A 55687-nucleotide genomic window follows, 5' to 3' on the forward strand; every position below is an offset into this window, starting at 1 on the left:
GGCCGCGCGGCGCCGGCGGGGGCCGGCCCGGCCCGTGTGGGGGCCCGGGCCGCCGCGGGCGGGGGCCTGCCCCGGCTGGGGGCGCCCGGCGCGGCGGGCCGCGCGGGGCCGCCCGCGACGGGGACCGCCGTGGCGCCGACTCAGCCGGCGAGCGTGCGTTCGGCGCTCGTGACGGTCTGTTCCAGCAGCACCGCGATCGTCATCGGCCCGACGCCACCCGGCACCGGAGTGATCAGTCCGGCCCGGGTGACGGCGGTGTCGAAGTCGACGTCACCGACGTTCCCTTCGCTGTAGCCCGCGTCGATCACCACGGCCCCCGGCTTGATGTCCTCGCCCCGGATCAGCCGGGGCCGTCCCACGGCGGCCACCACGATGTCCGCCTCGCGTACGACGGACGACAGGTCCGTCGTACGCGAATGGCAGTACGTCACCGTGGCGTCCCGGCCGAGCAGCAGCATGCCGACCGGCCTGCCGAGGATCGCGCTGCGGCCGACGACGACGGCCCGCCTCCCGGCGGGGTCGACGTCGTACGCGTCCAGGAGCCGCATGATGCCGCCGGGTGTGCACGACACGAAGCCCGGCAGACCGAAACTCATCGCCGCGTACGAGCTCAGGGTGACCCCGTCGACGTCCTTCGCCGGAGCGATGGCCTCGAAGGCGGCGCGCTCGTCGATGTGCGCCCCCATGGGGTGCTGGAGCAGGATCCCGTGCACGGCCGGATCGTCGGACAACACCCTGAGTTCGGCGACCAGTTCGGCCGTCGTGATGCCGGCGGGCAGCGCCAGATGCCGGGACTCGATTCCCGCCCTGCGGCTGCGGTTCCGCTTCATCCGGACGTAGGTGACGGAGGCGGGGTCCTCGCCGACGAGCACCGTCGCCAGACAAGGGGCCACGCCTGTACGGATCTTGAGGTCGGCCGCGCGTCGCGCGGTGTCCTTCAGGATCCGGTCGGCGAGAGCGGCGCCGTCCATGAGCTGGGCCTGGGACATGAGTTCCTCCGGAGCGCTGCTGACAGTCGCCCAGGCGCGCGGCTGAGACATCTGCGTCAGGCCGCTCCCCGGTGGTACTCCACCTCAGCGCCAGTCACGGCCCACCGACCAGACTAGCCCGTACGATCCCTGCACGTGGCGTCCTGTGGGCATGGTCAACCGGCTGGAGGAAGCCGGACCGATCACCTGGAGCGTGGGGCGGGCCGATCGCCGCCGGTAGGGGCGCTGTTCACCGGGGCCGGACGCGCGGCCGTCGCGCGGCACGAGGTGCCGGAGGGCGCGGGTCTGGACGCGCCGTCCGCAGGGGCGAGTCCAGCGGGGAGGCGGACCCCCGAACAGCCCCGCCGCGGGAGCCGCCCTTCGCCGTCGAGGACGGTGCGGACGGGACCTCCCCATGGCCGCACCCGCCGAGAAGGTCCAGGTCGGACGAGATGTGACCTGGACCTTCGGTCAGCTCCTCCCTACTCGTCCCATGCCTGTACCAGTGTCTGCTCGATGATCTTCCCGTCGCGCAACGACATCATCGACGTGCTCATCACCCGCACCCCGTCCGCGTAGACGCAGGTCTCGGTGTAGGCGACGTGGTCGCCCTGGACGACGCACTGGTCCATCTTGTGCGTCATGTCCCGGCTGTAGACGTCGTTGAGCATCTCGGCGATCTCGGTGCGACCGTGTTTGACCATCGGGTGACTGGGTTGCGTGTTGCGGTCCACGACGCGCAGTTCCGCGTCGTCCGCGTAGAGCGACAGCAGATCTGCCGCACTGTGTCCTTCAATGCCCCGGCGCAGCGCCTCGGTGTCGAAGGCGGGGGCTGCCGCTGTGCCCATGGGTGACCTCCTCAGGAAGGCGCGGACCGGCCAGGAGCCGACCGCGAAGCGCCTCATCACCGAGCCTCCTCCGCCCCGCGGCCCACGGCAAACGCAAGAGCCCGATGCGCCTCTCGGGTGAGCGCGGCCCCCGGGCCGTGTCCGCCCGGGGGCCGGTGCAGTTGCTGATTGCATGATCTCAACACGACGTATCGTCGCAGCCGTTGGTCTCGCCGTCGGCCTCACGGGACTTGCCGCGCCGATGGCGACGGCCGCGGGCTCCGAGGCCCACGCCGGAAAGCTGAACCCCGTCTCCACGGTCGACTCCCTCGCACTGAGCGGCATCCCCGCCGAGGACCAGGCCCCGCCGCTGAGGCCCTCCACCCAGCTCGACGGCCTGAACCGGCTGAACGACCTGAGCCACTTGCACCAGCTCACCGACCTCGCCGCGCCCGTCACCGGACTGCTCGGCGGCGTCGCGGGCCAGTAGGCATCGCGAGCTGCCGGGGGACGACGGGCCTCGTCGAACGCGGCCGCGGCGGACCCCGGCGGAAGAACGATGTTCCGCCGGGGTCCGCCGTCCCCGGCGCGAGACCCGGTCACGGTTCGGCCCGGTTCGGCCCAGTCCCGGTTCGGCCCCGGTCCGCCCAGCCCGGTCAACCGCCGGCCGCCACGTTCACGGATCGGCCGGCGTAGCCATGGATCAGCCAGCATGTTCACGGACCGGCCTGCACGGATCTGTCGGCACGTTCACCGGTCCTCCGCCGCACGTATCGGCCCGCACATTCACCGATCAGCCGGCGCGGTCACCGGTCCGCCGGCACGCATCGGCCCGTACCTTCATCGATCGGCAGGGTGCTCGCCGCGCGGATCGGCGGGACCTTCGGTTCGCCGGGTGAAATCCACTTCGCCCCGTGCCCTCGGGATGCCCGTACCCCCTCCGCGTACCGCGGTACGGAAGGCGATGGGTGCCTGCCCGGCACGCTGGTGGAAGTACTTGGCGAAGTTCGTGGCACTGGAAAAGCCCAGTTCGGAGGCGATCCGGGCGGCGGCCAGATCGGTGTGGGCGAGCAGCCGCTTGGCCTCCAGGACGACCCGGCGGTCGATGAACTCCTTGGCGCCGACCCCCGCGGAGTCGAGGGCGGCCCGGGACAGCGTGCGGGCGGAGTAGCCGAGTGCGAGGGCGTAGTCGTCCACCCGGCGGGTGTGCGCGAAGTCCCGCTCGACGGTGTCACGGAAGCGAAGAAAGGTTTCGCTTGGTCCGGTCGCGGGCCGGCGGGGTCCTTCCAGATGAGCCAGGCGCAGGATCAGCACGTCCAGCAGGTGACGCAGTACGGCGGCGCGGGCGTCGAGCGGAAGCCGTCCCGGCGCCTGGAACTCGTGCTCCAGATGCGCGGTGGCCACCCGCAGCGACGCGGCGTCCTCCGCCTTCGGGGTACGCAGCACGCGCGCGTGGGGATCGTCGAGCCGGGCCGCGCGGACGGTGACGGCTCCCGGGAAGTCCCGCTCGAAGGCGATCAGCGTCCCCTCCGCCCGGGTGAGATCTCCCCACTGGAGGACCTGCCCGGGGCGCGTCCACAGCCAGGAGCCCCGTTCGACGTCGTGCGCCCGGAAGTCCACGGTCTGGTGGAGCGTGCCGGAGGTGAGCGTGACCACCTGATGGAAGGCGGGGCGCTGCGGCGCGCCGAGATCGGTTCCGTGGGCGCGGGACCGGGCGCGCAGCGCGGCGAGCGAGATCACTTCCAGTCCGGCGGGTGTGCCGACGGGGGCCGTGAAGATGATCTCGGGGATGGCCTGCCCGGCCGGGTGTCGGTTTTTGACCATCATCAGTCGCCTGTGTATCCGGGTGGGACGAGCCTCCCCGCCCGGTCGCGGCTGGTCGCGAGCGGACGACCGCCCCGCGTGGCGGAAAGAGGGCATCACCATAGAGGAGAGGCGGTCCTTGGCCAAGGAATTCCCGGAGATCGCCGACGTACCGAAATGTTCGGGCGGTCCGGCGGGTTCGGTGGGTCCAGTGGGTCCTTGGGCTGGGCGGGGCTCATCCGGGGGCGGGCCCGAGTGCGGTCGGGCCCGGTCACGTACCCCGGGCCCCGCGTACCGGCCCTGGGCACCGCCACCGGCCTCCTCCGCTCCTTCCGCCGGTGCGCGGCGCAGGCGCGATGTCCTGGTGCCGAGGTCAGCCCACGGTCGCGAGGAACTGGGTGGCGGCCAGCTCGGCGTAGAGCGGATCCGCGGCGACGAGTTCGCGGTGGGTGCCCACGGCGCGGACGCGGCCCGCGTCCATCACGACGATCCGGTCGGCCGTCGTGACGGTGGACAGCCGGTGCGCGACCACCAGAACCGTGGTCGTACGGGCCACATCGGCGACCGTGTCACGCAGCGCGGCCTCGTTGACGGCGTCGAGCTGTGAGGTGGCCTCGTCGAGGAGCAGCAGCCGGGGCCGGCGCAGCAGGGCTCTGGCGATGGCGACGCGCTGGCGCTCGCCGCCCGAGAGCTTGGTGCCGCGATGGCCGACCAGTGTGTCCAGTCCGCGCGGCAGCCGGGCGACCAGCCCGTCGAGGCGGGTCGTCTTCAGCACCCGGGTCACCTCGCCCTCGTCAGCCTCCGGATTGCCGAGCAGCAGATTGTCGCGCAGGGAGCCCGACAGCACCGGCGCGTCCTGCTCCACGTAGCCGATGGCGGACCGGAGCAGGGGCAGATCCCATTCGTCCAGCGCACGGCCGTCCACGGTGATGCGGCCCGCCTCGGGATCGTAGAACCGCTCGATGAGCGAGAAGACGGTGGTCTTGCCCGCGCCGGACGGGCCGACGAACGCGGTCAGCCCGCGGGCCGGAACGGTGAACGTCACCCCGTGGTGGACGTACGGCAGTTCGTCGGCGTACCGGAAGCGGACGTCGTCGAAGGCGAGCGCGGCCGGTTCGGCGCCCGGGGAGGGCAGCGGTGCGGGCAGGGCGGCCGGCTCCGCGGGCAGCCGCAGGGCCTCCTGGATACGGGCGAGCGCGGCGGCACCGGTCTGGTACTGCGTGACAGCGCCGACCACCTGCTGGATCGGAGACATCAGGTAGAACACGTAGAGAAGGAAGGCGACCAGGGTGCCGACGCCGATGGCGCCGGTCGCGACACGGGCACCGCCCACCGCGAGGACCGTGATGAAGGCGATCTGCATCGCCAGACCGGCCGTATTGCCCGCGGCCGCCGACCACTTGGCGGCCCGCACGCTCTGCCGCCAGGACTCCTCGGCGGCCTCGTGCACGGTCCGCTCCTCACGGTGCTCGGCGCCGGACGCCTTGATCGTGCGCAGCGCGCCGAGGGTCCGCTCCAGCGAGGCCCCCATCGAACCGACCGCGTCCTGGGCCCGCCTGCTCGCCCGGTTGATGCGCGGCACGATCAGGCCGAGCACCGAGCCCGCGCACAGCACCACCCCCAGAGTGACGGCGAGCAGCACCCCGTCGACCAGGCCCATCATCACCACCGTCGCGACGAGGGTGAGGCCACCGGTGCCGAGGCCGACCAGGGAATCGGTCGTGACCTCGCGCAGCAGGGTCGTGTCCGAGGTGATGCGGGCCATCAGATCGCCGGGCTCACTGCGGTCCACGGCGGGTATGCGCAGTCGCAGCAGATACGACGAGAGGGCGCGTCGCGCGTCGAGCACCACCGACTCCGCGGTGCGCCGCAGAACGTACGAACCCAGCGCTCCCACCGCCGCGTTGGTGACCACCAGGGCCGCCATGCCGAGCAGGGCCCGTCCGATCGGCCGGTCGTGCGACAGGTCGTCGATGAGCCCGCGTGCCACCAGCGGCAGCAGCAGACCGGTGGCCCCGGTCGTGAGCGCCAGCAGCGCGCCGGCGAACAGCGCCCGGCGGTGCGGTCGTACGTACCCGAGCAGCAGGCGCCACGCGGGCACCTCGGGCTCGGCCTCGGTCAGGCTCACGGCGCTCCTTGCGGGAGTTGAGACGGAGCACTCAGGCTACGTCGGCGCCGTGCCAGGACCGGTCCTGGCCGGCTCGACTCCGCGCGGACTCAGGCCACTCGCTCCCCGAGTGCCGCAAGGGTGGCGTCGAGGTCCGCCGGGCAGGGCGGCTTGTGCGGGAGCCCGGCGAGCAGTGTGGCCGTGTCGCAGGTGTCGGTGAGCGCCGAGGCGCCGAGGCACTCGGTCCGCGAGGCGCTTCCCGTTCCACGCGCCGAGGAGGGCCGCCCCGGTGAACGACGCCCCGACCGCCCGGTCGGGATTCAGTGCCGTTGCCGCGCGGGCGAGCGGCGCGGCGAGCGAGTGCGCGGTGGTCACCCGCGGGCCGGTGCCGACGGCGGCCCGCATCCGCAGGGCCCGCCACGTTCGCCAGAGCCCGTACGGCGAGGAAGCCGTCGCCCACGCCCAGCGGCCGTTCGCCGTACCGGGCCCGGGGCCGCCGTGGGCCACCTGGCCTTCTACCGGCAGGTCACACCGTAGGGTCGACTGACGGAACGTCGATCTAGGGAAGGGCCCACTCACATGGCGCAGGAAGTACGGGGCGTGATCGCACCGGGCAAGAACGAGCCGGTGCGCGTCGAGACCATCGTCGTGCCCGATCCGGGACCGGGCGAGGCCGTCGTGAAGATCCAGGCCTGCGGGGTCTGCCACACGGACCTGCACTACAAGCAGGGCGGCATCAACGACGACTTCCCGTTCCTGCTCGGCCACGAGGCGGCCGGAATCGTGGAGTCGGTCGGCGCCGGTGTCACGGACGTGGCGCCCGGCGACTTCGTGATCCTCAACTGGCGTGCGGTGTGCGGGCAGTGCCGCGCCTGTCTGCGCGGGCGCCCCTGGTACTGCTTCAACACCCACAACGCGAAGCAGAAGATGACCTTGACCGGGGGCACCTCCCGGACGAAGTCTGGGGGAGGTACCGAGCTGTCCCCGGCCCTCGGTATCGGCGCCTTCGCCGAGAAGACGCTGGTCGCGGCCGGACAGTGCACCAAGGTCGACCCGGCGGTCTCCCCGGCGGTCGCCGGACTGCTCGGCTGCGGCGTGATGGCCGGCATCGGGGCCGCCATCAACACGGGCAACGTCGGCCGGGGGGACACGGTCGCGGTCATCGGCTGCGGTGGCGTCGGCGACGCGGCGATCGCCGGTTCCCGGCTCGCGGGCGCGGCGAAGATCATCGCCGTGGACATCGACGACCGCAAGCTCACGACCGCCACGAAGCTCGGCGCGACGCACACCGTCAACTCCCGTGAGAATGACGCCGTCGAGGCGATCCGTGAACTCACCGGCGGCTTCGGCGCCGACGTCGTCATCGAGGCGGTCGGCCGCCCGGAGACGTACCGACAGGCCTTCTACGCCCGCGACCTCGCCGGCACGGTCGTCCTCGTCGGCGTGCCCACCCCCGAGATGAAGCTCGAACTCCCGCTGATCGACGTCTTCGGACGCGGCGGAGCCCTCAAGTCCTCCTGGTACGGCGACTGTCTGCCCTCCCGCGACTTCCCGATGCTGATCGACCTGCACCTCCAAGGGCGCCTCGACCTGGGCGCGTTCGTGAGCGAGACGATCACCCTGGACGACATCGAGGCGGCCTTCGAGCGGATGCACCACGGTGACGTGCTGCGCTCGGTGGTGATGCTGTGATGACCGCCCGCATCGAACACCTCGTCACCTCGGGCACGTTCTCACTCGACGGCGGCACCTGGGACGTCGACAACAACGTGTGGATCGTGGGAAACGAGCACGAGGCGATCGTGATCGACGCCGCTCACGACGCCGACGCCATCGCCGAAGCGGTGGGGGACCGGCGCCTGACGGCGATCGTGTGCACCCACGCCCACAACGACCACATCGACGCCGCCCCCGCCCTGGCGGAGCGCACCGGAGCCACCATCTGGCTCCACCCCGACGACCTGCCGCTGTGGAAGGTCACCCACCCGGACCGGCTGCCCGACGCCTGGCTCCAGGACGGCCACGTCATCGAGGCGGCGGGCGCGGACCTGACCGTGCTGCACACCCCGGGCCACGCCCCGGGCGCGGTCTGCCTCTACGACCCGGGCCTCGGCACCCTCTTCTCCGGCGACACCCTCTTCCGGGGCGGCCCGGGTGCGACCGGCCGGTCCTACTCGCACTTCCCGACGATCATCGAGTCGATCCGCGACCGGCTGCTCTCGCTGCCGGCCGACACCGTCGTCCGCACGGGACACGGCGATTCGACGACGATCGGCGAGGAGGCTCCGCACCTGGAGGAGTGGATCGCCCGCGGCCACTGACGCCGCTCGACCCCGCCGGGAGGGCCCGCGACCGGCGTGCCGCGCCCACCGTCCGCTTCCGCCGTGCCGCGACACGGCGGAAACGCCCGGCAGATACCTGACAGAAGATGTCCGGCTTCCGGGAGACGCTCGTAGGGACTCACGGGTGACAGCAGCCCGTGGACGCCACGCGCACGGAGGTCGGACATGTCAGAGCCGTTGGACGGCACACTGCGGGACCGGGTCGCCCTGGTGGCGGGCGCGACCCGGGGCGCGGGCCGCGGAATCGCCGTGGAACTGGGCGCGGCCGGCGCCACCGTCTACGTGACCGGGCGCAGCACGCGGGAACGGCGCTCGGAGTACGACCGTCCGGAGACCATCGAGGACACCGCGGACCTGGTCACCGCGGCCGGCGGGCGGGGCATCGCGGTCCCCACCGACCACCTCGTCCCGGCCGAGGTGGCGGCCCTCGTCACCCGGATCGCGGACGAACAGGGCCGCCTGGACGTCCTGGTCAACGACATCTGGGGCGCCGAGAAGCTCTTCGAATGGGATGCCCCCGTCTGGGAGCACGACCTCGACAACGGACTCAGGATGCTCCGGCTCGCCGTGGAGACCCACGCGATCACCAGCCACCACGCGTTGCCCCTGCTGCTGCGCCGTCCCGGCGGCCTGGTCGTCGAGATGACGGACGGCACGGCGGAGTACAACCGGGACACCTACCGGGTCTCGTTCTTCTACGACATCGCCAAGTCGGCCGTGCTGCGCATGGCGTTCGCGCTCGGCCACGAACTGGGCCCGCGCGGTGCCACCGCCGTGGCGCTCACCCCCGGCTGGCTGCGCTCGGAGATGATGCTCGAAACCTTCGGCGTGACCGAGGAGAACTGGCGCGACGCCGAGGAACGCGTCCCGCACTTCGGGATCTCCGAGACGCCCTTCTACGTCGGACGCGCGGTCGCCGCACTGGCCGCCGACCCCGAACGGGCGCGCTGGAACGGGAAATCCCTGTCCAGCGGGCAGCTCGCCCAGGTGTACGGCTTCACCGACCGCGACGGCAGCCGCCCGGACTGCTGGCGCTACATGGTCGAAGTACAGGACAAGGGGAAACCGGCGGACGCGACGGGGTACCGCTGAGGAGATCGGCCCGGAAGCCGGATCAGGCGGGGGTGAACGTCTGCCAGTGCGCCGAGTGGCCCGGAGGCAGCGCCAGGTCGTCGCGGACCGCCGTGTAGTACGCGTCTCGTGTGGCGCGCTGCTGTTCGAGCAGGTCCTGCCAGGCGTCCTGGCCGCGCACCGGCTCGTTCGGGAAGTTCTCCATCCGCATCGCCAGGACGGCCCACTCCCGGGCCTTCTCCACGACCTCCGGAGTGCCCAGCATGAGCAGCGCCTCCCAGGCCGGATCCCGCGCGTCGAGCGCCGCCGCCAGCAGGGGAGCGGCGTCCTCAGGGGGCAGCGGATGCGGGTGGGGGTCGCTGCCGAGATGGGCGGCGACCCGGTACGTCAGCGTGATCGTCCTCTTCAGGCAGCGCGCGTAGTCGGAGTACACCGCGAGCCGCCGCTCCTCCCAGCGGGCCGTCCGTTCGCGGCCGAAGCGGGCCCGGTCGCCCCGCACGATCGCCAGATACGAACCGAGGGCACCGATGACCACGCCGATCAGCGCCGGGAGTTGCTGTATGAAGGCCGACATGGGCGCACGGTATCTGTCGCCGCGACGATCACGGCAGTACCTTCGCTGCCATGACTGCGATCACCGAGCTGAGGCGTTTCGAGGGATACGGGGTTCTGATCACGGGTGCGGCCCGCGGTATCGGCGCGGCGACCGCCCGCCGCCTCGCCGAGGAAGGCGCGCAGGTCCTGGTCACCGACGTGGACTTGGCGGAGGCCGAGAAGACGGCTGCCGCGCTGCGTGAACGCGGCGCGCGGGCCGAGGCGTTCACCTGCGACGTGGGGGACCGGGCACAGGTCGAGGCCGCCGTGGCGTACGCCGCGGGCGCCTTCGGTTCGCTCGACGTCCTGGTCAACAACGCCTTCCGGTGCAGCCCCGACGCCCCTCTGTTCGAGGACGAGAGCGACGAGGTGTGGGCCGGTGACCTGGACATCACCCTGACCGGCGCCTACCGCTGCGCCCGCGCGGCGCTCCCGCACCTGGTCGCCTCCGGCCGCGGGGCCATCGTCACCATCGGCTCCGTCAACGGCATCCAGGACTTCGGCAACCACGCCTACAGCGCGGCCAAGGCCGGGCTGATGTCGCTCACCCGCACGCTGGCCGGCCACGCCGCCGCCCGGGGCGTCCGCGTCAACCTGGTGGCGCCGGGCACCGTCCGCACCACGGCCTGGGAAGGCCGCGAGGACGATCTAGCCGTCGCGACCGGGCTGTATCCGCTGGGCCGGGTCGGCGAACCGGAGGACATCGCGGCCGCCGTCGCCTTCCTCGCCTCCCGCGACGCGTCCTGGATCACCGGCACGACCCTGTGCGTCGACGGCGGCCTGACGGGCGTGAACACCGCGTTCCGTCAGACGGTCGTGCTCCACGGCGACGACTAGACGACGGCCGGGCGACGACCGGAGCGGCGACGGCGGCGGGTTCCGCCCGGATCGGAGACGGCGCGGGGACGGACCGGGGACGGCCCGGCGAGGAATGTCACTGTTTCGTCCCGGCGTCGTCGGCCGTACAACGCAATACCCTCAAGGGCTGTCTAGTAGGCAGCCAGATGACGCACACGACAGGAAGGCCCGCCATGGGGGACATTCGCAGACGAGGAGCCGTCGCGCTCGGGCTCACCGGACTGGTGGCACCGCTCACCCTCGCACTGGGCTCGACGCCCGCGCAGGCCGCGAGCTGCACGACGGCCACCGGCCCGAACCAGAAGCAGGTGGAGAAGTTCCTCGGGCGGCCCGTCGACGGACGGCAGTCCGCCGCCGACTGCAAGGCGATACAGGCCTTCCAGACCAAGCACGGCATCACCCCGAACATCGGCTACGCGGGACCCGTCACCTGGGGCGTGATGGATCTCATGAACAAGCAGAAGGCCGTGGGGACCAACCCCAACCGGGACGGCAAGTGCCCGGTGAACAAGGGCCGTATCGCCTGCGTCAACCTCACGCTCCAGCTCAGCTGGATCCAGGACGGCAGCCGGCTGGTCTACGGACCCGTCCCGGTCCGCACGGGCAGGGACGGCTACGAGACCCGCACCGGCCTCAAGAAGATCTACTGGCGTGACATCGACCACGTCTCGAACATCTACAACGTGTCCATGCCGTACAGCCAGTTCTTCGACGGCGGCCAGGCCTTCCACTCGGTGGGCCTCAGCATGTGGAACCCGCCGGGTTCGCACGGCTGCGTCAACATGACCCCGACCACGGCCAAGAAGTACTGGTCGCTGCTCAAGAACGGCGACGACGTCTACGTGTACGGCCGCAAGCCCGGTACGTGAGTTCCGAGTGACGAGGTTCACGGTCCGTTATGTCGCCCGATGAGCCTTTACTCACACCATCTTCACGTCAAGGACCGTATGCTTCACGCCATGTGCACCACTCTTGACAACGACACTCAGCGATCCGCTGCAGAAGTCAACGAGGAGATCCGGGCCCTCTGGTTCCGGGCGGGTGGGACGCTGAGCATGGAAGAGCGGCGCGAGTACCAGGCCCTCGTTCTCGAGTGGGCGGAAGCCGCCCCTTCGTCGGGGACTCGGGCCGCCTGACCTTCCGCGTTCGGCCGGGCTCCCCGATCCAGGGGAGCCACCGCCTCGCACCTCGGCACCGGGTCCCCGGAACCGTCCTCGGCGGCTCGGCCCCGACTCCGGTCACCCGGAACCGACTCCGAACCGCTCCGTCACAGCGGCCAGAACCACTCAGCCCCAACTCTGCGCGTACTGCCGCCGATAGGCCTTGCGGTCCTGCTCGGTACGGATGAAGCGGGTCGCCACCAGCGCGATGACGCTTCCCCCGATGACGAGCAGGCCGGGGCCGACGTTCTGCGGGTCGGTGAGCTCCGAGACGAACGTCTGAGCCGTCCCCGTGCCGCCCACCGCCTCCACCGCGCCCGGTGCCGCAGCACCCGGCGCCCCACCCTGCGATGCCATGGCCGAAGCGGACGTGGAGGGCGCGAGGGACGGCTGGGCCGCACTGCCGGCGGAGCCCTGCGCGGGCTGACCCGCGAGCGTCACACCCAGCGCCGTCAGCGCCTCGGTGATGGGCTGGAAGAACGTCGTACCGCCGCTCTTGCAGTCCCCGTTGCCACCCGAGGTCACCCCCAGCGCGATGCCCTCGGAGAACAACGGGCCGCCGCTGTCGCCCGGTTCGGCGCACACCGTGGTCTCGACCAGCCCGGTGACCGTGCCCTCCGGGTAGTTGACCGTCGCGTTGAGCGCGGTCACCTTGCCGTCGTGCAGCCCACTCGTGCTGCCGCTGCGGAACACCCGCTGGCCCACGGTCGGATCGGCTGCTCCGGTGATCCGCACACCGTTGCCGCCGCCGATGGCGACGACGTTGGTCCCGGGCGTCGTCTGCTGCCCGGCGTCGTACTGGATGAGGGAGAAGTCGCTGCCGGGGAACGCCGTGGTGATGGTCCGGCCCACCTGCTGCCGTCCCGTGTTGTCGGCGAACCAGACCGATCCGGCGGGGCCGCAGTGCCCGGCCGTGAGGATGAACTCGCTCTGCCCGTTGGTCACATTGAACCCCGCCGAGCAGCGCCCGCCGGTCGAGAAGATCGCCTGTGCCCCGTTCACCCGCGTGGTGAACGTGCCCTGGGTCCGCTGCATCTTCACCGAGTCGCCGATGCCATGGGCCAGTTCCGTCATACGCGACCAGTCGGTGGCGGAGACCGTGCTGTCGGCCTGCACCACCACCTCGTTCTTGGTGTAGTCGACCGCCCAGGCGGTGCCGGGCACCCGGGGCGCCGAACTGAGCGTCCGAGCAGCCGACTTGAGGTCCTGCATGCTGTGCGTCACGACCTTCGGACGAGCACCCGCCCGCTTCACCGCGTCCGCCGCGTCGGCGTCGGTGACCGCCACGACGGGACGCCCGTCCGCGGCTATCCAGTTGCCGGCGGTCCGTGCGGTGCCCAGCCGGGACACCAGCCCGGCACCCTTGTCCGCCGCGGCCTGTGCCGAACTCGCCGTGATGCGCGACGCGTCGGACGGTTCGCTCGCCATGGCGCGCGTCACCATGAACCCTCCGCAGAGCAGTCCGCCGACGGCCGCGAGGCGCGCCCCTCGTCGGACGATCCGTCGTCGTGCGTGCCTCATGCATGGGCTCCCGAAGCCGTACGGAGCGGCGTCACCGCCGCCGCGGGCCCCGGTCGAGGGCCCTCCCCTCATACGTGCGACCGGGCCAGCGTGTTCACCGTCGCCCGGAGGTCTCGCACAGGTGGCCGGTTCGCGTCCCTGACCGGCTGACATGATGAGCGCATGCGTGTGCTGATCCCGCTCCCCGACCACGACTTCGACGTCACCGAAGTCGCCGTGCCCTGGCGGATGCTGACGAGGGAGGGCCACGACGTCGTCTTCGCCACCGAACGAGCGGGCACCCGTCCGGAGGCCGATCCCCGGCTCCTGACCGGCGTCCTGTTCGGACAGCTCGGCGCGGAGCCGGAACCCCGCCGCTTCTACGCGGAACTGACCGAGTCGCCCGCGTTCCGGGCCACCGTCTCCTGGGCCGACCTGGAGGTCGCGGACTTCGACGGACTGCTGCTGCCGGGGGGACACGCGCCGGGCATGCGGCAGTACCTCGGTTCAGCGCCGCTGCAACGACAGATCGCCCGGTTCTGGTCCCTTCGGCGGCCCGTCGGCGCGATCTGCCACGGCGTCCTCGTCCTGGCCCGCGCCCAGGACCCGGCCACCGGCCGCAGTGTCCTCGCCGGCAGCCGTACGACCTGCCTGCCCGCATACATGGAACGCACCGCGTACTTCACCACGGCATGGCGCCTCGGCCGTTACTACCGGACCTACCCCGCCTACGTCGAGGACGAGGTCAGGGCGGCCCTCACCGAACCGGGCGGGCGCTTCGAACGCGGGCCCCGCACACTCACCCGGCGCGGCACCGCGACCGACGACACCCATGCCTTCGTCGTCCAGGACGGTCGCTATCTCTCCGCCCGCTGGCCGGGGGACGCCTATCTGTTCGGCCGCCGCTACCTCGACCTGCTGCGCGGCACACCGGGCCGAGGCGGCGGGACGACCTGAGTTCGCGGGGTCACCCGGACCGGGCGCCGTCGGCGTCCGCCATCGTGAACGGCCCGACGGGTCCTACGTGATGGCGCGGGTCCGGGCCGTCACCTCGTCCCGCGTCAGGTACACATCCGTACGCTCGAAGTCCCGCAGGGTTCCCTTGCGGTCGGCGAGGAAGCCGGTGCGGACGAAGTCGTCCCCCGCGACGGCGTTGAGCAGCCAGTTGGCGCTCGTACGGAACCGGGCGGCGCCCGTGCGCAGCGCGTACAGGTGATAGCCGCGGGCCACCACCTGGGCGGGCGCGCCCTTGAGGGCGATGCCGAGCGGTTTGGACACGGCGTCGTGGCCGCCGAGGTCGACGACCAGCCCCAGGTCCCGGTGCCGGTAGGGGAAGCTGGGCTCTCCGCGAAGTTTCGCCGTCAGGACCTTGGCGGCGTGCCGCCCCTGACGGGCCGCGTGCTGGGCGGTCGGGGGGCAGGCGGAGCCGTCGCCCTTGGCGAGGTCGGGCACGGCCGCCGCGTCGCCCAGCGCGAACACCCCGTCCAGTCCCGGAACCCTGAAATCGGGCTCGGTGACGATCCGTCCGCGCACGGTCTCCGCGCCCAGCGAGTCGACCAGCGGGCTCGCCGCGACGCCCGCGGTCCACACCAGCGTCCGCGAGGGCAGCACCCGCCCGTCGGTGAGCGTGACCTCGTCCTTGGTGACGGAGGCGACGGACGTGCCCAGCGAGATCCGCACGCCGCGGTCGCTCAGCATCCGCAGCGCGCTCGTGCCCAGCTTGTCGCCCAGTTCGGGCAGCAGCTTCGGAGCGACGTCGATCAGATGCCACTTGATGAGGCCGGGGTCGATGCGGGGATGGTAGCGCTGGGCCGCCGCGGTGGTCAGGCGCTGCAGACAGGCCGCCGTCTCGGTGCCCGCGTATCCGCCGCCGACCACCACGAACTGAAGCCGTGCCGCCTTCTCCGCGTCGTCCGACGTGGCGGCCGCCAGGTCGAGTTGGGCGATCACGTGGTCGCGCAGATACACGGCCTGGGCGAGCGTCTTCATACCGCGCGCCTCGTCCGCGAGCCCGGGGATGTCGAAGGTGCGGGTCACGCTCCCCGGAGTGAGGAGCAGATAGTCGTAGCGCAGATCGACGAGGTCCCCGGTGATCTTGCGGACGACACAGACCTTCGCTTCCGGATCGACACCGATCACCCCGCCCGGCACCAGCGCGGTGCGGCGCAGGATCCGGCGCAGCGAGGGCGCCACCGACTGGGGGGTGACGACGCCGGCGGCGACGTGCGGCAGCAGCGGCAGGTACAACTCGTAGTCGGTGGGGCTGATCAGGCTGATCCGGGCCTCGCCGGGGGTGAGCGTCCGTTCGAGGCTTCGGGCAGCCTCGACTCCGGCGAAACCCGCGCCGACGATGACGATGTTCGGTCCTTGCATCCGAGCAGCCTCTCTCCACTGGTGCCAGCCGCGAGCCCCAGGCTCACACGCGTCTCGTGGGGCTGCCACCGCACCACGGGCCGCAGCCGTGCGGGCGAGTATCTCTACCGATCAGTAACTATTCCTTCCCCCTCCGTACATGCGTGGACGCGAACATGTCAGCGCGGCGACGGTCCAGGCACCGTCGCCGTCGCGATGTGCGGACTCGACCAACAGATGTGAAAAGGGGACTGGCATGACGGGACTTGGTGTGGGGCGCCGGATAGGCGTGGTGTCGGCGGTCGTGGCGCTGGGGATCGGAGGGACGGTCACGGCGGCCGGGTCCGCCGCCGCGGTCCCGGTCCAGGCGGTCGCGAGCACGTCCGCGACGGCGGCCGTCGACTACGCCACCTGGCAGAGTGACGTCCAGGCCGTCATCGACCAGGCCGTGCCGTACGTTGAGCAGCGCACCGCGAACAGCGGCGGCCAGAAGCTCGCGGTCGTCTTCGACATCGACAACACCGCGCTGGAGACGGACTTCCACCCCTGGTACGAACTGCCCACCCCGGCGGTCGAGGCGTCGCTCGCGCTCGCCCGCTACGCTCACGCGCGCGGGGTCGCCGTCTTCTTCGTGACCGCCCGTCCGGGGATCATCGCGAGCGAGACGAAGTGGAACCTGGAGAGCGTCGGCTACCCGGTCGACGGACTCTACGTCCGTGACCTGCCGGACCTCTTCGGCGAGGTCGGCGCCTACAAGACCGCCAAGCGCGAAGCGATCGAGTCCCTCGGCTACACGATCATCGCCAACGTCGGCAACAACACCACCGACCTGGTCGGCGGCCACGCCGAGCGCACCTTCAAGCTGCCGGACTACGACGGTCAGCTGTCCTGACCCGGACGGCTCGGGCGCCGCGGAACCCGCCGACGGGGACGCCTACACTGCGGCCATGGACGAGGCTTCGCTGGACGCGCTGGGATCGGGCAAGTACCTGCTGATCACCAGCTATCGCAAGAACGGTACGGGGGTGGCCACGCCGGTATGGGTGGTGCGGGACGGTGCGGCGCTGGGCGCCTGGACCGTCGCGGACAGCTGGAAGGTGAAGCGCATCCGCAACCGGGGCGATGTCCTGGTCGGCCCGTGCGACGTGCGCGGCAGGCCGACGGGGGAGCCGGTCCCCGCCACGGCCGAGATCGTCGGCGCGGCGGACACCGCCCGTTACCGGAGACTCCTCGCCCGCAAGTACGGGGTGATGGGCCGTCTCACCCTGTTCGGCAGCCGTCTGCGTCGCGGTGAGACCGGTACGGTCGGCATTCGTATCACCCTCTCCTCGTAAGGCCCCTAGCACCTTCGCACCTCTCCGTGACGTCCCTCCGTGACGTCGTGACGCCGTGAGTTCGCGGCCGTACGGGGGTCCAGCGCAGCCCGGACCCCCGTACGGCCGCTTTCGGCTGTCCGGGGCGGCCCGCGGTACCGGCCGCGGCGCGCGCCGACGCGGGCCGGGCCGGTTCGGCGGGGTGTGGGTATCCACCTGGTTCGTGAGTTGGCCGGATGTGTTCTGTGGGAAGCGTTGACTAGAAAGCGCTTACCGCTTACGTTCCCGTTCAGCAGCGTGACCCGTGTGTGACATCTCGTATACGAGACATCAGATCTCCGAGCCGCACCACCTGGGCAAGTCGCCGTTCCCTGCCCGTGTTCGGTCCGTACGCGCAATGCCGCACACCATGTGCTGTTCAGATACAGGTACATCGTTCGTGTACATGACCTAGGTCAACTCTGAAGGGACACACCCGCATGCGTACTCGCCCCCCGCTGAAGCGCTCCCGCCTCGCCCTGCTGACGGCCGGGGCCGCCACTCTGGCGGTCACCACGGCCCTCGTCCTGCCGCAGTCGGCCGGCGCCGCCGAGACCGCGCCGGTCGGCTACGGCGCCGGGACCACCGGCGGCGGCAGCGCGACCGCCGTCACCGTCACGACGCTGGCCGCCTTCAAGACCGCCGTCACCGGCGACACGGCCAAGGTCGTGAAGGTCAGCGGTCTGATCTCACTCAGCGGTCAGGTCGACATCGGCTCCAACACCACCGTCCTGGGCGTCGGTTCGGCCTCCGGGTTCACCGGCGGCGGGCTGCGCCTGAAGAAGGTCACCAACGTCGTCGTCCGCAACCTCAACATCAGCAAGCCGGTCGCGCCCGCCGACGGCATCACCGTCCAGGCCTCGACGAAGGTGTGGATCGACCACAACGCCTTCTCGTCGGACCTCGACCATGGCAAGGACTACTACGACGGCCTGGTCGACATCACCCACGCCTCCGACTACGTCACCCTCTCCTGGAACACCTTCAAGGACCACTACAAGGGCTCGCTCGTCGGCCACAGCGACAGCAACGCGAGCGAGGACACCGGGCACCTGCGGGTGACGTACCACCACAACTGGTTCAACAACGTCAACTCCCGCATCCCCAGCCTGCGTTTCGGCACCGGGCACTTCTACGACAACTACGTCGTCGGCGCCGACACCGCCGTGCACTCCCGCATGGGCGCCCAGATGCTCGTCGAGAACAACGTCTTCCGGAGCACGGCGGTCGCCGTCACCACGAACCGCGACAGCGACGTGGACGGCTACGCCAACCTCACGGGCAACGACCTCGGCGGAGCCGCCACCGAGATCTCGCAGGTCGGCACGTTCACGAAGCCGCCCTACAGCTACACCGCCGAGCCGGCCTCGACCGTCGTCGCCTCGGTGACGTCCGGCGCGGGCACCGGAAAGATCTGACGGCCCCGCCTCGGGGCACCCCCACGCGACCACCCCCACCTGGAAGAAGGCATCGGGACATGACGTCATCAGCACGACCGCGCGCCCGGCGGCGCGCCCTCACCGGCACCCTCGCCGCGCTCGGCCTCTCGGCCGCCCTGGTGATGGCCGACGGCGCCCTGACACCGGCGAGCGCCGCCACCTGGCCCACCGCGACCGGCAGTCAGGCCGTCTCCTCCACCATCTCGGTCTCCGGTACCAAGGACTACGGGATGAAGCGTCTCTACGGCACAGGTGACCTGGGCACGGACGGTCAGAGCGAGAGTCAGGGGCCGATCCTGGAACTGGCCGCGGGTACCGTCCTGAAGAACGTCATCATCGGCTCGCCCGCCGCCGACGGCATTCACTGCCTGGGCAGTTGCACCCTGCAGAACGTCTGGTGGGAGGACGTCGGCGAGGACGCGGCGACGTTCCTCGGCTCCTCGTCGTCCAACGTCTACACCGTCAGCGGCGGCGGCGCGAAGGAGGCCAGCGACAAGGTGTTCCAGTTCAACGGCGCCGGAACGCTGAACGTGTCGAACTTCGCGGTGCAGACCTTCGGCACGTTCGTCCGCTCCTGCGGCAACTGCAAGACGCAGTACAAGCGGACGATCAACCTCAACACCATCGAGGCGACCTACAAGGGGAGCAAGCTCGTCGGTATCAACACCAACTACGGCGACAGCGCGACCCTCAAGTCCATCAAGATCGTCGGGGACAGCGGCAAGAAGATCGTCCCCTGCCAGAAGTACCTCGGCAACAACACCGGGGCGGAGCCGACGACGAACGGCAGCGGCCCCGACAGCACCTACTGCAAGTACGCGACGTCCGACATCAGCTACGGCTGACGGTCGTCGCCCGGCGGCTGGACGGACCGGTCCCGCATGCCGGTCCGTCCAGCCGCCCACGGCTGTCCGATCCCGGTCCGCCGGCCGTCCGGCGGGGGTGGGCGGACGGCGGCTCGCGGTGCGGACCGTCCACCGGTTCTCAGTTCCAGCCGCCGTACGAGCCGTCGACGAGCTGGAACACCGGCTGACGGCGCACCGGGTCCTGGGCGGTGGAGAGCTGGACCCGGTCACCGCCGTGGATGGTGGCGGGCGAGCCCATGACGCGGCCCCGGACCGTGAAGCCCTCCGCCATCTCGATGAGGGAGACGTTGCGGGCCGCCGGGGTGTTGCGGTGGATCACCGTGGAGTGGCGCACGACGCCCGTGCCCATGCTCGCCTCCGTCCGCAGGTCGCTGCCCGCGCACACGGGACAGAGGAGGCGGTTGTACATGGCGGTGGCGCACCAGCGGCACCGCTGGAAGAGCAGCACGTCCCCGGCGTGCTCCGCGGAACCGGTGTCGAGCACGTCCGTCACGGAGCCGATGCCCGGGTGAAGAGCAATTCCTGGGTGGTACACGATGTCATCTCCCTGCGCTCAGCCGGAATCCGATGTGCGCGATCGTCGTGCACGGCCACAGGTTATGGCACTCAGTGTCACGCGTAAAGGCACTGCGTACCCTCAGATGTGCGGGAGGTGCTGCCTCCGGTTCGAGCTCAGTCCTTCCCGAGCGTGGACTCGATCTCCTGGACCACACGCCACATGGGCGCTCCGCGCCGCGAGACGACGACCACCACGTCCTCCGGCTCCTCGTGCGCCGGCGTGCCGGGCGGGGAGCCGAAGGTGTTCTGCACGTACCCGAGCGCCTCGTCGACCGCCGCCTCGGCATCCCGCGTTCCGTCGGAACGCAGCCAGGAGCGCAGGGCGTTGTTGTGCGCGGCGACCACCGCCGCGGCGATCACGTCGGCGCGCAGGGCGTCCGACCGTGCCCCGCCGGAGCGCCCGCGCAGATACTCGGCGAGGGCGCGCTCGTAACGCCAGACGACCGAGAGCTCGTACGCGCGCAGGCCCGGGACCTTCTTGGTGAGGCGGTAGCGCTGGACGGAGAACGTCGGGTTCTCCGCGTACATGCGCAGCACGACCCGGGCGGCGTCGCAGACGCTCCGCACCGGGTCGTCCGTGTCGGTCTCCTCGCTCAGGAACGCCGTCATGTCGGCCAGGCAGCGCTCGTGGTCGGGGAAGACCACGTCCTCCTTGGAGGGGAAGTAGCGGAAGAACGAACGGCGGCCGACGCCGGCGAGCGCCACGATGTCGTCGACCGTCGTCTCCTCGTAGCCGCGCTCCAGGAAGAGCTGGAAGGCGGCTCCCACCAGGGCGTCCCGCATCGGCGGTTTGACGGTGGTCGCGTCGGCGGGATCGCGGCGTCCCGGTGCCTCGTTCATGGTCGGAAACTAGCATCGAAGCCGAGACGATGGCACTCGGTGCGCTCCGGGCAGGGAACTGAGTGCCCTCTGAACGACTCCTGTGTGATCACCTTCGGCGCGGGGTGAAGTTTGACGGTCCCGGACGGTGGTCGAATATGCGGTCGAGCTGTGGCCCACGTGGGACGGGCGTGGTGGCGTTCGCTCTCCGCGTGGTCACCACGACCGCTTCGGCGAGTGACAAGCTGCGCGGTGACGGCTGGGGCGGAAACGGCGGCGCGTTCGCCCCCGGGCAGGGGGCGGGTGCGGCCACTCCGGCTCCCGGGACGTCCACCGCCCCGGAGTCGGGCGCGTCCGCCGCTCCCTCGCCGAACGGTGGCGGGCCGACCCCGTCCGGCGGTCTCGCCGGGACCGGAGGCGGCGGCACTCTGCCGATCGCCGGCGCGGCCGTGACCGTCCACGCGGCCGGTGCCGCGATCACCGTGGCCACCCGCCGCCGACGCGCGACGGGTACGCGCTTCTGACGCACCGCGCCGTCGCCCGCCGCTGCCCCCTGGGAGAGCCCCGGCGCTCGCCGTCCGCGCGCCTGCCGGATCTCGCCCCGGACGGTCAGCGGTCGTTGCAGTTCGCCGAAAAGATGTCGTCGCCCGTCATGTGCCCGTTCAGATGGGCCTGCAGGGCGACGCTCACCAGGGTCAGCAGGAGGTCGATGTCCGAGTCGACTTCGAGATGGATGGTCACCCAGCGGGAGCTGGGCACCATGCGGACGGCCGTGGACGTCTTGAGGTGGTCCTCGAAGCGCCGGATGGCCCGGTCGGTGAGGTGCAGGTCGACATCGTGGTCCGAATGGAAGTGGACGATCTCGCACTGCGCCGCGCACAGTGCGCGCCCCGTGCCGCAACTGGGCAGGGACTCGGCGAGATCCGGCCAATTGGCCAGTCGTGTCATGGCTCTGGAGGCCAAGGTCATGCGCCCATCATGACGAGCACACCTCCCGGCCACCAGGACTTGGGGGAGATGTAATCCCTCCGCAGCCTGGGAATGTCCCGTTTTCGCCTCGAAACGGAAGGCGTTCCACCGGTCCGCCCCGGCCGGGGACAAGAAGAACGGCCCCGGACTCCATGGTCCGGGGCCGCGTCCGACGCTGGGATCCGGCCGGGCGGCCGGTCCGGATCACGCCATCCAGAAGAAGACGGCGGTCATCCGTTTGTCCTCCATCGTGGTCCCGCAGTAGTCGGTGGCGCTGTGCATCAGGTTGGCGTTGTAGAGGAGCAGCCGGTTGTAGCGGTGCGGGACGCGGATGTCCTCGACGAAGGAGTCCGGCGGGACGAAGCGCGTGCCGAGGGCCTCGACCAGGTTGTTGTGCGGTGCGACGACGACGTTGCCGCCGAGCCGGCCGCCGGGCAGGCTCTGCCGGAAGAAGCTCGTTCCGCAGTCCTTGGGGACGTTCGGGTTCAGATAGAGCACCGCGGCGTAACGGCACAGGGCGCGGGAGTCCGTGTGGGGGCGGGGTTCGCCCTCGTCCTTGCCGACGACCTGGACGCAGTTGTGGTTGAGCGTGGCGCCCGACGGAGTCGACTGCTGCCACAGCTTCTGCGCGCCGGTGGCCTTCTTCACCAGCCGCTCTACGCGCGTCAATTCATCCGGCGTCAGCCCGGGCATCGTCCGCAGCCCGGGCCAGCTCTCCGAGGTGTACGGATGGCCCTTGACCCAGTCGTCCGTGCCGACGCACCGGGCCCGTACGGCATCCGCGTCGGGCAGTACGTTGTCGAAGACCCAGTAGTCCCGGTCGCGGGTGGGCTTCCGATAAGGGAGGACCGGCAACGCCGGTGTTCTCGGGGGTTGTGGGGGCATGCGGCCGACCCTATAGACGCGTCCGTCAGCGATCTCCAGGGATTTGGTCAACCTTCCGCCAACTCGGCTTCATGCAAAGGCCATGGCCGGCGAATCCCGGTGTCCGTCTGAAGGCGTAGGCGACCCCGGGGGCTCAACGTTGCCCGATGACAGTCGAGTTCACCCTGTCGACGCCGGGGACGCCACGGCGGGCAGCCCGGTCCGGCGGTGATCATCGAGGTGCCCAGGAGCGCTGAACGTACGGGCCCGCGCTCCCGTATCACTGCACAGGGACGGCGGGAGACCGCGTGCACGGAAGGAGAGCAGTGTGTCGACACGGCCCGAACGCGGGAAGTCCACCGGGCGCTCAGTGATCGAACCCACTCACATCGAGCGCCGCCGCCGCTCGGAGTCCCTGGCGGAGCTGCTGCGGCAGGTGCGCGAGAAGGAGGGGATGGCGGACGCGGACGAGGAATACGAGTCGATCGCCGCGCCCCCGGCCGCGATACGACTCCTGCCCGCTCCTGAGGAGGACGAGACCGAGGAACTGCCCCCGGTCCCGGCGGGGGAGGACTACACGGCTGACGCGCCGCGGGCGGACGGAGCCGACGGACCCGCCGCGGCAAGCGGACGCGCGAACGGAACGAGGTCCGGAGGCGCCCACGGCATCGGGCGCGGTGCGGGCCTGCGCCGCGCCGCGATCACGGTCGCCGTCGTGGCGGCGGCCCTGATCGGCTTCGCCCTCGCCCTCCTGCTGCCGGGCGCCGGCCGGGACGACGCGTCCCCGGCGGGAGCCGGAGTGAAGCCCTCGGCGACACCGGCCGGCCGGGACGCCTCGGGGGCCACCGATCCGGACGGCGCCGGAACCCTCCGGGAGGGCGACAGCGGCCCCGAGGTGGCGGCCCTTCAGCAACGCCTGCTCCACATCCCGGACGTGTACGACCACGGCAGCACCAGCGGCACCTACGACGCCGCGCTCACCGCGGCCGTCGCCCGCTTCCAGCTCTGGTACGGCATCCGGGGCGACGAGTCCGGCGTCTACGGCAACGACACACGGGCCGACCTGGAATCCAGGACGGCGGCCCCCTGAGACGGCCGGGGCGGGCAGGCGCGGTGACGGTCGCTCCCCCCGCCCCGGCCCCCCATCTCTCGGCACCGTGATGTTCGCCGGGCCGACACACCCGTTCCCGCTCGCGCTCATCCGCCCACCCGACCCCCGCGCGACCCTGGCGAAGGACGTGACGACCTCCGGCACGAGGGGCTGATCCGCTGTGCGTCTTCCCTACCAGCGCGGCCCGTTGCACAGCCTGCCCGACGACCCGGCCGCGTACGACGCCGTCCTCGCCGCCGTCACCGAGGAGGCCCTCGCCCGCCTCACCCCCGAGGGGAACCTCGAACACCCCGCCGCCGGGGTCGACATCGGCGACACCTCGCTCGGGATCACCTCCCTGCTGGCCCTCGCCTGGCAGCGCACGAAGGACCCCCGCCTGCCGGAGGCCGTGCGCAGCAGCCTCGCCTTCCACCTGCGCGAGCGCGTCTACACCGAGGACAACCCCGGCTACCCGAACCTGCGCCGCCGCAACTCCGGCGAACCGTACGCCCGTTACGCACTGGAGGCGGGCGCACACCCCCTCGGTGACTGGCCCAGCACCGTGTGGGCGCTGCTCCAGGCCGTGAACGTCCTGGACGCCGGGCACGGCATCCTCGACGGTGAACAGCGCCGCGAACTGCTCGAGTCGGCCCACGGTTACTGGCGCCGGCTGACCGAGACGACCTTCTTCAACCCGCAGGAGGCCGGCAACCAGGCGATCGGCTGTGTCGTCGGCGGACTCATGCTCGCCCGGCAACTCCCCACTCCCGAGGCCGCGTTGGTCCGTACGTGCGCCATGCGGCTCTATCTGGAGGAGATCCGCGCCCGACGCGTGCGTGACAGGGGCGCGCTGCTGCCTCCCGAGCACGGTGGGGCGTACGACAACAACTACGGGCCCATCTCCCTGTCCTTTCTCGCCCAGGCCCACCGGGTCAGCGGCGAGGCCGTCTTCGCCGAGGACGGGGAGGCGCTCGCCCGGTACATCGACGCGCGGCTGACCGTCGGCGGGTTCGACGTCGGAGGTCCCCGGTACAGCGAGCAGCACTGCGGCTTCGAGGCCGTCCTCGGCCTGCGCTACTTCGGCCGGCGCGTCGGCGCCGACCTCGGCCGCTACCGAGGCGACACCCGCTGGGGGCGGCACGCGGTCCATCCCGACGGCGGCGTCGACGGCCACTTCGCGTTCATGCTGGTCTGGCAGATCCAGGACGGCACACGCTGGCACCGGCTCCCCTCGAAGGAGCCGCTGCGGCACCAACTCCGGTCGGGCCGCGTCTCGGTGGCCTTCGACGACCGGATGACGCCCGCCCTGGTCGAGGCCGTCGGCACCTACTTCCTGCCCGCCGCGGTGAACCGGCAGCACGGCTTCGGCCCGGTCGTCGACGGCTTTCTGTACTGCCGTCCCCTGGGCCAGGTCCGCGTCCGTGACCTGCGCGCAGGCCCGCTGACCGGCAAGCTGGTCACCAAGCCCGTAGTCGGCCGCGACCATGTCCTGCGCCACGTCCGGTCCCTGTACGTCACCGACGGCATCAGCCTGTGGCTGACGGTCGCCGTGGAACGCCTCCCCGGCAGTCCCTACCTGCTCGCCGGGCTGCCGTACGCCGCGGACGACGGCGAGCGGGTCCGCAGAACCGCCGAGGCCGAGGTGATGTCCGCCGGCGGCCTGCGCCTGACCCACCCCCCGGCCGAGGGCGTCGACCACTTCGACGCCCGGTCGGAGACCACCCAGGAACAGGCGGCCTTCGCGCTCGCAGCCGATCCGCGTGTCTACGGCAACCCGGACGAGGGCTGGCGCCGGCTCGTCTCCTCCACGGCACTCGAGGCGGACCCCGCGCCCGGCGCCCCGGAGGGCCTGCACGTCTTCGCCGTCCGGTACGGACCCGGCGGCCCGTACACCCCCATGCTCGCGGGCACGTCGGCCCGACCGACCGTCAGCACCGAGGCGTTCACCGCGCTGATCGGCGATCCCGCGGGCGATGACCACGGGGAACCCGAACTGGAGATCCGGCCTCGCCGACCGCCTGCCCGATGACCGTCTCCCCGGCGACTTCTGCCTCGACGGCCGCTTCTCGGCTGATCGCTCTCCGGCGACCGTTTCTCCTGCGACTGCGACTGCGACTGCGACTGTGCCTCCGGTGACTGCTCCTCCGGCGGCGACCGCTCATCCGGTGGCGGCTTCTCCGACGGCGGCCGTCCCGACCACCGCCGGCCCGACGACGAGGTCGGCGCGGTCCCGGGTCGCGGCGACCAGCTCGGCGTTGCGCTGATCCGTTCCGAGCACCCACGCCACCGCCGTGTCGTGATCCTTGCCGAACTCCTCGTGACGTGCGACCAGCCGCCGGACGCGGTCGGACTCGTCGAGCTCGCAGAACCACACCTCGTCGAGCTGCGCGCGGGCCCGCGCCCACGCGTCCTCGCGCAGCAGCAGGTAGTTCCCCTCGGTCACGATCAGACGCGCGGCCCGGGGAACCGGAAGGGCACCCGCCAGAGGCTGTTCGAGGACCCGCTCGAAGCCGGGCGCGTAGACGAGATCCTCCCCGTCCTCACGCAGCCTGCGCAGCAGCGCCGCGTACCCCGCCGCGTCGAACGTGTCCGGAGCGCCCTTCCGGTCACGCCGCCCCAGCCGGTCCAGCTCGGCGTCCGCGAGATGGAACCCGTCCATCGGCACATGCGCGACGTGGAAGGCCCCGTCCTCGTCGAGCCGCCGGACCAGTCGCTCGGCAAGCGTCGTCTTTCCCGACCCGGGGCTGCCGGCGATACCGAGAAGGGCGCGCCGGCCGGGACGTACGAGCGCGGCGGCCCGCTCCACCAAGTCGTCGAAGGTCGGACCGGCCTCCGTCATACGAGCCAGGACCGGAGCTCGGGGACAGCGATTTCCATGCCCCCAGTATCGACGACGCGGGGCACAGGGGAAGTCCTGTCCCGGAGGCGGCGACGGCCGCACGACTGAACCCGTCGCCCGGTGTTGTGGCGCGCGCCACCCGCTGGAGACGGTTCCGGGGGGAAGACTGCTCCTATGACTGAGCTCGGCCTGCCGAAACAGATCCTGGCCTGCCTCTTCGACCTCGACGGGGTCATCACCAAGACCGCCGTGGTCCACGCGGCCGCCTGGAAGCGGACCTTCGACGACTTCCTGCGCGGACGCGACGGCGACGGATTCCAACCCTTCGACGACGCCGACGACTACGCCGCGTACGTCGACGGACTGCCCCGCGCCGACGGTGTCCGCACCTTCCTCGCCTCGCGCGGCATCGAACTCCCCGAAGGAACCCCCGACGACCCACCGGACCGCGCCACCGTCCACGGCCTGGGCAACCGCAAGAACAAGCTGCTCCTCGACATGATCCGCACGGACGGGGTCGAGGCGTACGACGGCACGCTGCGCTATATCGAGGCCGTCCGGGCGCACGGCCTGCGGACCGCCGTCGTCTCCTCCAGCGCCAACTGCCGGGACGTCCTGCGCTCGGTGGGAGCGGAGTCCCTCTTCGACGTACGCATCGACGGTGTCGTCGCCGCCGAACGCCGGCTGCCGGGCAAGCCGCGCCCCGACACCTTCCTGGCCGCCGCGAAGGACCTCGGCGTCGGGCCGTCCGAGGCGGCCGTCTTCGAGGACGCGCTCGCCGGCATGGACGCGGGCCGCTCGGGCCACTTCGGGTACGTCGTCGGCGTGGACCGGGTCGGCCAGGGCGCCGCCCTGCGTGCGCACGGCGCCGACCTCGTCGTACGCGATCTGGCCGAACTGGGGGAGCGCGCGTGATCACTCACTCGTCGTACGGCGTGGAGCCCTGGGCGCTGCGCGAGAGCGAGCTGCACCTCGGACTGCTGCCGCAGAGCGAGTCCGTGTTCGCCCTCGCCAACGGCCATGTCGGCTGGCGCGGCAACCTCGACGAGGGCGAACCCCACGGCCTGCCCGGTTCCTATCTGGGCGGCGTCCACGAAGTCCATCCGCTGCCCTACGCGGAGGCGGGCTACGGCTATCCGGAGTCCGGGCAGACGGTCATCAACGTCACCAACGGCAAGATCGTCCGGCTGCTCGTGGACGACGAACCGTTCGACCTGCGCTACGGACGACTGCGCTCCCACGAGCGCGTCCTCGACCTGCGCACCGGGCTGCTCACCCGCACGTGCGAGTGGACCTCACCGGCGGGCTCCACGGTACGGGTGCGCTCCACCCGGCTCGTGTCCTTCACCCAGCGGGCGATCGCGGCCGTCACCTACGAGGTGGAACCCGTGGACGGCCGGACCCGGGTCGTCGTCCAGTCGGAGCTGGTCGCCAACGAGCAACTGCCCGGCCGCACGGCCGATCCCCGGGCGGCGATCGCCCTGGAATCGCCGCTGGAGGCCGAGGAGCACTTCGCGGCGGGACCCCGCCTGCGGCTCGTGCACCGCACCCGGCACAGCGGCCTGCGGGTCGCCGCCGCCGCAGACCACGCGGTCAGGGGACCCGACCGGACCACCATGACCAGCGAGAGCAGCGACGACGTCGCCCGCCTCACGGTGACCTCCGTGCTGGAGCCCGGCCAGACACTGCGCCTGGAGAAACTCGTCTCCTACGGCTGGTCGGGCAACCGTTCCCTGCCCGCTCTGAGCGACCAGGTGGACGCGGCGCTCGCCGCCGCCCGGCACGGCGGCTGGCAGCAGCTCGTCGACGAACAGCGCGGCTATCTCGACGACTTCTGGGCCCGCGCCGATGTCGAGATAGGAGGCGACGAGGAGATCCAGCAGGCAGTCCGCTTCGCCCTCTTCCATGTGCTCCAGGCCGGCGCCCGCGCCGAACAGCGCGCCATCCCCGCCAAGGGCCTGACCGGTTCCGGATACGACGGCCACGCCTTCTGGGACACCGAGACCTTCGTCCTGCCGCTGCTCACCTACACCTCGCCCGGTGCCGTCGCCGAGGCGCTGCGCTGGCGCCAGAACACCCTTCCGGCCGCACGGGAGCGGGCGGCCCAACTCGGGCTGCGGGGAGCGGCGTTCCCCTGGCGGACCATAGCCGGGTCGGAGGGCTCGGCCTACTGGCCGGCCGGCACCGCCGCGTTCCATGTGAACGCCGACATCGCCGACGCCGTCATCCGCTACACCGCCGCCACGGGCGACAAGCGCTTCGAACGCGACACCGGGGTCGAGCTGCTGACCGAGACGGCACGGCTGTGGCGTTCCCTGGGGCACCACGACCACCAGGGGAAGTTCCACATCGACGGGGTGACGGGGCCCGACGAGTACAGCGCCGTCGCCGACGACAACACGTACACCAACCTGATGGCCCGCGCGAACCTGATGGCCGCCGCCGACGCCGTCGAGCGGCATCCCCGGCGGGCCGCGGAACTCGGCGTCGACGAGGAGGAGAGCGCGGCCTGGCGCGACGCCGCTGACGCCATGCACATCCCCTACAACCACGAACTCGGCGTCCACGAGCAGAACGCCGGTTTCACCCGATACCAGCGCTGGGACTTCGCCGCCACCCGCTCCGACCAGTACCCGCTGATGCTGCACTTCCCCTACTTCGACATCTACCGCAAACAGGTCGTCAAACAGGCGGACCTGGTGCTCGCCCTGTACAAGTGCAGCCCCTTCTTCGACGCGGAGCACAAGGCCCGCAACTTCGCCTACTACGAACCCCTCACCGTCCGGGACTCCTCCCTGTCGGCCTGCTGCCAGGCCGTGATCGCCGCCGAGACCGGTCATCCGGGCCTCGCCTACGACTACTTGGTCGAAGCCGCGCTCATGGATCTGGAGGACCTGGAGCACAACACCCGCGACGGACTGCACATCGCCTCGCTCGCCGGGACCTGGATGGCCCTGGTCGCGGGCTTCGGCGGGCTGCGCCACCACGGGGGCACCCTGGAGTTCGCGCCCCGGCTGCCGGAACGCTTCAGCCGTCTCGCCTTCTCCCTGGAGGTCCTCGGCCGCCGGCTGCGCGTGGAGATCGGGCAGGACGTCGCCACGTACACACTCGCGGGCGGCGGCCCCCTGGAGATCCACCACTACCGGGAACCCTTCACCGTCGACGCCGACAAGCCGCACACCCTGCCCATCCCGGCGCCGCGGCTGCGCCCCGCCCCGGACCAGCCGCGGCACCGGCGGCCGAATCCTCGGGGGTGAGACGCGGCGCGGGGCCGTCGGCGCGTCAGTCGCGGACGATGGCGGGCGCGATGTCCTCGTGCCGCTCCAGGGGCGCCGCGTCGGGTGCGGCGGTCCGGGCGGCGGCCCTGGTCGCCGGTTTGCCGCAGAACGCGGGCTCCAGGGTGCGGTACATCGTGTTGAGCACGGTGGTGTTGTTCGAGGTGTTGGCCAGCGCGGTGAGACTGCGCTTGCCGTCCTTCGTGGTGAAGGCGTACGTGTAGTAGCCCTGCACGGTGCCGGTGTGCCCGTACACGGAGATCCCGCACGACAGATCGCGGCGGCGCAGTCCGAGGCCGTAGGACGTGTTGCTGTTGACCCGCGTCCACTTCGTCATCTGGGTGAGCTGGGCGGCGGACACGAGCTTGCCGCGCAGCAGCGCCGAGAAGAAGGCGTCGAGGTCGTGCGCTGTGGAGATGATGGCGCCCGCGCTCTGGGCCCACGAGGCGGTCTGCTCCGTGGAGTCCACCAGAGCCGCTCCCGCCGTGTCGGGCGTGAGGTAGCCGTGGGCGTGGCGGCCCGGGACGGCGGTGCGGGGATGGACGTAGAACGTGTTCGTGAGGTTCAGCGGGGTGAAGATGCGCTTCTGGTACTCGGTGCCGACGGCGTGCCCGGTCAGCTTCTCGATCAGCAGGCCGGCCACGACGAAGTTGGTGTTCGAATACGAGTAGGCGGCCCCCGGCGCGTTGGTCCGCGGCTTCTTCAGCGACAGCTTCACCAGGTCGCGGTAGCTGAACACCTTGTTGCGGACCGCTTCGAAGCCGGGGACCGTCCGGGCGAACATGTCGTTGGTGTAGTCGTACAGACCACTGCGATGGCTCAGTACGTGCCGCACGGTGATCCTGTTGTCGGGGAGCAGGCCCGGCAGATAGCTGTTGACCGACTTGTCGAGCTTCAGCTTGCCCTCGTCGACGAGTTGGAGCAGCACCACGGCGGAGAAGGTCTTGGTGACGCTGCCGACGCGGAACCGGTCGTTCGTGCTGATGGTGCGTCCGGTGGCCCGGTCGTCGACCCCCTCGACGAGGCTGTGCACCGTGCCGTTGTCGTCGATTCTCGCCATCGCGCCGGGTGCTCCCTGGCCGCGCGCCGTGCGCAGGATCGCGCGCAGGCCCGCGTCGTCGGGGGCCGCGGCGGCTACCGCGACCCGTTCGACGCCGGCCCGGTTCGTGCCCGTGGGCGTCACGGCCTGTGCCGGGGCTGCCAGCAGGGACGCCACAACCGCGCCGAGTGCCGTGCCCGTACCCACCGTCGCTGAGACCATCTGATCTTCTCCCGAATGCCGTCTGCCGGTTCGACGTCCCGGCCCGAACCGCCCCGCGGACGCGGGCGTCGGCACCATCTGTACGCGCTGAAGGGGCGCGCGGGTCGCATTGCCCGGGGATGCAGCGGAAACGGCGAAGGGGAATCGGCGAATTGGCGGAAAGACGCTCTGCAGGGTGAGGCTCCGGGATCGGTGCCTGTCCGGACAGGCACCCGCTCGGACGGGTGCCCGGTCAGAGGCGCGGCGCGACGGTGGAGGTCGGGGGCTGACGCAGGGTCAGCCGCTGAAGAGCTGGGTCCAGTACGTGCCGGCCCGGCTGCCGCCGGCGAGGCCGATGCCTATGTGGGTGAAGTCGCGCTTGAGGATGTTGGCGCGATGACCGGGACTGTTCATCCAGCCGAGAACCACCTCTGCGGGGGACCGCTGCCCGCAGGCGATGTTCTCGCCGATGGAGCGCCGGGTGCAGCCCGCGGCGGCGGCCCGGTCCCAGGGTTGGCCGCCGTCGGGGGAGGTGTGCGCGTAGAAGTCGCGGGCCACCATGTCGGCGCTGTGGGCCTGGGCCGCGGTGGTGAGCGTCGCGTCGGCGTGAAGGGGCGGCAGGCCGGCCGAGGCCCGCTCGGCGTTGGTGAGCGCGATCACCTCGTGCGCCGTCCGCTCCAGGCCTGCCGGGCTGAACGGCCGGGCCCACAGCGCCGTCCAGTACAGGTCGCCCGTGCGGGCGTCGGGGACGCACGCCAGTCCCGCCTGGTCGAAGGCCGGATCGCACAGCGTACGCCGCGACTCCTCGCGGGAGAGGCAGTACTCGACGAACTCCTGCGGGGTGCGCGGGCCGGAGACCAGATGCTCGCCGATGGTCAGGTACGGGTAACCGGCCGAGATGACGCGCTGGTACACGGAGGTGCCGTCCGGGCTCTGCGAACCGAGCAGGCCGCGGGCCGCCATGGCGGCGGCATGGCCGCGTGCCGCGTCCGTCAGCCGGGCGTCGAGGCGGACGGGCGACGAACCCGCGGCGGCGCGGGCGGAGTTCACCGGCCCCAGGAATCCGTCCGGGTCGGGCCCGCCGCCTGCCGCCCCCACGGCTCTGCCCCCCGCCGTGACGAGGCGCCCGGCGCCCGGCGCGGAGGTCTGCCCGGCCCTGGGCGCGGAGACCCGCCCGGCTCGGGGTGCGGAGGCTTGTCCGGTCCCGGGCGCGGAGACCCGCCCGGGGCCCCGACCGGCTCCCGGCTCCGGGCCCCGCCCCGGCAGGAGACGGCCACCCGGTGCCGATCCCCGCGCCGCGCCCGCCGTCGGCCCCGGAGGCGCGGTGTCGTCGGTGACATCGACCCCGAAATCCCGCGCGACGCCCGCCAGTCCGTCCGCGTACCCCTGTCCGAGAGCACGGAGTTTCCAGGCCGTGCCGCGCCGGTACAGCTCGGCGAGGAGCAGCACGGTCTCCCGCTCGGGCCGGGGCGGGGTGAACCGGGCGAGCGCCCGGCCGTCCGATGCGGTGACCTGCACGGTGGGGGAGGGCAGCCGGCCCAGCGGAGTCGCGGGGTCGGCGGGGCTGACGACGACGGTGACGCGGGCCGCTCCGGGCCTCAGCCGCGCCGGATCGATGGTGAGCCGGTCGCCGTCGAGACGGGCGCCGGGCGCGGCCGGCTGGTTGTAGAACACGAAGTCGCCGTCGCCGCGCACCTTGCCGCCGTCGTCGGTGATCAGCGCGGACACGTCGAAGGGGCCCGGCACCCTGAGGGTCAGGACCCCGTCCGGCAGGGGCGTGTTGGCCCCGGGAACCAGCTCGCTCATGCCGCCGCCCGTCGATGTGGTGATCCGTGCCCGCAGCGCCGTCCGGCGCGGAGCACGGGCCGTCGACCGCTCAACGGACCACCCGTGCCCTAGGGTTCCCGCGACTTGCGCGGTACCGGGCGCGGTCCTGGCATGGCGCGCAGGCCGCCGGGGTCGGCGGGCGGCCGGAGGGATGACACGGGGGGCGCGGCGGCGCGCATCGAGCGCAGGGCGAGCAGCATGACGCCGATGTCGTCCAGGTAGACCGGGTCGGGCAGCAGGTCGGTCGGCAGCACCAGATAGATGACGGCACCCCAGAACACCCAGCGGGGTCCGGTCGGCAGTCCGGCCCGCCGCAGATCACGGCGGGTGCGTACGAGGCGCAGCAGGAGCACCAGCGCCGCCGCGAGCGCGGCGGCCGCGAGGACCGCGACGATGACGAGGACCAGGGTCCATGAGGTCGAATCCATGCGTCCGTCCAGAGATCTCGTCGGGGTGTACTTCCCTGTGCTTCCCTCCGTGTGCCCGCTCGCGCCCAGGCTACCGCCCCGGGTGGGCCGTCCGTGCGCGCGTTCCGGGCCGGGAGGGCCTACGCGGCAGGGGTGATCCGAATGGGTCCGCTAGCCCGCGCCGGGTGTGTCGTCGCGGCAGATGACGAAGTCGTCGAAGACATGCCGGCCGGGTCGTGTGCCGACGGACCTGATGGCCCGGCGGATGTCCCGCAGCTGATCCGTGGTCATCTGCAGCGCGGGCTCGTCGGGCTGATAGGTGGTGCGCACGGGGTAGTCACGCCCCGGCTCCCGGGTCATCTCGATGTGGCAGCCGAGCACATGGGTGACCGGGCGCCGCCCGCAGAAGTCGATCAGACGCTCGACGGTGCGGGTGAAGGCCGGCCAGTCCTCGACGTACAGGCGCCCCGGATAGACCGTGTCGCCCGTGAGCAGGAACCCGGTCCAGGGGTCGAAGAACGTCACCGAGGCCTCGTGGTGTCCCGGTGTGGCCATGCACTCCAGCACCCGGCCGCCGAGATCGACCCGGGCGACGGTGTCGGGATCGTCACGGAACCCGAAGAAGTCCCAGGCGGTGCCCAGCGCCGCGTCCACGACCTCGGTGCCGAGGCGGCCGGCGAACTGGCCGTCCCCCGCGACGTGGTCGCCGTGCGGATGGGTGTGCAGCACGAGCAGCCCGTAGTCGTCCCGGGGATGCCCGGCCAGCCACGACTCCATCAGCTCGTCGACGACGCGCCGCAGCGGGAAGAGGTCGGCCGAGGCCGTGGCGCCGGTGTCGATCAGCACGGCCCGCGCGGTCCCGAACAGCAGGAACATGAAGGGCGCTTCGTAGTCGATCGCCATGTTCTGGCGAAGGATCACGGTGTGCTCGTCGTAGGCGTGGACCTGGATGTCGGGATCCGTGTTGTGCTTGGCCGAGGGCGAGCCGTGGATCCATCGCACGTCGAGAGGTGCGACAGGCGCGGAAGCGCCGCTTCCACGGGTGCCGTCGGTCTGCTGCCCAGCCGTGTCCACGCTGTCTCCTCGGTCTCGTCCCGCCGGGCCGCGGCAGGGCCCGGACCTCAGTGTCGCGGGTGGGCGTGGTCCACCAGCGCCTGGGACACCGAACGGATGCTCCGGGCGATGTGCTGGAGCTGCATGAGCTCGGCGGCGTACAGCTTGATGGTGTGCTCGATGACCCCCTCCTGCAGGCCGAGGCCGGGCAGCTCGGAGCGCGCGGTCTGCAGTGCCGTCCGGGCGACCCGTATCTCCTGCTGCACCTGGAGGTGCGCGTGGCGGGCGAGCAGGACGGGGTGCTTGTGCAGGACGGGGTAGCTCGCGTAGCGGCTCGGCACCAGCTCGCGCAGCCATTTCACCGCCGATCGCTCCCAGTCGAAGCTGCCGGGGGTCTTGACCTGGCACGGCCAGTCCGAGGTGATCGGTGAATACGTCAGGGCCATGTTGTTCATCGCTTCCGGGTTACGTCGGCGGGGGACTCTGGGGCGGCCCCGGAATAGGGGTACCGGGGCCGCCACCACGGGTCTCGCAGGCGAGACCCGCTCGAACACCCGGGACCCGATGCGGGTAGGAGCGGAGGGCCCCGGGTGGTCATGGGTCGTGACCTGGAGGCATCCGGGTCGCGATCCGAAAGAAGTATTTATATATGCCGCCGGAAGCGCAAGGACATGAAAACATTCATGCGCGCTTTGATGTGAATGATCCCGTGATGCCGTGGTGACAGCCGGTACGGGAGAGCGGCTCGGGGGGCGCCGCGAGGGGGCTCGGGCTGTGAGGCGGCTGTGCCGGGATGCCGTCCGCTCGGCGAGGCGACCCCTGCGGCGAGACGGTCCGTGCGGCGAGGGACCCCTGACGGCGAGGGCCCCGAGTGGAGCGGCGACGGGTGTGGAGCGGCGGACCCGTGCCGCGAGGCGGACCCGTGCCGCGAGGCGGACCTGTGCGGGGAGGCGGGCCTGTGTTGCGAGGCGGACCTGTGGGGGAGGCGGTGCGCGCCCTCGGGCGGCCGTCCTCGCGCGGTGCCCGCGACCGTCCTCGTGCGGGTGCCGGGGTCAGTCCCGCAGGAAGAACTGGTGCTGCTCGGCGACCTGCTCGTACTCCTCGAGGCGGGCCTGCGTGCGCTCCGGATCGGCGTCGGTCATGGCCTGGAGCAGCGCCGCGGACAGGACCACGGGCGCCGCGTAGGAGTCGAAGACGAGGCGGGAGCCCGTACCGGTGGCGAAGGTGATGTCGGCCTCGTCGGCCAGCGGGCCGAGCCCGAGGTCGGTGATCAGGGCCACCCGGAGGCCCGCGCTGCGCGCGACCCGCATGGCCGTGAGCGTCTCCTGGGCGTGCCGGGGCATCCCGAAGGCCAGGACCCAGGTGCCGCCCGCCTCGCGCGACTGGAGCAGCGCGTCGTACGCGACCGAGCCGCCGCGCGTCACCACCCGGACGTCCGGGTGGATACGGCGGGCGGCGTACGCGAAGTACTCGGCCAGCGAGACGGAGATCCGCAGTCCGAGAACCGTCAGGGGGGCCGATTCCGACAGGGCGCGGCCGACGCGGATGATCTGGTCGGGATCGGCGAAGTCCCGCCGCAGGTTCTCCAGGTTCTCGATCTCGGCGTCCACCGCGGCCTGGAGCTCGTTGCTCGTGACCTCGGCCGGCGTCCCCGGTGTGCTGCCGAGGGTGCTGAGCGCGATGGACTGCAGGCTCTCCCGCAAGGCGGGGTAACCGCTGAACCCGACCGCCGCCGCGAAGCGGGTCACGGAGGGCTGGCTCACGCCCACCCGCTCGGCGAGGTCGGTGATCGACAGGAACGCGGCCTCGGTGATGTGCTCGATCAGGTACTGGGCGATCCGCCGCTGGCCCGGCGAGAGCCGGGGGCCGTCGAACAGTTCCCTGAGCTGGGACGTGGGCGCGGCGCCCGCCTCGGGGGCCGTCTTTCCCGAGGTGATCGCGGATGCCTGGGCGCGTGCCTGCTGCGGCGATGGCACCGGTGCGCCTCCTTCATGTCCCACGAGAACTCAACATAGCTCACGGACCTTTCTGACCTGGGCCGGTATGAGCGCAAGCAAGGTGCGCGTTCCTTGTTTCGCGCGCGATCGCGGGGTACCCGCACAGGCACCACGACGTGCTCGTTCGCGGGCGCGCGTGCCTGTATGCCGACGCGAGGGAGAGGGTTTTCATGAGCGTGCAACAACTGCCCGCGTCAACGGTTCACGTGATGCTCGGGGACTGTTCCGCGGCCGACGCCAAGAGTGTGCTCGCCGTCCTGTCCGGACGTTTCACCGCGGACCGGGAGGGCGCGGACGAGCCCCACGAGTCCGCGAGCGGCCGACCGACGGTGTGGACCGCGCTGTTCGACACGGCCGGTCATCCCCGGGGCGGCGCCGGGCCTGTCGGGGAACTTTCGGGGCAGCCGACGGTGGAGGCACAGGGTGGTCCCCGCGCGACACAGCGTCTGCGGGAGGCCCTCGGTGCCGCCTTCACCGTGCACGAACTGGGCACGGAGGCCGGTGACCAGGAGGTTCAGATGAAGCTGCGGCTGGATTCGAGTACGGCCCACGAGACGCGGTCCGTGTGAACGCCGGGACGGCGGCGCGCGGCGGAGAGATCGGCGCCCGCCGCGCGGCGACCGGCTCGGCACGGGCAGGGGCGGCCCGCGCGGGACTGGCCGCGCGAGGGGTGATCTACGCCCTGGTCGGCGTACTGGCCCTGCGCATCGCCTTCGGCGAGGGCGGCGGGCGGCAGGCGGACCGGGGCGGCGCCCTGGAGGAGATCGCCTCGAAGCCGTTCGGGGCGGCTCTGCTGTGGGCCCTCGGCGCCGGACTCGTCGGCATGGCGTTGTGGCGGCTGTCCGAGGCGGTGTTCGGTGCCGCCGGGCAGGGCGGCGGCGAGGCGGGCAAGCGGCTGATGTCGGCCGGGCGGTGCGTGTTCTACGGGTTCGTCGCCTACTCCGTGCTGGCCTTCGCCGCCGGTGCGCGCGGCAGCGGCGCGGGCGACCGGCAGTCCCGCGATGTCACGGCCAAGGCGCTCGGCATGCCGGGTGGCCAGTGGATCGTCGGCGTCGCCGGCGCGGGCCTTGTCGTGGCGGGCGTCTGGATCCTCGTACGGGCCGTCATGCGCAAGTACCGGAAGCATCTGAAACTCGGCGAGATGTCGCGACGGGTCCGCAGGGCGGTCGACACGGCGGGTGTGGGCGGCGGGGCCGCGCGCGGCGTGGTGTTCGCCGCGGCGGGCGCCTTCGCGGTCCGGGCCGCCGTGGACTACGAACCCGACCAGGCCAAGGGCATGGACGGCACCCTGCGGTCCTTCGCCGGAACCCCGATGGGCCCGTGGCTGCTGGCCTGCGTCGCCGCGGGCCTGGTCCTGTTCGGGCTGTTCTCCTTCGCGATGGCCCGGTGGCGGAGGGTGTGACGCCGGGCGGCGCCGGAGCGCGCGTGGCCCCGCACCCCGCCGAGGGTAAAAGGGTGCCCCCGCCGCGTACGCGACAGGGGCGCCCTCGCGGGCATGGCGCGGACCGGTCAGGGTTGCGCCGTGAGCGCGAAGCCCTGCGCGGCCGAGCCGTCACAGGCGCGCTGGGTGAGCTGCACGCTGTTCGCCGCGGAACCCGCCGCGCTCAGGCACTTGCCGCTGTGCCGGGCGATGAAGTGATAGCGCCCGGTGCTCTCCCTCACCGGCTGCCACTGCTGGTTCTGGCCGCTCGACCAACTCCAGAGCTGCAACGGCGCGTTGTCGGCCGTCGAGCGGTCGGTGACATCGATGACCTGCTGCGGATTCGGGCGGAGCGTGATCCGCGTGTAGCCGCTGTCCGTCGAACGGAACTGGAACTGCTGCGCCTGGGTGCCGTTGCACGCGTACTGCTGGATGGCGGTCCCGTTCGCCGTGCCCGCCGAACGGGCGTCCACGCAGGTGCCGTTGCCGGCGTTGGCCAGTGAATACCAGGTGGTCTCGGAGATCGGATCCGCCGGTGGCACCGGTGTGTCCGCCCCGCCGAGCCACTTGAGACCGTCCAGCAGGAACCGGTTCTGCGTCGCGCTCGCGAACGTCGACGAAAGGGTGGTGTTCGTCGCGTAGTCCATCGCGTTGTGACCGAAGTTCGCGTACAGCATCCGGTACTTCGTGTTGGTCCACAGGATCGGGTAGTAGCCGCTGGTCCAGGTCTGGTCGGGGTCCGTGCCGAGCGGGAAGCTGCTCGGGTCGATCGAGGCGAGGATCCTGATGTCCGGGTTCTGCCGCAGGTCGTTGGACCAGCTGTACCACTCGCTGACCGACGACGTGAACGTCGCCGGCAGGTTCACGGTGGCGGGATGCGTCCGGTCCTCTACCTTCAGGACGGCCGTGGTCGGCCCCCAGGTGTTGGACCTGAAGTCGCCGCTGCCGAGGAACTGGTTGTGATACCACGACCAGCTCTGCGCGTCGGTCGTGAAGGCCGAGACATGGAAGCCCAGCCAGCCGCCTCCCCCGCGCATGTACTGCTCGAAACCGGCGCGTTGGGCCGCGGTCTGCGGCAGGTCGTCGAGGAACAGGACGACTTGGTACGCGTTCACTCCTCCGTTGCTGAGCAGGTCCCAGTCGTTGCTGGCCGTGTAGGTGAAGCCGTTCGCCGCGGCCTGCTTCGGGAACCAGTCGTTGGCCTCGTGGACGAAGCTGATGTGGGCGGCGTCCCAGGTGCCGTTGTAGAGGGCGAGCACCTTGAACGGGGCCGCCGTGGTCGCCGCGGTGGTGGCGTGCGCGGCGGGTGGAACCGCGAGGCCGAGCAGCGTCGCCAGCAGGACGAGGAACCGCAGGACACCGCGCGCCGGAGCGGATTCGCTGATGCGCATCCGACTCTCCTTCCCGTACGTGTCAGGGGTCAGGGGTAGCTGACGAGGTCGGCGACATTGGTCGAGGAGTTGGACGGACCGCCCCGGTCGTTGATGACGTGCCGGATGGTGCCCGTACCGCCCAGGGAGACGGTCACCATGTCCTTGAAGCGCACGTTCGCGTTGCTGGGCGCCTCGATGGCGTGCTCGGCGGCGACGGCGGAGTTGACGTTGAAGTAGCAGTAGCTGCCGAAGCCGTAGACCTGATGGCTCGTCACGGAGGCCGCGACCTTGTAGGCGGCGTAGCCCTGCGTCGAACCGTTCATCCAGGCCGCCTGGTTGGGCGGGTCGTACGGCATCTCGTTCTGGTAGAAGTACGTGCGGCCGCCGTTGCCGTTCCAGATGGTCTGGTACTTCTGGTAGTGCTCGACGAACAGGCCGTACATGGTCACGTCGTCGCCGTTCACGACCAGACCGGTGTCGGCCGTGTTGCTGGTCCAGCCGACCCCGCTGCCGTGGTCCGCGCGCCACAGCCACAGGTGGTCGCCGATGACGTCGTCGCTGTTGACGGTCAGGCTGGTGGTGGCCTTGCCGACGCCCGCGCCCCCGATGCGGAAGAACACGTCGTGCAGGGAGCTCGGGTCCGCGCTGTGGTCCGCGGAGGAGCCGCTCGGCCCCATCTCCAGCAGCTGCGCGGAGTTGGTGGTGCCCGCGTCGATCAGCAGCCCGGCGAGCTGGACGCCGTCCACGTCGGCCACCGTCATGGCGGTGACGCCGTTGTCGGGGACGAGCGTGGCGAGACCGAGGCCCAGCACCACCGTGTCGGCCCTGGTGACCTTGAGCGTCTGGTCGAGGTGGTAGACGCCGGGCGTCACCAGCAGGTTCTTGCCCTGGGCCAGCGCGTCGTTCAGCTGCGCCGCGGTCGCGCCCGGCTTCACGATGAAGAAGTCGGAGAGCGGCAGGGACGTGCCGGCCGGAGTTCCCGAACTCCAGCTCGTGCCGCTGGAGTTGGTGCGTACGGACGGTACGAACACCTTCCAGGCGCCCGCCGAGTCGACATAGAGGAAGGGCTTCTCACGCGAGACCGGCGTCTGGTCCACCGTCGTGTACGGCGGGCTCGGGAAGCTGTTCGCCGGGGCGTTCTTCGCGCCGACGAACACCATGTTCCAGTTGGAGCCGGTCCAGTTCGACCACTCGGTGTTGCGTGACAGCCACTGCTGCTGCGAACCGGAGTTGACCTGGCCGTCGATCTTCGTGTCGGCCATGTAGCCGCCGCTCGACCAGCCGCCGTCGTCCAGCGCCAGGTTGCCGCGCAGATGCATCCGCCGGTACGGCGCCGCCTGCGAGACCGCCCAGCGGTCCGACCCGGACGTGGGAGTCACCGACAGGTTCTCCGCCGAACGCCAGAAGTTCTGGGTCGCGTTGCCCTGGAACCAGTCCGCCTCGGCGTGCACCGAGCCCTGGATGTTCACGTCGTCGGGGGACAGGCCGAGACCCGCTACCTGGGTGTAGAAGCCGACGTTCGCGTTGGCGCTGTAGGTGCCGGGCTTGAAGAGGAAGGCCTTGCGGGCGGTGCCGAACTGGTTGGTCTCCTGCTGGGAGAACGCCGCGTCGAGACTGCTCTGGACGGTCGCGGCCGGTGTCGAGGGGTCGAAGACGGTGACGTTCGGGCCCAGGTCCGGTGTCCCCGGGGGCTGTTGGGTGTCCACCGCGTCGACATAGAAGGACTGGGCCGCCGTGCCGTTGCAGGTGTACTGCTGGAGCTGCACGCTGTCGGCGGTGGAGGCGCTCGGCACGTCGAGGCACTTGCCGCTGTTGCGGTTCACGAAGTGATAGGCGCCGCCGGTCTCCGCCACGGCCTGCCACTGCTGGTTGGTGCCGCCGCCGTACGCCCACAGCTGTACCAGCGCGCTGTCCGCGGTCGAGACGTTCGTGACGTCCCAGGCCTTGGTGGCGTCGGCCCGGTTGTCGACCTGGGAGTACCCGTTCGACGTGGCCGCGAACTGCCACTGCTGGGCCTGGCTGCTGTTGCAGGCGTACTGCTGGACCACCGTGCCGTTCGCCGTTCCGGCGGCTTTGGCGTCGACGCACTTGCCGTTGCCCGCGTTGACGACGGTGGCCCAGCCGGTCGGCACCGCGGCTGCCTGCGCGACCGCGTCGTTCTGGGCGACCGCGTTCTGTGAGGCGAGGGTCAGCCCCGACATCGTCGTCGCCATGAGCGCGGTCACCGTCAGCAGCCTGGTCGTTCGGTGCCGCCCGGACCCTCTTCCGGATCCGGGCAGGGGGAATCTGGACATGCGGGACACTCCTGAATTGGTGGGGGGTTCATGTCCGTGAACATCGAATGCATTCATGGAGTCGTGGTGATCGGTGAACCTAAAGGTCTGCACCAAAGACGTCAAGATATGAAACAGAGAACGCTTCGAAATCGGCTGCGGGCGCGAGGAGTTGAATATCACCTCAGGGAACGGGACCTGAACTCGGCTCCATGGCAAGGGTGTTCACGGGGCCGGTGAAGCGGGACCCGGTAACCGGTGGGCTGAACCGCAGCCGGCCGCGCGACCGCGCGACCGCGCGGGGATCGCGACGAGGTGCGCCCTGTCGCCCCGATGGGTCGCGGTTCACTTCTTGGATCCGGGTCACACGCCGGTTCCGGAACGGCTTCCCGAGTGTGTGGTTCCTTACATGGTGGTGACATGGCGACGAACCACACCCACCTCACCCACATCTCAGGGCACTCTGGTTCCGGGTCGGTGACTCCTGTCCTGGAGAGACACAGGTATCCACCGGCCACCGCGCCGACCGGCACCGCCGGTTCGTGTCCTGCGGCAAGGGAAGCGGCTGCCGCGGAACAGCGCCCCGGAGCAATTCCGGGGCGCCGTGCGCGTCTGCCGAGTCCTTCGGCCCCGCCTCTCGGCCCCCGCGCTTCGTCCCTCGGGCCCGTATGTTGCGGTGCTAGGCGGTGGCCGTGCCCCCGCGTTCGGATTCGAACGCGGCGAGGGCGGTCTGCACCCGGTCCAAGGTCGTCTCGGTGTCGTCCGTCGCGTCGACCGTCAGCCCCGGTTCGCCTTCGAGCAGCGGCTGGAGGGCGTCGTACTGGGATGCGAGCAGATTCTCGGACATGAAGTGGCCGGTGCGGTGTGTGATGCGCCGTCGGGCGATCTCCCGCTCCAGGTCGAGGTGCACGAACCACACGCCGGGCCCGGCCGCGCGGAGCAGCTCCCGGTAGGTGACCTTCAGGGCCGAGCAGGACACGACCGCGCTCCGCCGGGACCGGGTCGCGTCGCGGATCCAGTTCGCGAGCGTGTGCAGCCACGGTTCACGGTCGGTGTCGTCCAGCGGCCGGCCCGCGCTCATCCTGGCGATGTTCCGCGGTGTGTGGAAGTCGTCCCCCTCCACGAAGGGCACGTTGAGACGCTGGGCGAGCTTCTTCCCGAACGTGCTCTTGCCGGACGCCGAGACGCCCATGACCACCACGATCGTCGGCGCGGCCCCGGGTGATGGCATGCGGCTCCTCCTGGATCGATCCGGCAGGACGTGGGTGCCCTCGCCGGAATCCTCGGGGGAAGGCCCGGGGCGCCGGGGCCGCGCGGCGACGTGGTCCGGCGGAATGCACCCGGATGGATGCGCCGGGCACGCGGGCCGGTGCTGTTCCGCGCGATGGATTCCCCGACCCGGGGGCACGGTCGTGCCGTGCGGTCGCTCAGCGGGGCAGCGGAGCCGGGCGGTTGCTCCGCCGGAGGGACCCGGCTACTTCCAACGGCCGAGCGGGGCTAGTCCGCCCTCGCCGACTCCGGGCGGGGGTGATTGCCTCGGAACGGGTCTCTGCGGCCCCGAAGTCGACACGGCCGCGGCGGACAGGACCTCCGCGCGGCCCGGGCGCACCGGCGCCCGCGCGGGGCCGGCCGGCGGACCGACGGCTGGTTGGTCCCCGAACACGGCGCACCGACGAATGGGAGACGGCAGTGACCTCAGGCGTGGACACCGGTGGGCAGCTCGCGGGGCTGCCGCTGCTGCGGGGCCAGAAGGCTCTGGTGACCGGGGCGAACTCCGGCATCGGACTGGCCACCGCGATCGCGCTGGGCCGGGCGGGCGCGGACGTGGTCGTCAACTACGTGTTCGGGCAGGAGGCCGCCGAGGACGTGGTCCGGCAGATCCAGGGCTTCGGTGTGCGGGCCTTGGCCCACGAGGCGGACGTGTCCGACGAGGGCCAGGTCGTCGGGATGTTCGCGCGGATGCTGGAGGAGTTCGGCACCATCGACATCCTGGTGGCCAACGCCGGCCTGCAACGGGACGCGTCGGTCACGGAGATGACCCTCGAACAGTGGCACAAGGTCATCGACGTGAACCTCACCGGCCAGTTCCTGTGCGCCAGGGAGGCGACCAAGGAGTTCCTGCGGCGCGGTGTCGTACCGGAGGTCTCCCGCTCCGCCGGAAAGATCGTCTGCATGAGCTCCGTGCACCAGCTCATTCCGTGGTCCGGTCACCTGAACTACGCCGCTTCCAAGGGCGGCGTCCTGATGCTCATGCAGACGCTCGCGCAGGAACTGGGCCCGCACGGGGTCCGGGTCAACGCGGTCGCGCCGGGTGCCATCAAGACCCCGATCAACCGCAGCGCCTGGGAGACCCCCGAGGCCGAGGCGGAACTGCTCAAACTGATCCCCTACCGCAGGGTCGGCGTCCCCGAGGACATCGCCGACGCGGTGACGGTACTGGCCTCCGACCTCATGGACTACGTGGTCGGCACGACCCTGTTCGTCGACGGCGGGATGACCCTCTTCCCCGGCTTCGCCACCGGTGGCTGAGGCGGTGGCGCCCGCGCTCACCTCGTGCTCCCCGCCAACGCGCTCACCCGTGTCCATCGCCGGCACCAGCCAATGAGGCCCGTATGAACAAGGCATTCATCCTCCTGGCCGGCGCCCCCGAGCAGGTGTTGCCCGCGCGTGAGCTGATGGCCTTCACCCTGGCCACCCACATCATCCTCGTGCCGCTGGGCGTGGCCCTGCCGTTCATCACCCTCGTCATGCACCACCGCGCCCTGCGCAGGAACGACCCCGTCGCGCTGCTGCTCGCCCGCCGCTGGTCGGCCGTCATGGCCGTGCAGTTCGCCGTCGGCATCGTCACCGGCACCGTGCTGTCGTTCGAGTTCGGGCTGCTGTGGCCGAAGATGATGGGCACCTGGGGAGATGTCTTCGGCCTCGGTTTCGGGGTGGAGGCCTGGGCGTTCTTCCTGGAAGCGGTCCTGATCGCCATCTACCTCTACGGCTGGCGGCGCCTCCCGGCGTGGCCGCACTTCTGGCTCGCCACCCCGCTGCCGCTCGCCGCGCTGATGGGCGCGTTCGGCATCATCGGCGCCAACTCATGGATGAACACGCCGCGGGGCTTCACCCTGGACTCCCAGGGCAGACCCACGAACGTCGACGTCCGGTCCGCCGTGTTCACGCCCATGTTCGGACCCGAGTACTGGCACTTCGTCGTCGCGATGTTCCTGACGGCGGGCTATGTCGTGGCCGGTGTCTACGCGGTCGGCTGGCTGCGCGGTCGGCGGGACCGGTATCACCGGCTCGGGTTCTGCGTGCCGTTCACCGTCGCGGCGATCCTCACGCCCGTGCAGTTCTTCCTCGGCGACAACATCGCCCGGCAGATCTACCACAAGCAGCCGGTGAAGTTCGCCGCCGCGGAGCTGGTCTGGAAGAGCGGCTCACACGTTCCCGAGTACCTCTTCGGCCGGCTCCAGTCCGACGGAAGCATCAAGGGCGGCATCAAGATCCCCCAGCTGGACTCCATCCTGGCCGGCGGCAGGCCGAGCACCACGGTCACGGGGCTCACCTCCGTACCCGCCGAGGACCGCCCCACCCCGACGCAGGCGACCATCGTGCACTGGACCTTCGACATCATGGCCACCATCGGCAGTGTGCTGATCCTGCTCGCGCTCTGGTACGGCTGGTGCTGGCTGCGACGCCGTGACCTGCCCCGCTCCCCGTGGTTCTTCCGGTGCGCGGCCGTCGCCGGAGTGGCGAGCGTGATCACGGTCGAATGCGGCTGGATCACCACCGAAGTGGGCCGCCAGCCCTGGATCGTCTACCAGTACATGCGAGTCTCCGACGCGGTCACGCCCACCGCGGCCGGTTCGCTGTGGACGATGTTCGGCATCGTGGTCGTGGTCTACGTGCTCATGTTCGGCGCGTTCCTCGGCGTCATCATGAAGATGAGCAGACGGTGGCGTCTCGCGGGCGCGAGCCCGGCCGGCGAACCCGGCCACGCGCCGGAGGCCGACACGCCCTACGGGCCCCGCCGGGAGCGGGCCGAAGCGGCACGCGCCTCCTCCGCGCCACCCGAGTCCGGGCCACGGCCGGGGCCGGGAGACCCCCGATGACCGCCACGGTGGCCGCCTGGGTCCTGCTCCTGGCCACGGCCGCCTACGCCTGCGGCGGCGGTGTCGACTACGGGGCCGGATTCTGGGACCTGGTCGCCGGCGGCACCCGGCGGGGCAGAAGGCCGCGCGGTCTGATCGACGACGCGATGGAACCCGTCTGGGAGGTCAACAACGTCTGGCTGATCTTCGTCTTCATCCTCATGTGGACCGGCTTCCCGGTGTTCTTCGAGTCGGTCTTCAGCGCGATGTGGCTGCCGCTGACCCTGGCCGCCGTCGGTCTGGTGCTGCGCGGAGCGGGATTCGCCCTGCGCAAACCCACCCACCGGCTCGCCCAGCGCCGTATCTTCGGAGCCGTCTTCGCCGTCGCCTCCCTGCTGACCCCGTTCTTCCTGGGGGCGGCCGTCGGCGGTGTGGCCTCCGGCCGGGCCGCCCCGGGCGTCACCGCCTCCGCCGACGTGTGGGCCAACACCACCTCGATCGTCGCCGGACTTCTCGCCGTCGCGGCCACGGCGTTCCTCGGGGCGGTCTTCCTCACGGCGGACGCCCGCCGTTTCGACGCCCCCGACATGATCGTCTACTTCCGGCGGCGCGCCTGGTGCAGCCTCGCCGTCGTCACCGTCCTGGCCCTGATCGGGCTCGCCGAGACACACGATCACACCGCGTACGTCTACCACGGCCTCACCCACGGTCTGGGGCTGCTGCTCGTCATCCTCTCGGCGGTGGCGGCGGCGGCCACCGCGTGGCTGGTCGCCGGACGGGCCGCGGGCTGGGCCCGGTTCACCTCGGTGGGCGCGGTGGCCCTGGTGATCGCCGCGTGGGGCGCGGCCCAGCGGCCCTACCTCATTCCCACGTCCCTCACGGTCCAGCAGGCCGCGGGCGCGGCGGCTTCGCTGCACTGGCTGCTGATCGTCACCGTGATCGCGATCGTGCTCGTAGGGCCCGCGCTGGCGGTCCTCTACCGCCTCGACACACGAGGTCTGCTGGAGGCCCAGACCGACGCGGACGTCGAGGGCGGCGCGGGCAGCCCCGGCGCGGGCTGACCGTCCGGCCGCCCCGGCACAACGGACGGCGACGAACAGACCGCGACGAACCGACCGTCGGCCAGAACGACCGGCAGGGAGACAGCCGTGACGGAGAATCAGATCCTCGAAGGCCTCGGACTGATCGTCGTCCTGGCCGTCGGCTCCCAGATCCTGGCGAGCCGGCTGCGGATCCCCGCCCTGATCGTCCTGCTGCCGGTCGGCTTCACCGCGGGCGCCCTGACCGACATCGTCAACCCCGATAAACTGCTCGGCGACGCCTTCTCCCCGATGGTGTCCCTGGCCGTGGCGGTGATCCTCTACGAGGCAGGACTCGGCCTGAACTTCAGCCGGCTCCACGGACACACGCGGCGGGTCGTGGTGCGGCTGATCTGGATCGGCGTCCTGATCACCTGGGCGGCCGCCGCGGTTCTCGCGGTTCCGCTGCTCGGCATGTCGAAGAACGCGGCGGTCATGCTCGGCGTGATCCTCGTTGTCTCGGGGCCCACCGTCGTCGGCCCACTGCTCCACTTCGTGCGTCCGACCGAGCGGTTGCAGCGCATCCTGATCTGGGAGGGCTCGCTGATCGACCCGGTCGGAGGCATTCTCGGGGCGCTCGTCTTCCACGCCGTCCTCACGAGCCACAGCAACGGGCCGGGCGGCAAGATCGGTCAGTTCGCGGCGAGTTCGGCCGTCGGACTGATCGGGGGCGCGGTGGGGGCCGCCGTCCTGTGGTTCCTTCTCAGCCGCCTGCACCTGGGCGAGGTGCTGGGCACGACGGCCCAGCTCGCCGCCGCCGTGGGCGTGGCGGCCGCCTGCGACGCGATCCGGGACGACACCGGGCTCATCGCCGCGGTCGTCATGGGAATGGCGCTCGCCAACCTGCCGGGCGTGTCCCTCCCGGCCCGCCGTCCCTTCCTCGAGACGCTGGTGTCGCTGATCATCGGGCTGCTGTTCATCTCCATCTCGGCCACGGTCACCCCGGCGTCCCTGCGGCACATCATCCTGCCCACGCTCGGGCTCGTCGCGGCCCTGGTCCTGGTGGTCAGGCCACTGGTCGCGTTCCTGTCCACCGCGGGAACCGACGTGCCGCGCGGCGAGAGAGCGTTCATCGGATGGATGGCACCCCGCGGAATCGTCGCCGCGTCCACCGCCTCGACCTTCTCCGCCACTCTGGTCGCCGATCACGTCGGCGGCGCCCAGAAGATCCTGCCCGCCACCTTCCTGGTGATCGTCAGCACGGTGACGCTGTACGGGCTCAGCGCGCACCGCGTCGCCCGGCGTCTCGGCGTGCTGCGCCCGGCGCGGGCCCGCCCGCTGCTCGTGGGCGGCGACCTCTGGGCGATCGACCTGGGACGCGCCCTGCACTCCGCGGGTCTCGACGTGCTGATGTGGGCCGGACGGGAAGAGCAACGCGACCTGATCCGGGCCGCCGGACTGAGCCTGGCACCGGGGGAACTGCTCGCCGCGGCCACCGGCGAGGGAGCGGAACTCGAAGGGATCACCGGCGTTCTGCTGCTCACCGAGGAGGACGACTTCAACGCGCTGGCCTCGGAGACCCTGCGCGGCACGGTCGACGGGTTCGTCCACCGGCTCGGGCCGCCCGGTCGGAGTCACGGCGTGGTCGCCCCTTACACGACCGGCGACACCCTGTTCGGGGCCGACCTGAGCCGACCCGAACTGGCCCGCCGCTACGAGGACGGTGCCCGGATCACCTTCCGCTCCGTCGAGCAGGGCATCCCGGCCGGACACGCGCTGCTGTTCCTCGTACGGCCGGACGGGCGGCTGGAACCGGTCACCGAGACCCGCACCCCGCAGCCCGGGGCCCATGACACCGCGATCCTGCTCGGTCCCGCCCGGGTACCCGGCCCGGTGTGGGCGGACTGACGACGGCCCGTGCGGGCCACCCGCCCCCGTCGGGACACCAACGGTCCCGTACGAATTGCGGACTGGCGTCCGGCTGGATCTCATGGATCTCATGCAGCAAAAAGCCTCTGAGCCAGCCGACCTCGTGCCGCCGATGGAGCGTTCGCACTGGGTGGCCTTCGCCGGGATCCTGCTGATGGTCAGCGCTCTGTTCAATCTCCTCAACGGGTTCGTGGCGATCTTCAACCACGGGTACTACTCGAAGGTGTACTCCCAGGGCAACCGGCTGCTCATCCTCAACTACACGGCCTGGGGCTGGATCTTCGTCGCCCTCGGCATCGTGATGGCGCTGGCGAGCCTCGGCGTGTTCGTGGGCTCCAGGGGCGCACGGCTGACGGGCGTCTGCCTGGCCGCCTTCGCTCTGGTCGCGCAGATGATCTTTCTGCCGGTCTACCCGTTCTGGTCCCTCTTCACGATGCTCGTGTCCCTGCTGGTCATCTACGGTCTCCTGGCCGAGCCGAAGCACGTGCCCGGGGCGCGGGTGTAGCTGAATCCAGCTGCACCGGATCCAGCTACACCGGATTCCCATGAGACCGGAGCCGGTCGCTCAGAACAGGGCGATCGGATTGACCGGTGAGCCCGTGGCGGCCGGCAGCCGCAGCGGCGCGATCACGCACAGGAAGGACCAGCGTCCCTCCTGTTCGCAGACGTCCGCCAGGTCCTCGAACTGCAGGTAGTCGAGCAGATAGAGGCCCAGGGCGTGGATCGCCAGTACATGGGTCGGGAAGCCGACGGTGTCGACCGGGCTCGGCGCGGTGTCGTTGTTGCCGTCACCACCGAGTGCGACGACCCGCCGGTCCGCGAGGAACCCGACCGCCCCGGGATGCATTCCCGCCCGCGCCCGCGCCGCTTCCCACGGTCCGTGCTCCGCACGCCGACGGCGGTGGCCGACGCGGACGAACAGCAGGTCGCCCGCTCCGACCCGTACGTCCTGCGCGGCCTCGGCGGCGACGAGGTCCTCCGTGGTGACACTGTCGCCCGGCTCCAGCCAGGGCACACCGCGCAGCCTCGGGATGTCGAGCAGGACACCGCGCCCCAGGAGCCCGTCGCGGACCGCGTCCACGGACAGCTCGGCCGCCCCCTCGGCCGTCAGCGAGGACGCCGGGACGCCGCCGTGCAGGGTGCCGTCGTAGATGACGTGGCAGAGCGCGTCGAGATGGCTGTCGGCGTCGCCGTGCACGTTCATCGCGAAGCGGTCGAAGGCGAAGTGCAGCCCCGGGGCCTCCGCTTCCCCGGGCGCCGGACCGGTGAGCCGGTACTCCGCGGGCTGCGGGTTGTCGGGTCCCGGCAGGGTGTCGACCGGCGCGGCCATGGTCACGGTGCGTCCGGCCCTGACCTCGGTCGCGGCGGCCCGCAGCTGCTGGGGCGTGACACGGGGCGCTCCCCGGCCGGAGTCCGCGGCGCGGTCCCGGAGGCGTTCGTACAGCGTCCAGAATTCCTCGGGACTCATCCCCGGCGCGCTGCCGGATTCTGTGGGATCGGGCATGAGAGGTGCTCCCGGCGGTCTCGATCCTGGGTCTCGGTACGGCCGCGTCGGTACGACGGAGTCCGTACGGGCGGTGTCGGTCGGTCTCAGCCGCGCAGCTGGTCGAGTGCCTCGTCGAGCGTGGTGGCCGCCATGATCAGCGACAGATGGGTGAACGCCTGGGGGAAGTTGCCCAGTTGCTCGCCGCTCGGGCCCACCTCCTCCGCGAACAGGCCGACGTGGTTGGAGTACGTGTGCATCTTCTCGAACGTGTAGCGCGCCTCGGCCAGCCTTCCGGAGCGCGCCAGCGCGTCGACGTACAGGAACGTGCACAGGCTGAAGGTGCCTTCCGAGCCGCGCAGGCCGTCCGGGGAGGCGGCGGGGTCGTAGCGGTAGACGAGGCTGTCGGAGACCAGCGTCCGGGCCATCGCGTCGAGGGTCGACAGCCAGGTCGGGTCCTTCGCACCCAGGAAGCCGACCCGGGGGATGAGCAGCAGCGAGGCGTCCAGTACGCCGCCGTCGTAGTACTGGACGTACGCCTTCTCCCTGTCGTTCCAGCCGCGCTCCATCACCTGTTCCAGGACGGCGTCGCGGGCCCGGGTCCAGAGCGCGGTGTTCGCCGGCCGGCTCCATTCGTGGGCCAGGCGCAGGCCGCGGTTGAACGCGGACCAGCACATCACCCGGCTGTACGTGAAGTCCTTGCGCCCGCCGCGCGTCTCCCAGATGCCCTCGTCGGGGCGGTCCCAGTTGTCGGCGAGCCAGTCCAGGGTGCGGGCGACGGCCTTCCAGCCGGCGTAGTCGGCCTGGATGCCGATCTCGCGGCCCTCCGACAGGCCGTAGAGGGCCTCGCCGTAGATGTCGAGCTGGAGCTGGTCCGCGGCCGCGTTGCCGACCCGTACGGGGGAGGAGCCGCGGTAGCCCTCGAAGTGTTCCAGGATCTCCTCGCCCAGCAGGGGCGTCCCGTCCACCCGGTACATGATCTGGAGGGCTTCGCCTTCCTGGTCCATGCGTTCCATCAGCCGTTCGCGCAGCCAGTGGGTGAACGCCGTCGCCTCCTCGGCGAACCCGAGGTCGAGCAGGGCGCGCAGCGACAGGGATCCGTCGCGTACCCAGGTGTAGCGGTAGTCCCAGTTGCGTTCGCCGCCGACCTGTTCCGGCAGGCCCATGGTGGCCGCCGCGACCGGGGCTCCGGTGGGCGCGTAGGTCAGCAGCTTGAGGGTGATGGCGGAGCGGTGCACCATGTCGGGCCAGCGGCCCCGGTACCTGGAGGTCCGCACCCAGTGCTGCCAGAACTCGACGGTCTCCGCCAGGTCCTGTTCGGTCCCCGGCACGGTGGGCGGCGGTGGTGCCGTGGCGTCCGGCCCGTCCACGGTGAACACGGCCGTCGCCATCTCGCCGGCGTTCAGGGTGACGGTGCTGTGGACGTCCTGTCCGTCCCGCTCCAGCGGAAAAGTGCTCTGCAGGAACGCCGTGATTCCCGGGCTGCGGAAGACGGCGCCGTCGGGGCCGAGGCCGAGCTCGTGACCGGCCCGGCCGTAGTCGAAGCGCGGGCGGCACTCCAGGGCGAACCGCATCGTGCCCCGCACCGTCCGCACGGACCGGACGAGCCGGTGCCGGGCGGAGGCGGTCCCGGTGCGGTCCGGCGGCATCCAGTCGAGGACCTCGCCCACCCCGTCCGGTGACATGAACCGGGTCACCAGTACGGCCGTGTCCGGGTAGTAGAGCTGTTTCCAGGCGCCTTGCGGATGGGCGGGCGCCAGTCGGAAATAGCCACCCCCGTCGTGGTCGAGCAGCGCGGCGAAGATGCTGGGGGAGTCGAAGCGCGGGGCGGCGAACCAGTCCACGACGCCCTTGGAGGAGACCAGAGCGGAGCACTGGAGATCACCCACGAGGCCATGGTCGGCGATGGGCGGGTAGCGGTCCATGGCGATCCAATCTCGAGGATCCAGGCATCTTCACTATCCGACATCACGGACATGTGCGCTTGTTCGCCCGGACGGGGACGGGAGGGACGGGAGGCGTGGGGGCTGCGGGGGACGTGGCTGGATTGCCGAACACCGCGCGGCCGGAGTTACTGGACTGGACCGCTCAATGTCGACGAGGCGCGCGCCGGTGTCCCGGGAGACAGCGCCGGTGTCCCGGGAGGTACCTGCATGGACATGATCCATGTACGCATGGTGAGTCCCGCCCGGCTGACCGACGCCGCGGTCGCCCTCCTCGCGGCCGACCCCAGTGTCCTCAACCTCGTCGTGCAGCCCGGCATCGCACGGAACCCGGACGGCGACGCCCTCGCCTGCGACGTGCTGACCGGAGGGGCGAACGACGTGCTGCGCGGTCTGCGCGAGTTGCACCTCGACGAGGTGGGCTCCATCGTCATCGAACCGGTCGACATGGCGTTCTCCGGGCGCGCCGCGCAGGCCGGTGCCGACCGGCTCGGGGCGCTCTCCAGGGCGCCCGTCTGGGAAGAGGTGGAGGCCCGCATCCGCGCGCAGGGCACCTACGCGCCGAGCTTCTACCTCTACCTCGTGGTCGCCGGCCTCATCGGCGCGGTCGGCATCGTCACCAACTCCCAGATCCTCATCGTCGCGGCCATGGTCGTCGGGCCCGAGTACGGCGCCATCGTCAGCGTCGCGCTGGGGATCGACCAGCGTTCGGGGCCGCGCGTCCGCACGGGGCTGACCGCCCTGACGGCCGGGTTCGCGCTGGCCATCGCGGCCACGTACCTCTTCGCTCTGCTGATCCGCGGATTCGACCTGGAGTCCAAGGCGTTCGACGTCGGCGTGCGCCCCGTCTCCCATCTGATCGACACGCCCGACTTCTTCTCGTTCGCGGTCGCCACGCTGGCCGGAATCGTGGGCATCGTCTCCCTGACCGAGGCCAGGACGAGCGCTCTGCTGGGCGTCTTCATCTCCGTCACCACCATCCCCGCGGCTGCCGACTTCAGCGTCTCCGCCGCCTTCGGAAGCTGGACCGAGGCGCGCGGGGCGTTCATCCAACTCCTCATCAACGTCGCCGTGTTGATCGTGGTGGGCACCCTCACCCTGCGGGGCCAGCGCGCCATCTGGCGTCGGGTCGGCCGGCGTCGTCTCCGCGCCGCCGACGGGTGACGCACGCACCGGAGAGCGAGGACGCGCGGGGTGGGGGCGTCCTGTCGGGCCTGCCGGAAGTGTCAGACTGACGCCATGGACGAGCGCGTATTCGACAGGTCGGGTCAGCATGCTTCGGTGATCGGTCTCGGCACCTGGCAACTGGGGGCCGACTGGGGCGACGTGAGCGAGAAGGACGCCCTGGCCGTGCTGGAGACGGCGGCGGAGTCGGGGGTGACCTTCTTCGACACCGCCGATGTGTACGGCGACGGGCGCAGCGAGGAGACCATCGCGACCTTCCTGAGCGGACGGCCGGACCTGCATGTCATGGTCGCCACCAAGATGGGCCGCCGGGTCGACCAGATCCCGGAGAACTACGTCCTCGACAACTTCCGTGCCTGGAACGACCGTTCCCGCCGCAACCTCGGCGTCGACCGCCTCGACCTGGTGCAGCTCCACTGCCCGCCGACCCCCGTGTACTCCAGCGACGCGGTGTTCGACGCCCTCGACACCCTGGTCGAGGAGGAGCGGATCGCGGCGTACGGCGTGAGCGTCGAGACGTGCGACGAGGCACTGACCGCCATCGCCCGCCCGAACGTGGCGAGCGTCCAGATCATCCTCAACCCCTTCCGCATGAAGCCCCTACGGCAGGTCCTGCCCGCGGCCCGGGAGGCGGGCGTCGGGATCATCGCGCGGGTTCCGCTGGCCTCCGGGCTGCTCTCCGGCAAGTACACCAAGGACACCGTCTTCGCCGCCGACGACCACCGCACGTACAACCGCCACGGCGAGGCCTTCGACCAGGGCGAGACCTTCGCCGGGGTCGACTTCGCGACGGGCGTGGAGGCGGCGGCCGAGTTCTCCGCCCTCGCCCCCGAGGGGTACACCCCGGCCCAGCTCGCGCTGCGGTGGATCGTCGCGCAGCCCGGCGTGACCACGGTGATCCCGGGAGCCCGTTCATCCGAACAGGCCCGCGCCAACGCGGCGGCCGCGAAGCTGCCCGAACTGTCGCGCACGACGCTGGACGCCATCGACGAGCTGTACGAGCGGCGGATCAAGGACCAGGTGGAGAGCCGCTGGTAACTGCGGGACGAAACCCGGCAGCGGGACGCACGGCTCCTGGCGAGGCCCGCCGGGGGACGCAGGCCGTTGACGTCCACCGCTGCCGGGACGCACCAGATCCTCGGCGGGCGGTGCCGGGCGGCTCCGCCCCGGGGGGCCGGTGCCGTAGGGGCGCGGCGGCTTCTCGGCGGTTGGTGTGCCGGGTCGTGCCGGCCCCGGTGGCCGGTGCTGCTGGGACGCACCAGATCCTCGGCGGGCGGTGCCGGGTCGTGCCGCCCCGGGTGGCCGGTGCTGCCGGGTCGCGTCGGCTTCTTGGCGATCGGTGGTGCCGGGTCGTGCCCGCCCCGGCTGGCCGGTGCCGCAGGGGCGCGGCGGTTTCTCGGCGGCCTGCGCCGGGACAGGTCGGCCCGGGAGTCCCTGTACCGCCGGGACAGGCGGGTCCGGAAGCCCGGTGGGCGGGTCAGTCCCCGGCGGCTCGTGCCGCCGGAAGCGCGTCGAGCTGCCGGTCGTGCACGCGGCTCAGCACCAGCACCGAGACGGTCGCGCCGATCAGGGCGCAGAACATGTCCCACTGGGTGTCCCACACGTCTCCCTGGGTCGCCAGGAAGGCGTCCGCGCCATGGCCGCCGATCACGGCGGCCGCCCACTCGAACATCTCGAAGAGGGCGCTGAAGGCGAGGCACGCGCACACGGTCAGCGGCGCCAGCCACCTGCTGCCGCGCAGCGGTGACGTCCTGCTGAGCACCTCCCGCACCAGGACAGCCGGCACGAAGCCCTGCATGAGGTGCCCGAACCGGTCGTACGGATTGCGGTCGAGCCCGAACGTGTCGCGCACCCAGTCGCCGAGCGGCACCTGCGCGTAGGTGTAGTGGCCGCCCACCGCGAGCACCAGCGCGTGCGCCGCGAGGAGGCAGTACAGCAGCGTCGTCATCGGGAACCGCCGCCTGCCGATCACCACCAGCGGCAGCCCGACGATCACCCACACGGTCTCCAGCAGCCAGGTCGTCCCGTCGTGCGCGTGCCACGCGGAGAGCGCCATGCCCGCGATCACCACCGCGACGAGCACGGCCGGGAGCGTCCGGCGAGGAGTGCGGTCCGGGGAGGCCGGGTGCGGGCAGGGCGGGGCGAGGACTGATCCGGGCATGGCGGGCTCCTTGGTCCAGGTGGCCCCATCGTGGTGGAGCACCGGGGCGGGTGGCATGAGTACGGGTACTCACCCGGCCGCCGCACATCAAGTGACGAACATGTTCGTGACGAACATGTTCGTGACGTACTTGTTCGCGACGAACATGTTCGTTATCATAGAGGAGTGACAGGACAACCCGACCCCCGCCCCAGCCGCCGCGAACGCCCGGCGAAGCCGGCCCTGACCAGGGACGGCATCATCCGGACCGCCGTCGCGCTGATGCGCGCCGAAGGCCTGACGCGCGTCACCATGCGCCGCCTGGCGCAGGAGCTCGACACCGGACCGGCCTCGCTCTACGTCTATGTGCGCAACACCGCCGAACTGCACGCGGCGGTGCTCGACGATCTGCTCGGCGGTGTCGACCTGGGTCCCGCCCGCGCCGACGGCGACTGGCGCGACCGGCTCGTGAAGGTCCTCACCTCGTACACGGCCGTCCTGTTCGAGCACCCCGGGCTCGCCCGCTCGGCCCTGGTGGCCCGCCCGTCCGGCGAGCGCTACCTGGACCTGGCCGAGGCGCTGCTGTCCCTGCTCGACGAGGGCGGTGTGCCCGGTGAGCAGGCGGCATGGGCGATAGACCTGCTGCTCCAGTTCGCCACCGCCACC

General features: G+C 71.3%; 51 protein-coding genes and 1 riboswitch (1 of these 52 only partly in view). Of the genes, 27 read left to right on the plus strand and 24 right to left on the minus strand.

The features are described from left to right. Nucleotides 1-140: 140 nt before the first annotated feature. Together ACIQRL_RS26050 and ACIQRL_RS26055 are read right to left on the minus strand one after the other, a co-directional pair. A complete protein-coding gene (locus tag ACIQRL_RS26050; protein WP_401336445.1) occupies nt 141-989 on the minus strand; it encodes a bifunctional 5,10-methylenetetrahydrofolate dehydrogenase/5,10-methenyltetrahydrofolate cyclohydrolase in 849 nt (282 codons plus the stop codon). 21 nt (nt 990-1010) lie between these two features. Then, nucleotides 1011-1097, minus strand: a riboswitch (ZMP/ZTP riboswitch). Nucleotides 1098-1450: 353 nt separating this feature from the next. Next, complete coding sequence (locus ACIQRL_RS26055) at nt 1451-1816, minus strand: nuclear transport factor 2 family protein (RefSeq protein WP_384795831.1); 366 nt, start codon at nt 1814-1816, stop codon at nt 1451-1453. Between the two features lie 172 nt (nt 1817-1988). Here ACIQRL_RS26055 and ACIQRL_RS26060 point away from each other — a divergent pair, with 172 nt between their 5' ends. Further along, nucleotides 1989-2285: a hypothetical protein gene (locus ACIQRL_RS26060; RefSeq protein ID WP_401335776.1), complete on the plus strand. Its 297-nt coding sequence runs from the start codon at nt 1989-1991 to the stop codon at nt 2283-2285. 350 nt (nt 2286-2635) lie between these two features. On the opposite strand, the gene ACIQRL_RS26065 is transcribed toward ACIQRL_RS26060, so the two are convergent. Both ACIQRL_RS26065 and ACIQRL_RS26070 read right to left on the minus strand, forming a co-directional pair. Next, the gene (locus ACIQRL_RS26065; protein ID WP_401335778.1) at nt 2636-3622 is read right to left on the minus strand and encodes a helix-turn-helix transcriptional regulator; all 987 of its coding nucleotides are present in this window, start codon (nt 3620-3622) and stop codon (nt 2636-2638) included. Between the two features lie 349 nt (nt 3623-3971). Beyond that, nucleotides 3972-5726 carry an ABC transporter ATP-binding protein gene (locus ACIQRL_RS26070; RefSeq protein ID WP_401335781.1) on the minus strand — a complete coding sequence of 585 codons (1755 nt, stop codon included), beginning with the start codon at nt 5724-5726 and terminating at the stop codon, nt 3972-3974. Nucleotides 5727-6284: 558 nt separating this feature from the next. On the opposite strand from ACIQRL_RS26070, the gene ACIQRL_RS26075 reads away from it, so the two are divergent. From ACIQRL_RS26075 to ACIQRL_RS26085, 3 genes are all read left to right on the plus strand, one after another. Further along, a complete protein-coding gene (locus tag ACIQRL_RS26075; protein ID WP_401335784.1) occupies nt 6285-7397 on the plus strand; it encodes an S-(hydroxymethyl)mycothiol dehydrogenase in 1113 nt (370 codons plus the stop codon). Then, nucleotides 7397-8026, plus strand: coding sequence for an MBL fold metallo-hydrolase (locus tag ACIQRL_RS26080; protein WP_401335787.1), 630 nt, complete (start codon nt 7397-7399; stop codon nt 8024-8026). The genes ACIQRL_RS26075 and ACIQRL_RS26080 overlap by 1 nt, the downstream gene beginning before the upstream one ends. Nucleotides 8027-8212: 186 nt before the next feature. After that, entirely contained in the window at nt 8213-9139 is a 927-nt protein-coding gene (locus tag ACIQRL_RS26085; protein ID WP_401335790.1) for an SDR family oxidoreductase, read from the plus strand. 22 nt (nt 9140-9161) lie between these two features. Here ACIQRL_RS26085 and ACIQRL_RS26090 read toward each other — a convergent pair whose 3' ends face one another. Further along, nucleotides 9162-9692, minus strand: a complete 531-nt coding sequence (locus ACIQRL_RS26090) for a hypothetical protein (protein ID WP_401335793.1) — start codon at nt 9690-9692, stop codon at nt 9162-9164. A 59-nt stretch (nt 9693-9751) separates the two neighbouring features. On the opposite strand from ACIQRL_RS26090, the gene ACIQRL_RS26095 reads away from it, so the two are divergent. From ACIQRL_RS26095 to ACIQRL_RS26105, 3 genes are all read left to right on the plus strand, one after another. Beyond that, on the plus strand, nt 9752-10549 hold the full coding sequence (locus ACIQRL_RS26095) for an SDR family NAD(P)-dependent oxidoreductase (RefSeq protein ID WP_401336448.1): 798 nt from the start codon (nt 9752-9754) through the stop codon (nt 10547-10549). Between the two features lie 194 nt (nt 10550-10743). After that, the gene (locus ACIQRL_RS26100; protein WP_401335796.1) at nt 10744-11439 is read left to right on the plus strand and encodes a L,D-transpeptidase family protein; all 696 of its coding nucleotides are present in this window, start codon (nt 10744-10746) and stop codon (nt 11437-11439) included. Between the two features lie 78 nt (nt 11440-11517). Further along, nucleotides 11518-11706: a hypothetical protein gene (locus ACIQRL_RS26105; RefSeq protein WP_401335798.1), complete on the plus strand. Its 189-nt coding sequence runs from the start codon at nt 11518-11520 to the stop codon at nt 11704-11706. A 150-nt stretch (nt 11707-11856) separates the two neighbouring features. Here the strand turns inward: ACIQRL_RS26105 and ACIQRL_RS26110 are convergent, their stop codons facing one another. Continuing rightward, nucleotides 11857-13251, minus strand: coding sequence for a S1 family peptidase (locus ACIQRL_RS26110; RefSeq protein ID WP_401335801.1), 1395 nt, complete (start codon nt 13249-13251; stop codon nt 11857-11859). Between the two features lie 162 nt (nt 13252-13413). Here ACIQRL_RS26110 and ACIQRL_RS26115 point away from each other — a divergent pair, with 162 nt between their 5' ends. Further along, nucleotides 13414-14187, plus strand: coding sequence for a type 1 glutamine amidotransferase domain-containing protein (locus ACIQRL_RS26115; RefSeq protein WP_401335804.1), 774 nt, complete (start codon nt 13414-13416; stop codon nt 14185-14187). Between the two features lie 63 nt (nt 14188-14250). On the opposite strand, the gene ACIQRL_RS26120 is transcribed toward ACIQRL_RS26115, so the two are convergent. Then, on the minus strand, nt 14251-15603 hold the full coding sequence (locus tag ACIQRL_RS26120; RefSeq protein ID WP_401335807.1) for an NAD(P)/FAD-dependent oxidoreductase: 1353 nt from the start codon (nt 15601-15603) through the stop codon (nt 14251-14253). Nucleotides 15604-15838: 235 nt separating this feature from the next. On the opposite strand from ACIQRL_RS26120, the gene ACIQRL_RS26125 reads away from it, so the two are divergent. From ACIQRL_RS26125 to ACIQRL_RS26140, 4 genes are all read left to right on the plus strand, one after another. Next, nucleotides 15839-16474 (plus strand): HAD family acid phosphatase, encoded by a 636-nt coding sequence (locus ACIQRL_RS26125; protein ID WP_401335810.1) that lies wholly within the window; start codon nt 15839-15841, stop codon nt 16472-16474. A gap of 55 nt (nt 16475-16529) precedes the next feature. After that, nucleotides 16530-16916, plus strand: a complete 387-nt coding sequence (locus ACIQRL_RS26130) for a PPOX class F420-dependent oxidoreductase (RefSeq protein WP_401335812.1) — start codon at nt 16530-16532, stop codon at nt 16914-16916. 458 nt (nt 16917-17374) lie between these two features. Next, nucleotides 17375-18352 carry a polysaccharide lyase family 1 protein gene (locus tag ACIQRL_RS26135; RefSeq protein WP_401335814.1) on the plus strand — a complete coding sequence of 326 codons (978 nt, stop codon included), beginning with the start codon at nt 17375-17377 and terminating at the stop codon, nt 18350-18352. Nucleotides 18353-18411: 59 nt separating this feature from the next. After that, nucleotides 18412-19218 (plus strand): pectate lyase, encoded by an 807-nt coding sequence (locus ACIQRL_RS26140; RefSeq protein WP_401335817.1) that lies wholly within the window; start codon nt 18412-18414, stop codon nt 19216-19218. Nucleotides 19219-19357: 139 nt separating this feature from the next. Here ACIQRL_RS26140 and ACIQRL_RS26145 read toward each other — a convergent pair whose 3' ends face one another. Both ACIQRL_RS26145 and ACIQRL_RS26150 read right to left on the minus strand, forming a co-directional pair. Then, entirely contained in the window at nt 19358-19777 is a 420-nt protein-coding gene (locus ACIQRL_RS26145) for a Zn-ribbon domain-containing OB-fold protein (RefSeq protein ID WP_401336451.1), read from the minus strand. Between the two features lie 134 nt (nt 19778-19911). Continuing rightward, the gene (locus ACIQRL_RS26150; protein WP_401336453.1) at nt 19912-20580 is read right to left on the minus strand and encodes a TetR family transcriptional regulator; all 669 of its coding nucleotides are present in this window, start codon (nt 20578-20580) and stop codon (nt 19912-19914) included. A gap of 248 nt (nt 20581-20828) precedes the next feature. Here ACIQRL_RS26150 and ACIQRL_RS26155 point away from each other — a divergent pair, with 248 nt between their 5' ends. Further along, the gene (locus ACIQRL_RS26155; RefSeq protein WP_401335820.1) at nt 20829-21140 is read left to right on the plus strand and encodes a hypothetical protein; all 312 of its coding nucleotides are present in this window, start codon (nt 20829-20831) and stop codon (nt 21138-21140) included. 85 nt (nt 21141-21225) lie between these two features. On the opposite strand, the gene ACIQRL_RS26160 is transcribed toward ACIQRL_RS26155, so the two are convergent. Continuing rightward, nucleotides 21226-21585: a luciferase family protein gene (locus tag ACIQRL_RS26160; RefSeq protein ID WP_401335823.1), complete on the minus strand. Its 360-nt coding sequence runs from the start codon at nt 21583-21585 to the stop codon at nt 21226-21228. 204 nt (nt 21586-21789) lie between these two features. Then, nucleotides 21790-22470 carry a DUF6445 family protein gene (locus tag ACIQRL_RS26165; RefSeq protein WP_401335826.1) on the minus strand — a complete coding sequence of 227 codons (681 nt, stop codon included), beginning with the start codon at nt 22468-22470 and terminating at the stop codon, nt 21790-21792. Nucleotides 22471-22819: 349 nt separating this feature from the next. Here ACIQRL_RS26165 and ACIQRL_RS26170 point away from each other — a divergent pair, with 349 nt between their 5' ends. Together ACIQRL_RS26170 and ACIQRL_RS26175 are read left to right on the plus strand one after the other, a co-directional pair. Then, on the plus strand, nt 22820-23539 hold the full coding sequence (locus ACIQRL_RS26170) for a peptidoglycan-binding protein (protein WP_401335828.1): 720 nt from the start codon (nt 22820-22822) through the stop codon (nt 23537-23539). Between the two features lie 181 nt (nt 23540-23720). Further along, nucleotides 23721-25568, plus strand: a complete 1848-nt coding sequence (locus tag ACIQRL_RS26175) for a hypothetical protein (protein ID WP_401335831.1) — start codon at nt 23721-23723, stop codon at nt 25566-25568. 129 nt (nt 25569-25697) lie between these two features. Here ACIQRL_RS26175 and ACIQRL_RS26180 read toward each other — a convergent pair whose 3' ends face one another. Beyond that, a complete protein-coding gene (locus ACIQRL_RS26180; protein WP_401335833.1) occupies nt 25698-26378 on the minus strand; it encodes a nucleoside/nucleotide kinase family protein in 681 nt (226 codons plus the stop codon). A gap of 174 nt (nt 26379-26552) precedes the next feature. Between ACIQRL_RS26180 and ACIQRL_RS26185 the strand changes: the two genes are divergently transcribed. Then, nucleotides 26553-27293: an HAD family hydrolase gene (locus ACIQRL_RS26185; protein WP_401335836.1), complete on the plus strand. Its 741-nt coding sequence runs from the start codon at nt 26553-26555 to the stop codon at nt 27291-27293. Then, entirely contained in the window at nt 27290-29635 is a 2346-nt protein-coding gene (locus ACIQRL_RS26190; protein ID WP_401335838.1) for a glycoside hydrolase family 65 protein, read from the plus strand. The genes ACIQRL_RS26185 and ACIQRL_RS26190 overlap by 4 nt, the downstream gene beginning before the upstream one ends. A gap of 25 nt (nt 29636-29660) precedes the next feature. On the opposite strand, the gene ACIQRL_RS26195 is transcribed toward ACIQRL_RS26190, so the two are convergent. The 6 genes from ACIQRL_RS26195 to ACIQRL_RS26220 form a co-directional block, all read right to left on the minus strand. Beyond that, entirely contained in the window at nt 29661-30914 is a 1254-nt protein-coding gene (locus ACIQRL_RS26195) for a serine hydrolase domain-containing protein (RefSeq protein WP_401335840.1), read from the minus strand. Nucleotides 30915-31190: 276 nt separating this feature from the next. Further along, entirely contained in the window at nt 31191-32699 is a 1509-nt protein-coding gene (locus ACIQRL_RS26200) for a CAP domain-containing protein (RefSeq protein WP_401335842.1), read from the minus strand. Nucleotides 32700-32788: 89 nt separating this feature from the next. Beyond that, a complete protein-coding gene (locus ACIQRL_RS26205) occupies nt 32789-33148 on the minus strand; it encodes a YkvA family protein (RefSeq protein WP_401335844.1) in 360 nt (119 codons plus the stop codon). 150 nt (nt 33149-33298) lie between these two features. Then, the gene (locus ACIQRL_RS26210) at nt 33299-34201 is read right to left on the minus strand and encodes an MBL fold metallo-hydrolase (protein WP_401335847.1); all 903 of its coding nucleotides are present in this window, start codon (nt 34199-34201) and stop codon (nt 33299-33301) included. Nucleotides 34202-34248: 47 nt separating this feature from the next. Further along, on the minus strand, nt 34249-34626 hold the full coding sequence (locus ACIQRL_RS26215) for a hypothetical protein (RefSeq protein WP_401336456.1): 378 nt from the start codon (nt 34624-34626) through the stop codon (nt 34249-34251). 606 nt (nt 34627-35232) lie between these two features. Further along, nucleotides 35233-36156 (minus strand): MurR/RpiR family transcriptional regulator, encoded by a 924-nt coding sequence (locus ACIQRL_RS26220; RefSeq protein ID WP_401335850.1) that lies wholly within the window; start codon nt 36154-36156, stop codon nt 35233-35235. A gap of 191 nt (nt 36157-36347) precedes the next feature. Here ACIQRL_RS26220 and ACIQRL_RS26225 point away from each other — a divergent pair, with 191 nt between their 5' ends. Both ACIQRL_RS26225 and ACIQRL_RS26230 read left to right on the plus strand, forming a co-directional pair. Further along, the gene (locus tag ACIQRL_RS26225; protein WP_401335852.1) at nt 36348-36746 is read left to right on the plus strand and encodes a hypothetical protein; all 399 of its coding nucleotides are present in this window, start codon (nt 36348-36350) and stop codon (nt 36744-36746) included. Beyond that, nucleotides 36743-37579, plus strand: coding sequence for a DUF1206 domain-containing protein (locus ACIQRL_RS26230; RefSeq protein WP_401335854.1), 837 nt, complete (start codon nt 36743-36745; stop codon nt 37577-37579). Before ACIQRL_RS26225 ends, ACIQRL_RS26230 begins: the two co-directional genes overlap by 4 nt. 107 nt (nt 37580-37686) lie before the next feature. Here the strand turns inward: ACIQRL_RS26230 and ACIQRL_RS26235 are convergent, their stop codons facing one another. The 3 genes from ACIQRL_RS26235 to ACIQRL_RS26245 form a co-directional block, all read right to left on the minus strand. Then, nucleotides 37687-38988, minus strand: coding sequence for a ThuA domain-containing protein (locus tag ACIQRL_RS26235; protein WP_401335857.1), 1302 nt, complete (start codon nt 38986-38988; stop codon nt 37687-37689). Nucleotides 38989-39017: 29 nt separating this feature from the next. Beyond that, nucleotides 39018-41183 carry an RICIN domain-containing protein gene (locus tag ACIQRL_RS26240; RefSeq protein ID WP_401336458.1) on the minus strand — a complete coding sequence of 722 codons (2166 nt, stop codon included), beginning with the start codon at nt 41181-41183 and terminating at the stop codon, nt 39018-39020. A 739-nt stretch (nt 41184-41922) separates the two neighbouring features. Beyond that, nucleotides 41923-42474, minus strand: a complete 552-nt coding sequence (locus ACIQRL_RS26245; RefSeq protein WP_401335859.1) for a gluconokinase — start codon at nt 42472-42474, stop codon at nt 41923-41925. A gap of 458 nt (nt 42475-42932) precedes the next feature. Between ACIQRL_RS26245 and ACIQRL_RS26250 the strand changes: the two genes are divergently transcribed. The 5 genes from ACIQRL_RS26250 to ACIQRL_RS26270 all read left to right on the plus strand — a co-directional run bounded on the left by ACIQRL_RS26250 (nt 42933) and on the right by ACIQRL_RS26270 (nt 48775). Next, entirely contained in the window at nt 42933-43772 is an 840-nt protein-coding gene (locus tag ACIQRL_RS26250) for an SDR family oxidoreductase (RefSeq protein WP_401335862.1), read from the plus strand. Nucleotides 43773-43855: 83 nt separating this feature from the next. Continuing rightward, nucleotides 43856-45343: a cytochrome ubiquinol oxidase subunit I gene (locus tag ACIQRL_RS26255; RefSeq protein ID WP_401335864.1), complete on the plus strand. Its 1488-nt coding sequence runs from the start codon at nt 43856-43858 to the stop codon at nt 45341-45343. Further along, nucleotides 45340-46383, plus strand: coding sequence for a cytochrome d ubiquinol oxidase subunit II (locus ACIQRL_RS26260; RefSeq protein ID WP_401335867.1), 1044 nt, complete (start codon nt 45340-45342; stop codon nt 46381-46383). The genes ACIQRL_RS26255 and ACIQRL_RS26260 overlap by 4 nt, the downstream gene beginning before the upstream one ends. Nucleotides 46384-46470: 87 nt before the next feature. Continuing rightward, nucleotides 46471-48249, plus strand: a complete 1779-nt coding sequence (locus ACIQRL_RS26265; RefSeq protein WP_401335870.1) for a cation:proton antiporter — start codon at nt 46471-46473, stop codon at nt 48247-48249. A 91-nt stretch (nt 48250-48340) separates the two neighbouring features. After that, nucleotides 48341-48775 carry a hypothetical protein gene (locus ACIQRL_RS26270; protein ID WP_401335872.1) on the plus strand — a complete coding sequence of 145 codons (435 nt, stop codon included), beginning with the start codon at nt 48341-48343 and terminating at the stop codon, nt 48773-48775. Nucleotides 48776-48835: 60 nt separating this feature from the next. Here ACIQRL_RS26270 and ACIQRL_RS26275 read toward each other — a convergent pair whose 3' ends face one another. Then, nucleotides 48836-49738: a cyclase family protein gene (locus ACIQRL_RS26275; protein WP_401336461.1), complete on the minus strand. Its 903-nt coding sequence runs from the start codon at nt 49736-49738 to the stop codon at nt 48836-48838. 122 nt (nt 49739-49860) lie between these two features. Further along, nucleotides 49861-51684: a glycoside hydrolase family 15 protein gene (locus ACIQRL_RS26280; RefSeq protein ID WP_401336464.1), complete on the minus strand. Its 1824-nt coding sequence runs from the start codon at nt 51682-51684 to the stop codon at nt 49861-49863. 222 nt (nt 51685-51906) lie between these two features. On the opposite strand from ACIQRL_RS26280, the gene ACIQRL_RS26285 reads away from it, so the two are divergent. After that, nucleotides 51907-52860, plus strand: coding sequence for a DUF389 domain-containing protein (locus ACIQRL_RS26285; RefSeq protein ID WP_401335874.1), 954 nt, complete (start codon nt 51907-51909; stop codon nt 52858-52860). A 75-nt stretch (nt 52861-52935) separates the two neighbouring features. Continuing rightward, nucleotides 52936-53919 (plus strand): aldo/keto reductase, encoded by a 984-nt coding sequence (locus ACIQRL_RS26290; protein WP_401335877.1) that lies wholly within the window; start codon nt 52936-52938, stop codon nt 53917-53919. Nucleotides 53920-54358: 439 nt separating this feature from the next. On the opposite strand, the gene ACIQRL_RS26295 is transcribed toward ACIQRL_RS26290, so the two are convergent. After that, on the minus strand, nt 54359-55042 hold the full coding sequence (locus ACIQRL_RS26295; protein WP_401335880.1) for a DUF2238 domain-containing protein: 684 nt from the start codon (nt 55040-55042) through the stop codon (nt 54359-54361). 165 nt (nt 55043-55207) lie between these two features. On the opposite strand from ACIQRL_RS26295, the gene ACIQRL_RS26300 reads away from it, so the two are divergent. Beyond that, nucleotides 55208-55687 carry the 5' portion of a TetR/AcrR family transcriptional regulator gene (locus ACIQRL_RS26300; RefSeq protein ID WP_401335883.1) on the plus strand. The gene runs 264 nt beyond the window's last position, so the window shows 480 of its 744 coding nt (coding positions 1-480); the start codon lies at nt 55208-55210; the stop codon falls past the right edge of the window.

Origin of the sequence: Streptomyces sp. NPDC091209, assembly GCF_044757755.1 — a bacterium.
Lineage (GTDB): Bacteria > Actinomycetota > Actinomycetes > Streptomycetales > Streptomycetaceae > Streptomyces.

What these genes read in the sequence shown, in the direction of transcription:
- ACIQRL_RS26255 (WP_401335864.1), top strand. Translation starts at nt 43,856, where the DNA reads ATGAACAAGGCATTCATCCTCCTGGCCGGCGCCCCCGAGCAGGTGTTG.
- ACIQRL_RS26100 (WP_401335796.1), top strand. Translation starts at nt 10,744, where the DNA reads ATGGGGGACATTCGCAGACGAGGAGCCGTCGCGCTCGGGCTCACCGGA.
- ACIQRL_RS26195 (WP_401335840.1), bottom strand. Translation starts at nt 30,914, where the DNA reads ATGGTCTCAGCGACGGTGGGTACGGGCACGGCACTCGGCGCGGTTGTG.
- ACIQRL_RS26245 (WP_401335859.1), bottom strand. Translation starts at nt 42,474, where the DNA reads ATGCCATCACCCGGGGCCGCGCCGACGATCGTGGTGGTCATGGGCGTC.
- ACIQRL_RS26110 (WP_401335801.1), bottom strand. Translation starts at nt 13,251, where the DNA reads ATGAGGCACGCACGACGACGGATCGTCCGACGAGGGGCGCGCCTCGCG.
- ACIQRL_RS26295 (WP_401335880.1), bottom strand. Translation starts at nt 55,042, where the DNA reads ATGCCCGGATCAGTCCTCGCCCCGCCCTGCCCGCACCCGGCCTCCCCG.
- ACIQRL_RS26235 (WP_401335857.1), bottom strand. Translation starts at nt 38,988, where the DNA reads ATGCGCATCAGCGAATCCGCTCCGGCGCGCGGTGTCCTGCGGTTCCTC.
- ACIQRL_RS26125 (WP_401335810.1), top strand. Translation starts at nt 15,839, where the DNA reads ATGACGGGACTTGGTGTGGGGCGCCGGATAGGCGTGGTGTCGGCGGTC.
- ACIQRL_RS26150 (WP_401336453.1), bottom strand. Translation starts at nt 20,580, where the DNA reads ATGCGGGACGCCCTGGTGGGAGCCGCCTTCCAGCTCTTCCTGGAGCGC.
- ACIQRL_RS26140 (WP_401335817.1), top strand. Translation starts at nt 18,412, where the DNA reads ATGACGTCATCAGCACGACCGCGCGCCCGGCGGCGCGCCCTCACCGGC.
- ACIQRL_RS26135 (WP_401335814.1), top strand. Translation starts at nt 17,375, where the DNA reads ATGCGTACTCGCCCCCCGCTGAAGCGCTCCCGCCTCGCCCTGCTGACG.
- ACIQRL_RS26060 (WP_401335776.1), top strand. Translation starts at nt 1,989, where the DNA reads ATGATCTCAACACGACGTATCGTCGCAGCCGTTGGTCTCGCCGTCGGC.
- ACIQRL_RS26055 (WP_384795831.1), bottom strand. Translation starts at nt 1,816, where the DNA reads ATGGGCACAGCGGCAGCCCCCGCCTTCGACACCGAGGCGCTGCGCCGG.
- ACIQRL_RS26240 (WP_401336458.1), bottom strand. Translation starts at nt 41,183, where the DNA reads ATGGCGACGACGATGTCGGGGCTGACCCTCGCCTCACAGAACGCGGTC.
- ACIQRL_RS26130 (WP_401335812.1), top strand. Translation starts at nt 16,530, where the DNA reads ATGGACGAGGCTTCGCTGGACGCGCTGGGATCGGGCAAGTACCTGCTG.
- ACIQRL_RS26165 (WP_401335826.1), bottom strand. Translation starts at nt 22,470, where the DNA reads ATGCCCCCACAACCCCCGAGAACACCGGCGTTGCCGGTCCTCCCTTAT.
- ACIQRL_RS26085 (WP_401335790.1), top strand. Translation starts at nt 8,213, where the DNA reads ATGTCAGAGCCGTTGGACGGCACACTGCGGGACCGGGTCGCCCTGGTG.
- ACIQRL_RS26180 (WP_401335833.1), bottom strand. Translation starts at nt 26,378, where the DNA reads ATGACGGAGGCCGGTCCGACCTTCGACGACTTGGTGGAGCGGGCCGCC.
- ACIQRL_RS26270 (WP_401335872.1), top strand. Translation starts at nt 48,341, where the DNA reads ATGCAGCAAAAAGCCTCTGAGCCAGCCGACCTCGTGCCGCCGATGGAG.
- ACIQRL_RS26080 (WP_401335787.1), top strand. Translation starts at nt 7,397, where the DNA reads ATGACCGCCCGCATCGAACACCTCGTCACCTCGGGCACGTTCTCACTC.
- ACIQRL_RS26215 (WP_401336456.1), bottom strand. Translation starts at nt 34,626, where the DNA reads ATGGCCCTGACGTATTCACCGATCACCTCGGACTGGCCGTGCCAGGTC.
- ACIQRL_RS26075 (WP_401335784.1), top strand. Translation starts at nt 6,285, where the DNA reads ATGGCGCAGGAAGTACGGGGCGTGATCGCACCGGGCAAGAACGAGCCG.
- ACIQRL_RS26205 (WP_401335844.1), bottom strand. Translation starts at nt 33,148, where the DNA reads ATGGATTCGACCTCATGGACCCTGGTCCTCGTCATCGTCGCGGTCCTC.
- ACIQRL_RS26115 (WP_401335804.1), top strand. Translation starts at nt 13,414, where the DNA reads ATGCGTGTGCTGATCCCGCTCCCCGACCACGACTTCGACGTCACCGAA.
- ACIQRL_RS26260 (WP_401335867.1), top strand. Translation starts at nt 45,340, where the DNA reads ATGACCGCCACGGTGGCCGCCTGGGTCCTGCTCCTGGCCACGGCCGCC.
- ACIQRL_RS26200 (WP_401335842.1), bottom strand. Translation starts at nt 32,699, where the DNA reads ATGAGCGAGCTGGTTCCCGGGGCCAACACGCCCCTGCCGGACGGGGTC.
- ACIQRL_RS26065 (WP_401335778.1), bottom strand. Translation starts at nt 3,622, where the DNA reads ATGATGGTCAAAAACCGACACCCGGCCGGGCAGGCCATCCCCGAGATC.
- ACIQRL_RS26105 (WP_401335798.1), top strand. Translation starts at nt 11,518, where the DNA reads ATGCTTCACGCCATGTGCACCACTCTTGACAACGACACTCAGCGATCC.
- ACIQRL_RS26275 (WP_401336461.1), bottom strand. Translation starts at nt 49,738, where the DNA reads ATGAGTCCCGAGGAATTCTGGACGCTGTACGAACGCCTCCGGGACCGC.
- ACIQRL_RS26090 (WP_401335793.1), bottom strand. Translation starts at nt 9,692, where the DNA reads ATGTCGGCCTTCATACAGCAACTCCCGGCGCTGATCGGCGTGGTCATC.
- ACIQRL_RS26120 (WP_401335807.1), bottom strand. Translation starts at nt 15,603, where the DNA reads ATGCAAGGACCGAACATCGTCATCGTCGGCGCGGGTTTCGCCGGAGTC.
- ACIQRL_RS26285 (WP_401335874.1), top strand. Translation starts at nt 51,907, where the DNA reads ATGGACATGATCCATGTACGCATGGTGAGTCCCGCCCGGCTGACCGAC.
- ACIQRL_RS26160 (WP_401335823.1), bottom strand. Translation starts at nt 21,585, where the DNA reads ATGACCTTGGCCTCCAGAGCCATGACACGACTGGCCAATTGGCCGGAT.
- ACIQRL_RS26225 (WP_401335852.1), top strand. Translation starts at nt 36,348, where the DNA reads ATGAGCGTGCAACAACTGCCCGCGTCAACGGTTCACGTGATGCTCGGG.
- ACIQRL_RS26050 (WP_401336445.1), bottom strand. Translation starts at nt 989, where the DNA reads ATGTCCCAGGCCCAGCTCATGGACGGCGCCGCTCTCGCCGACCGGATC.
- ACIQRL_RS26185 (WP_401335836.1), top strand. Translation starts at nt 26,553, where the DNA reads ATGACTGAGCTCGGCCTGCCGAAACAGATCCTGGCCTGCCTCTTCGAC.
- ACIQRL_RS26290 (WP_401335877.1), top strand. Translation starts at nt 52,936, where the DNA reads ATGGACGAGCGCGTATTCGACAGGTCGGGTCAGCATGCTTCGGTGATC.